49 protein-coding genes and 1 tRNA gene (1 of these 50 running past the window's edge) are annotated in these 57,671 nt (G+C 32.8%); 29 read left to right on the top strand and 21 right to left on the bottom strand.

Going from position 1 to position 57,671, the window contains the following annotated elements; translation table 11 throughout:
• The 5 genes from pyk to AC9UEH_RS05070 all read right to left on the bottom strand — a co-directional run.
• Window positions 1-608 carry the beginning of a pyruvate kinase gene (gene pyk, locus AC9UEH_RS05090; protein WP_509529151.1) on the bottom strand. Its footprint begins 823 nt before the window's first position, so 608 of the gene's 1,431 nt are visible here — the first part of the coding sequence; the start codon lies at window positions 606-608; its stop codon lies off the left edge, out of view.
• A gap of 6 nt (window positions 609-614) precedes the next feature.
• Window positions 615-1,097, bottom strand: coding sequence for an IPExxxVDY family protein (locus tag AC9UEH_RS05085; protein ID WP_509529149.1), 483 nt, complete (start codon window positions 1,095-1,097; stop codon window positions 615-617).
• Between the two features lie 114 nt (window positions 1,098-1,211).
• A complete protein-coding gene (locus tag AC9UEH_RS05080) occupies window positions 1,212-1,952 on the bottom strand; it encodes a ribonuclease III family protein (RefSeq protein ID WP_509529147.1) in 741 nt (246 codons plus the stop codon).
• 9 nt (window positions 1,953-1,961) lie between these two features.
• Complete coding sequence (gene fabF, locus AC9UEH_RS05075; RefSeq protein ID WP_509529145.1) at window positions 1,962-3,215, bottom strand: beta-ketoacyl-ACP synthase II; 1,254 nt, start codon at window positions 3,213-3,215, stop codon at window positions 1,962-1,964.
• Window positions 3,216-3,392: 177 nt separating this feature from the next.
• A complete protein-coding gene (locus tag AC9UEH_RS05070; protein WP_007137004.1) occupies window positions 3,393-3,629 on the bottom strand; it encodes an acyl carrier protein in 237 nt (78 codons plus the stop codon).
• A gap of 175 nt (window positions 3,630-3,804) precedes the next feature.
• Between AC9UEH_RS05070 and purN the strand changes: the two genes are divergently transcribed.
• Both purN and rnhA read left to right on the top strand, forming a co-directional pair.
• Window positions 3,805-4,374, top strand: coding sequence for a phosphoribosylglycinamide formyltransferase (gene purN / locus AC9UEH_RS05065; RefSeq protein WP_509529143.1), 570 nt, complete (start codon window positions 3,805-3,807; stop codon window positions 4,372-4,374).
• Between the two features lie 8 nt (window positions 4,375-4,382).
• Complete coding sequence (rnhA, locus tag AC9UEH_RS05060; protein WP_509529141.1) at window positions 4,383-4,862, top strand: ribonuclease HI; 480 nt, start codon at window positions 4,383-4,385, stop codon at window positions 4,860-4,862.
• A gap of 695 nt (window positions 4,863-5,557) precedes the next feature.
• On the opposite strand, the gene AC9UEH_RS05055 is transcribed toward rnhA, so the two are convergent.
• On the bottom strand, window positions 5,558-6,373 hold the full coding sequence (locus AC9UEH_RS05055; protein WP_509529139.1) for an IS3 family transposase: 816 nt from the start codon (window positions 6,371-6,373) through the stop codon (window positions 5,558-5,560).
• Between the two features lie 23 nt (window positions 6,374-6,396).
• Window positions 6,397-6,675 carry a transposase gene (locus AC9UEH_RS05050; protein WP_509529137.1) on the bottom strand — a complete coding sequence of 93 codons (279 nt, stop codon included), beginning with the start codon at window positions 6,673-6,675 and terminating at the stop codon, window positions 6,397-6,399.
• Window positions 6,676-6,736: 61 nt separating this feature from the next.
• Between AC9UEH_RS05050 and AC9UEH_RS05045 the strand changes: the two genes are divergently transcribed.
• Window positions 6,737-6,880 carry a T9SS type A sorting domain-containing protein gene (locus AC9UEH_RS05045; RefSeq protein WP_509529135.1) on the top strand — a complete coding sequence of 48 codons (144 nt, stop codon included), beginning with the start codon at window positions 6,737-6,739 and terminating at the stop codon, window positions 6,878-6,880.
• Between the two features lie 81 nt (window positions 6,881-6,961).
• Here the strand turns inward: AC9UEH_RS05045 and AC9UEH_RS05040 are convergent, their stop codons facing one another.
• On the bottom strand, window positions 6,962-7,117 hold the full coding sequence (locus AC9UEH_RS05040; RefSeq protein WP_509529133.1) for a hypothetical protein: 156 nt from the start codon (window positions 7,115-7,117) through the stop codon (window positions 6,962-6,964).
• Window positions 7,118-7,730: 613 nt separating this feature from the next.
• Between AC9UEH_RS05040 and AC9UEH_RS05035 the strand changes: the two genes are divergently transcribed.
• Window positions 7,731-8,654, top strand: a complete 924-nt coding sequence (locus AC9UEH_RS05035) for a PfkB family carbohydrate kinase (RefSeq protein ID WP_509529131.1) — start codon at window positions 7,731-7,733, stop codon at window positions 8,652-8,654.
• A gap of 93 nt (window positions 8,655-8,747) precedes the next feature.
• Window positions 8,748-10,646: an amidophosphoribosyltransferase gene (locus AC9UEH_RS05030; RefSeq protein ID WP_509529129.1), complete on the top strand. Its 1,899-nt coding sequence runs from the start codon at window positions 8,748-8,750 to the stop codon at window positions 10,644-10,646.
• Window positions 10,647-10,745: 99 nt separating this feature from the next.
• On the opposite strand, the gene AC9UEH_RS05025 is transcribed toward AC9UEH_RS05030, so the two are convergent.
• A complete protein-coding gene (locus AC9UEH_RS05025; RefSeq protein WP_509529127.1) occupies window positions 10,746-11,354 on the bottom strand; it encodes a superoxide dismutase in 609 nt (202 codons plus the stop codon).
• Window positions 11,355-11,615: 261 nt separating this feature from the next.
• Between AC9UEH_RS05025 and AC9UEH_RS05020 the strand changes: the two genes are divergently transcribed.
• From AC9UEH_RS05020 to AC9UEH_RS05000, 5 genes are all read left to right on the top strand, one after another.
• Window positions 11,616-12,137 (top strand): GNAT family N-acetyltransferase, encoded by a 522-nt coding sequence (locus tag AC9UEH_RS05020; RefSeq protein WP_509529125.1) that lies wholly within the window; start codon window positions 11,616-11,618, stop codon window positions 12,135-12,137.
• Window positions 12,138-15,770, top strand: coding sequence for a UvrD-helicase domain-containing protein (locus tag AC9UEH_RS05015; RefSeq protein WP_509529123.1), 3,633 nt, complete (start codon window positions 12,138-12,140; stop codon window positions 15,768-15,770).
• Between the two features lie 27 nt (window positions 15,771-15,797).
• On the top strand, window positions 15,798-16,988 hold the full coding sequence (kbl, locus tag AC9UEH_RS05010; protein WP_509529121.1) for a glycine C-acetyltransferase: 1,191 nt from the start codon (window positions 15,798-15,800) through the stop codon (window positions 16,986-16,988).
• A 109-nt stretch (window positions 16,989-17,097) separates the two neighbouring features.
• A complete protein-coding gene (locus tag AC9UEH_RS05005) occupies window positions 17,098-18,498 on the top strand; it encodes an OmpA family protein (protein WP_509529119.1) in 1,401 nt (466 codons plus the stop codon).
• Between the two features lie 369 nt (window positions 18,499-18,867).
• Window positions 18,868-19,395: a hypothetical protein gene (locus tag AC9UEH_RS05000; protein WP_509529117.1), complete on the top strand. Its 528-nt coding sequence runs from the start codon at window positions 18,868-18,870 to the stop codon at window positions 19,393-19,395.
• A gap of 91 nt (window positions 19,396-19,486) precedes the next feature.
• Here the strand turns inward: AC9UEH_RS05000 and AC9UEH_RS04995 are convergent, their stop codons facing one another.
• The gene (locus AC9UEH_RS04995; RefSeq protein ID WP_509529114.1) at window positions 19,487-21,028 is read right to left on the bottom strand and encodes a glycine--tRNA ligase; all 1,542 of its coding nucleotides are present in this window, start codon (window positions 21,026-21,028) and stop codon (window positions 19,487-19,489) included.
• A gap of 97 nt (window positions 21,029-21,125) precedes the next feature.
• Between AC9UEH_RS04995 and AC9UEH_RS04990 the strand changes: the two genes are divergently transcribed.
• Complete coding sequence (locus AC9UEH_RS04990) at window positions 21,126-21,809, top strand: ComF family protein (protein ID WP_509529112.1); 684 nt, start codon at window positions 21,126-21,128, stop codon at window positions 21,807-21,809.
• 56 nt (window positions 21,810-21,865) lie between these two features.
• Here AC9UEH_RS04990 and AC9UEH_RS04985 read toward each other — a convergent pair whose 3' ends face one another.
• Window positions 21,866-22,237 (bottom strand): heavy-metal-associated domain-containing protein, encoded by a 372-nt coding sequence (locus tag AC9UEH_RS04985; RefSeq protein ID WP_509529109.1) that lies wholly within the window; start codon window positions 22,235-22,237, stop codon window positions 21,866-21,868.
• 121 nt (window positions 22,238-22,358) lie between these two features.
• Here AC9UEH_RS04985 and AC9UEH_RS04980 point away from each other — a divergent pair, with 121 nt between their 5' ends.
• Complete coding sequence (locus AC9UEH_RS04980; protein WP_509529107.1) at window positions 22,359-23,225, top strand: DMT family transporter; 867 nt, start codon at window positions 22,359-22,361, stop codon at window positions 23,223-23,225.
• Window positions 23,226-23,274: 49 nt separating this feature from the next.
• Here AC9UEH_RS04980 and AC9UEH_RS04975 read toward each other — a convergent pair whose 3' ends face one another.
• Together AC9UEH_RS04975 and AC9UEH_RS04970 are read right to left on the bottom strand one after the other, a co-directional pair.
• Complete coding sequence (locus AC9UEH_RS04975; protein WP_509529105.1) at window positions 23,275-25,320, bottom strand: M16 family metallopeptidase; 2,046 nt, start codon at window positions 25,318-25,320, stop codon at window positions 23,275-23,277.
• A gap of 11 nt (window positions 25,321-25,331) precedes the next feature.
• Window positions 25,332-26,660: a M16 family metallopeptidase gene (locus tag AC9UEH_RS04970; protein ID WP_509529103.1), complete on the bottom strand. Its 1,329-nt coding sequence runs from the start codon at window positions 26,658-26,660 to the stop codon at window positions 25,332-25,334.
• Between the two features lie 258 nt (window positions 26,661-26,918).
• On the opposite strand from AC9UEH_RS04970, the gene rplU reads away from it, so the two are divergent.
• Entirely contained in the window at window positions 26,919-27,347 is a 429-nt protein-coding gene (rplU, locus tag AC9UEH_RS04965) for a 50S ribosomal protein L21 (protein WP_509529101.1), read from the top strand.
• Between the two features lie 23 nt (window positions 27,348-27,370).
• Window positions 27,371-27,631 carry a 50S ribosomal protein L27 gene (gene rpmA, locus AC9UEH_RS04960; protein WP_509529100.1) on the top strand — a complete coding sequence of 87 codons (261 nt, stop codon included), beginning with the start codon at window positions 27,371-27,373 and terminating at the stop codon, window positions 27,629-27,631.
• A gap of 431 nt (window positions 27,632-28,062) precedes the next feature.
• Here rpmA and AC9UEH_RS04955 read toward each other — a convergent pair whose 3' ends face one another.
• From AC9UEH_RS04955 to panC, 7 genes are all read right to left on the bottom strand, one after another.
• Window positions 28,063-28,581: a hypothetical protein gene (locus AC9UEH_RS04955; RefSeq protein WP_509529099.1), complete on the bottom strand. Its 519-nt coding sequence runs from the start codon at window positions 28,579-28,581 to the stop codon at window positions 28,063-28,065.
• 217 nt (window positions 28,582-28,798) lie between these two features.
• Window positions 28,799-30,652 carry a biosynthetic peptidoglycan transglycosylase gene (locus AC9UEH_RS04950; protein ID WP_509529098.1) on the bottom strand — a complete coding sequence of 618 codons (1,854 nt, stop codon included), beginning with the start codon at window positions 30,650-30,652 and terminating at the stop codon, window positions 28,799-28,801.
• A 103-nt stretch (window positions 30,653-30,755) separates the two neighbouring features.
• Window positions 30,756-32,117, bottom strand: coding sequence for a DNA repair protein RadA (radA, locus tag AC9UEH_RS04945; RefSeq protein ID WP_509529097.1), 1,362 nt, complete (start codon window positions 32,115-32,117; stop codon window positions 30,756-30,758).
• A gap of 1 nt (window position 32,118) precedes the next feature.
• Window positions 32,119-33,342: an alpha/beta hydrolase gene (locus AC9UEH_RS04940; protein WP_509529096.1), complete on the bottom strand. Its 1,224-nt coding sequence runs from the start codon at window positions 33,340-33,342 to the stop codon at window positions 32,119-32,121.
• A gap of 60 nt (window positions 33,343-33,402) precedes the next feature.
• Window positions 33,403-34,365: a lysylphosphatidylglycerol synthase transmembrane domain-containing protein gene (locus AC9UEH_RS04935; protein ID WP_509529094.1), complete on the bottom strand. Its 963-nt coding sequence runs from the start codon at window positions 34,363-34,365 to the stop codon at window positions 33,403-33,405.
• A gap of 2 nt (window positions 34,366-34,367) precedes the next feature.
• Complete coding sequence (gene panD, locus AC9UEH_RS04930; protein WP_509529092.1) at window positions 34,368-34,718, bottom strand: aspartate 1-decarboxylase; 351 nt, start codon at window positions 34,716-34,718, stop codon at window positions 34,368-34,370.
• A gap of 13 nt (window positions 34,719-34,731) precedes the next feature.
• On the bottom strand, window positions 34,732-35,580 hold the full coding sequence (panC, locus tag AC9UEH_RS04925) for a pantoate--beta-alanine ligase (RefSeq protein ID WP_509529090.1): 849 nt from the start codon (window positions 35,578-35,580) through the stop codon (window positions 34,732-34,734).
• A 108-nt stretch (window positions 35,581-35,688) separates the two neighbouring features.
• Between panC and AC9UEH_RS04920 the strand changes: the two genes are divergently transcribed.
• The 6 genes from AC9UEH_RS04920 (at window position 35,689) to AC9UEH_RS04895 (ending at window position 46,525) form a co-directional block, all read left to right on the top strand.
• Complete coding sequence (locus AC9UEH_RS04920) at window positions 35,689-36,495, top strand: glycogen/starch synthase (protein ID WP_509529088.1); 807 nt, start codon at window positions 35,689-35,691, stop codon at window positions 36,493-36,495.
• Window positions 36,496-36,514: 19 nt separating this feature from the next.
• Entirely contained in the window at window positions 36,515-38,218 is a 1,704-nt protein-coding gene (gene bamH / locus AC9UEH_RS04915; RefSeq protein ID WP_509529085.1) for a BamH family beta-barrel-assembly machinery protein, read from the top strand.
• A gap of 26 nt (window positions 38,219-38,244) precedes the next feature.
• The gene (glmS, locus tag AC9UEH_RS04910; protein WP_509529083.1) at window positions 38,245-40,092 is read left to right on the top strand and encodes a glutamine--fructose-6-phosphate transaminase (isomerizing); all 1,848 of its coding nucleotides are present in this window, start codon (window positions 38,245-38,247) and stop codon (window positions 40,090-40,092) included.
• Window positions 40,093-40,371: 279 nt separating this feature from the next.
• A complete protein-coding gene (locus tag AC9UEH_RS04905; protein WP_509529080.1) occupies window positions 40,372-42,978 on the top strand; it encodes a TonB-dependent receptor domain-containing protein in 2,607 nt (868 codons plus the stop codon).
• A 28-nt stretch (window positions 42,979-43,006) separates the two neighbouring features.
• Window positions 43,007-44,455, top strand: a complete 1,449-nt coding sequence (locus AC9UEH_RS04900) for a G-D-S-L family lipolytic protein (RefSeq protein ID WP_509529078.1) — start codon at window positions 43,007-43,009, stop codon at window positions 44,453-44,455.
• A 135-nt stretch (window positions 44,456-44,590) separates the two neighbouring features.
• Window positions 44,591-46,525 carry a M1 family metallopeptidase gene (locus AC9UEH_RS04895; protein WP_509529075.1) on the top strand — a complete coding sequence of 645 codons (1,935 nt, stop codon included), beginning with the start codon at window positions 44,591-44,593 and terminating at the stop codon, window positions 46,523-46,525.
• Here the strand turns inward: AC9UEH_RS04895 and AC9UEH_RS04890 are convergent.
• A complete protein-coding gene (locus tag AC9UEH_RS04890) occupies window positions 46,512-47,552 on the bottom strand; it encodes a Gfo/Idh/MocA family oxidoreductase (RefSeq protein WP_509529073.1) in 1,041 nt (346 codons plus the stop codon). The genes AC9UEH_RS04895 and AC9UEH_RS04890 overlap by 14 nt on opposite strands.
• Before the next feature lie 150 nt (window positions 47,553-47,702).
• On the opposite strand from AC9UEH_RS04890, the gene rseP reads away from it, so the two are divergent.
• From rseP to AC9UEH_RS04845, 9 genes are all read left to right on the top strand, one after another.
• Complete coding sequence (gene rseP / locus AC9UEH_RS04885; protein ID WP_509529071.1) at window positions 47,703-49,049, top strand: RIP metalloprotease RseP; 1,347 nt, start codon at window positions 47,703-47,705, stop codon at window positions 49,047-49,049.
• Between the two features lie 84 nt (window positions 49,050-49,133).
• A tRNA-Asn gene (locus tag AC9UEH_RS04880) sits at window positions 49,134-49,207 on the top strand.
• Between the two features lie 250 nt (window positions 49,208-49,457).
• Window positions 49,458-49,856 (top strand): hypothetical protein, encoded by a 399-nt coding sequence (locus tag AC9UEH_RS04875; protein ID WP_509529068.1) that lies wholly within the window; start codon window positions 49,458-49,460, stop codon window positions 49,854-49,856.
• A 411-nt stretch (window positions 49,857-50,267) separates the two neighbouring features.
• Window positions 50,268-53,054, top strand: coding sequence for a TonB-dependent receptor (locus AC9UEH_RS04870; RefSeq protein WP_509529065.1), 2,787 nt, complete (start codon window positions 50,268-50,270; stop codon window positions 53,052-53,054).
• A 33-nt stretch (window positions 53,055-53,087) separates the two neighbouring features.
• Window positions 53,088-54,497 (top strand): hypothetical protein, encoded by a 1,410-nt coding sequence (locus AC9UEH_RS04865; RefSeq protein WP_509529062.1) that lies wholly within the window; start codon window positions 53,088-53,090, stop codon window positions 54,495-54,497.
• A 132-nt stretch (window positions 54,498-54,629) separates the two neighbouring features.
• Window positions 54,630-55,766, top strand: coding sequence for a metallophosphoesterase family protein (locus tag AC9UEH_RS04860; RefSeq protein WP_509529059.1), 1,137 nt, complete (start codon window positions 54,630-54,632; stop codon window positions 55,764-55,766).
• Window positions 55,767-55,929: 163 nt separating this feature from the next.
• Window positions 55,930-56,523, top strand: coding sequence for an SOUL family heme-binding protein (locus AC9UEH_RS04855; protein ID WP_509529057.1), 594 nt, complete (start codon window positions 55,930-55,932; stop codon window positions 56,521-56,523).
• 249 nt (window positions 56,524-56,772) lie between these two features.
• Entirely contained in the window at window positions 56,773-57,132 is a 360-nt protein-coding gene (locus AC9UEH_RS04850; RefSeq protein WP_509529054.1) for a BlaI/MecI/CopY family transcriptional regulator, read from the top strand.
• A 146-nt stretch (window positions 57,133-57,278) separates the two neighbouring features.
• Window positions 57,279-57,434: a hypothetical protein gene (locus AC9UEH_RS04845; protein WP_509529052.1), complete on the top strand. Its 156-nt coding sequence runs from the start codon at window positions 57,279-57,281 to the stop codon at window positions 57,432-57,434.
• The last annotated feature ends 237 nt before the right edge of the window (window positions 57,435-57,671 follow it).

Genomic DNA, 57,671 nt, shown 5'->3' with positions numbered 1-57,671 from the left:
ATTAAATCTTCAGCCGTTCTAACGAAAGAAAGTGCAATCCAATCTACTTTTTGCTCAATGGCAAATATTGCATCCCGAATATCTTTTTCTGTTAATGCTGGCAATGAAACTTTTGTATTTGGAAGATTCACCCCTTTTTTAGATTTCAAAGGACCGCCTTGAATTACTTTGGCAACAACTTCTGTAGTTCTATTTGTAGAAATAACTTCAAACATCAATTTTCCGTCATCAAGAAGGATATTTTCTCCGGGATTAACATCATTTGGAAATTCTTTGTAGTTCATATAAACACGCTCCTTAGTTCCAGGAACGTCTTCGGCAGTTTGAAAAGTAATAATGTCTCCAGGATTCACAATTACTTCTTCATTCATTACACCGACGCGAAGTTTAGGACCTTGTAAGTCGCCTAAAATAGCTGCTGTATAGCCAAATTCGTCATTTAATCCTCTGATTAAATCAATTTTTGCTTTAACATCGGAATAATCTGCATGAGAGAAATTCACTCTAAAAACATTTACTCCAGCCTCAATCATATCTTTCAAGACTTCTCTTGTACTGCATGCGGGGCCTAATGTTGCTACAATTTTAGTTTTTTTGTTTGTTGACATTTTTTATTAAAAAATTAAATTATTTTTAGATTTTATTTTATTTGTATCTACCGAATAAACGGTTGATATTCTTGCTATGGTGTTAATTTCGGCAATGATTTTTTCTATGTCATTAGCACTATTTTCAACTTTCAGAAAGTAATCTACTTTTTTAAATTCTGGTAAAAGATAGGCTTTGGTGGCTACCTCATAAGAAGAATTGGCAAATAAATTCTGATTGTTATCCGATTTTAATGTGTTTACTTCATTTTTATTTTGGATTAAACTCCAACAACTATCATTAGCATTATTTTCATAAATGAACCTCGAAAAACCAGTAACCCCTTCTTTGATATTTATTTGGATTTCGCTTTTACTTTTGCCTAATAAAATGGGTAATTTCTGATTCAAAAAATACGCCAATCGATAATCTTCTAATGAAGTATGAATTGCAATGAGTTCATAATCAACCTCGTCAAATTCATCGATATGTAATTTATGAATTGCCATTTCCGTTTAAATAAGTTGTAAATATACTATTTCTAAGCTATTAAACAGTTACTAAATTGATATGTTTCCTTTATTTTACTAACGAAATCGTTGTAGATTTGATAAAATAACGTATTATTTTTTGTCGATTTTATCTTGAAATGCAAAGTAAGCTCTTTGAGATGCTTTTTCCTCCGCCTTCTTTTTGGATGATGCTCTTGCTTTTGCAATGACTTTATCGTCAATACTAAATTTTACGCCAAATAAGCGTTCGCCAGAACTGTCGTTGTCTTCAAAAACATCAAAATGAAAGGTCTTTTTCTCTTTTTGACACCATTCAATCAATAAACTTTTATAGCTAATGACTTTGCCCTCTAATTTCGCAATATCTACATAAGGAACAATAACTCGTTTTTGGATGAATTTCTCGCAATAGGCATAGCCTCCATCTATATAAATGGCGCCAACAAGTGATTCAAATAGATTGCCGTGAATATTTTCACCAAAATGCTGAATTGGAACTTTGCTATCTAAAAATTGAACTAAATTCAACTCCCGACCCAATTCATTCAAATGTTCGCGACTTACAATCTTGGAACGCATTTTTGTTAAATAACCTTCATCTCCAGCGGGTGCTTTATCGAATAAATAAGCGGCAATTATAGAACTCAACATCGAATCGCCAAGAAACTCCAATCTTTCGTAGTTTATCGGATTTCCTTTGGTGTCAATTTTACTTGTAGAACGATGGATAAATGCTTTTTTGTAGTTACTTATTTCTATTGGTTTAAAACCAAGTATTTTTTGAATATCAGTAAAAAAAATCCCGTCTTCTTCAGATCGGGATTTTTGAAATATTTTTCTGATTATACTCATAGAATACTATTAAAGTTCTAATTTTTTAACCAATACGCACGCATTATGACCGCCAAAACCAAATGTATTGCTCATCAATACCTTCACGTCTCTTTTTTGAGCCGTATTGAAAGTAAAATTCAAGTTGTTGTCAATAGCTTCATCATCCGTGAAATGATTTATTGTTGGAGGAATTATTCCGTGTTTGATAGCAAGAATGGAAGAAATTGTTTCAATCGCTCCAGCCGCTCCCAATAAATGTCCTGTCATCGATTTCGTCGAATTCAAGTTCATTGAGTAGGCGTGCTCCCCAAAAACGTGAAGAATAGCTTTGCTTTCGGCAATGTCTCCAAGTGGCGTTGAAGTCCCGTGCATATTCACACCATCAACATCTGTAGGTTTCAAACCAGCATCTCTCAAACAGTTAATCATTACGTTTTTCGCACCCAATCCATCAGGATGTGGCGCTGTAATATGATACGCATCAGCAGACATTCCGCCTCCGCCAATTTCACAGTAAATAGTAGCACCACGAGCAATAGCGTGTTCGTATTCTTCTAAAATTAATGCTCCAGCACCTTCTCCAAGAATAAAACCATCACGGTCTTTGTCCATTGGTCGGGATGCAGTTTTTGGATCATCATTACTTGTTGACAAAGCGTGCATCGCATTAAAACCACCCATTCCAGCAATTGTAACTGCAGCTTCTGAACCACCAGTTACCATTGCATCAGCGTGACCCAAACGAATATAATTGAAAGCATCAATTATAGCATTTGTAGAGGAAGCGCACGCGGAAACGGTTGCGAAATTTGGGCCTCTAAAACCATATTTTATAGAAATATGACCACATGCAATATCAGAAATCATCTTTGGAATAAAAAACGGATTGAATCTTGGCGTTCCATCACCTGCAGCGAAATTCAACATTTCAATTTGAAAAGTTTCTAATCCACCAATTCCTGAACCCCAAATAACGCCAATTCTATCTTTATCTAAAGTATCAAAATCAAAATTTGCATCTTTAACCGCTTCATCAGATGAAACCATTGCATATTGCGCATACCGATCCATTTTTCTAGCTTCTTTTCTGTCTATAAAATCTTCAACATTAAAACCTTTTAGCTCGCAAGCAAATTGTGTTTTGAATTTTGAAGCATCAAAATAAGTAATTGGAGCCGCACCACTAACACCGTTAATAAGTCCGTTCCAATATTCTTGTACTGTATTTCCAATAGGAGTAAGCGCACCCAAACCTGTTACTACAACTCGCCTTAATTCCATAGTATAATTTTATAGTTATGAATGTAAAAAAATAATACCTATGCTTTTTTCTATGTAAAATCATAAAAAGACATAGGTATTACAATATATTTTATGTGATTGAACGAACAATCATAAATTTTAATTTAAAAAAATAATAACACCCGTAAACCAAATGGCATACGGGTGCAAATTTTATTATTTTTTAGCTTCTTCGATATAAGAAATAGCTTGACCTACAGTAGCAATGTTTTCTGCTTGATCGTCTGGTATTTGAATATCAAATTCTTTTTCAAACTCCATAATTAGCTCAACTGTATCTAAAGAATCAGCTCCTAAATCATTTGTGAAGCTTGCTTCTGTTACAACTTCGTTTTCGTCAACGCCTAATTTGTCTACGATAATCGCTTTTACTCTTGATGCAATGTCTGACATAATTTTTAATTTTAAAATTTAATTTGTTGGCAAAAATAAAAAACTTTATTTTAAATCCACGCTTTAGTTAATAAATAAGAGAACGAAATTAAAAAAATAATTTAATAAAGAACCTAAATTTCTATTTATTATCGATTTTTATTCTTTTTTTTGCGTGATATTAAAAAGTACAAAAATGAAAAAAATCGTGATTTTCGCTTCAGGCTCGGGGACAAATGCTGAAAACATTGTGCTTTATTTTAATAAAATCGAAGTCGCTAAAGTTATTTACATTTTTTCTAATAATGCGAATGCAAAAGTTTTAGAACGAGCAAGAAATTTGAATATTCCCACAGAAATTTTCTCGAAAGATGAATTTAATGGGGATAAAGTACTACAAAAATTAAATAGCATTCAACCCGATTTGATAATTTTAGCAGGGTTTCTATTAAAATTTCCACAAAATTGCGTTGCAGCATTTCCAAACAAAATTATCAATATTCATCCTGCACTTTTACCTAAATATGGAGGAAAAGGAATGTATGGAATGAATGTTCATAAGGCTGTTGTTGAAAATAAAGAACCCGAAACCGGCATTACCATTCATTATGTAAATGAAAATTACGATGAAGGAAACATCATTTTTCAAAAAAGCGTACCTTTATCAGGAAATGAAACGCCCGAAGAAGTTGCAGATAAAATTCACGAACTCGAACAAAATCATTTTCCAATAATAATTGAAAAAATCTTAAATCTTAAATCTTAAATCAAAAATTGGAACACGAAGTACATATTTATACCGACGGTGCTGCCAAAGGAAACCCAGGCCCTGGAGGTTATGGCGTTGTAATGGAATTGGTGGGAACGCCTCATAAAAAGGAATTCTACGAAGGTTTTCAGCATACTACTAACAATAGAATGGAATTATTGGGCGTAATTGTTGGTTTAGAAAAACTAAAAAACCCGAATAGGAGAGTTTTGGTAATTTCTGATTCTAAATATGTAGTTGATTCTGTTTTGAAAAAATGGGTTTTTGGTTGGGAAAAAAAAGGCTTCGTTGGTAAGAAAAACCCTGATTTATGGAAACGTTTTCTAGTTATTTACAGAAAACACCAAGTTGACTTCAAATGGATAAAGGGGCATAATAACCACATTCAAAATGAACGTTGCGACGAATTGGCCGTTATGGCATCGATGCAAAAAACACTTTCTGTGGATGCTTTTTATGAAAAAGAAGATGAGAAGTTGTTTTAATTGCTTTTTTTCATACATTTACTATAAATTATTCACACCAATTTATTATGACAGCAACAGCATTGAAACAGGTAAACAATAAATTGAAAAATTTACCAGACAGCTTGATAGATGAATTAGAAAGTTATATGGATTTTTTAGCATTCAAACATTCTTAAGAGTCTAATCCAATTCCTCAATGGCACAAAGATGAGGTTTCCAGACGCATAAAGCTAACTCAAAAACCAGTTAACGCATTTGACATGATTGATAATCTGGTTTGAAGCTCATACAAAAAACTCCAAATTTTAAATTAGATACAAAGATGTTCATTGTTTGCTAATGAAAACATTTAAGTATATGGTACATTTTAGGGTTGCTTAAGAAAACAGAAGTAAGTAATGGCTAAAATTTAATGTTGTATTTAAATAAAGCGCTAATTTTTTGCCACAGATTTAATAGATTAGCACAGATTAGTTTGCTCTATACTTTAAAATTCTTTTAATCTGTGGCAAAACTCTTTTAAAAATTGCGACAATATATCTTTCTTGCTACTTAGTATAGTTATTTCTAAAAAATACTTAGTTGATTTAGAATATGCTGAGCCCCATTTTTAAACAAAATATCCAATTAAATTAAGATAGTTTTTTTTAGTTTCTGGGCTAAAATTGGAAATAACTTTTGGCCTTTTTTGGCCTGAAAAAGTTATTCTAATTTTATGCTACATTTTTCAAGCAATAAACACTTGATGGCGTTTTGTAATCTAATGACTGATGGAATCTTTGTTCATTATAGAAATCAAAATATTTTTCAAGTCCATTATAAAGTGTAATCCCATCCGAATAACTTTGTAAATATACATTTTCATATTTAACGGTTCTCCATAATCTTTCAATAAAAATATTGTCAATTGCTCTACCTTTTCCATCCATAGATATTTTTACATTTTTGTCTTTCAATGCTTTGGTGTGAATTTCACTAGTGTATTGACTTCCTTGATCTGTGTTGAAAATTGCTGGAGCACCATATTTTTCTATCGTTTCATTCAAAACCTTTGTACACCATTCAGCACTCATCGTATTGCTAATATCCCAATTTAAAACGTATCTTGTATGCAAATCAATTATTGCTGTAAGATACATAAATCCTTTATTCATTGGAATGTAGGTGATGTCAGTTGCCCAAACTTGGTTTTTATAAGTGATTTTTAAATTCTTTAGCAAATATGGATATTTCTTATGTTCTGGATTACAAATTGTTGTCTTTGGCTCCCTATAAATGGTTTTCCAGTTCATACGTTTCATTAATCTTCTTACTCGTTTTTCATTGATAACAAATCCCTGGTTTTGCAACCAAACTGTTATTTTTCGATACCCATAAAAGGGTGTTTCAAAATATTTCTTATCCAATAAAAGCATTATTTGTAAGTTCTCCTCACTCTCTGACTTTGGAGTATAATAAATGAAGTTCCTACTCAAATTAAGCACCTTACACTGTTTTGAAACGGACATTTTTTCCTTAAAATCCACCATTTTCCTTCTTTGGTTTTTACAAATTAGAACAGCTTTTTTTTTAGAAAATCGTTCTCCAGTGTTAATTCTCCGATTCGAGCATAAAGCTTCTCCGAGGGAATTTCGTTACTCTTCTCTTTTGGCTTTTCGACACTAAAAACTGCCGAAATATTCTTTATGGCTTCAGATTTCCACATCGAAATTTGATTGGGTAAAAGCTCATATTTCTTGGCTAAAACCTCAATGGTGTTTTTTTCTTTCAAGGCTTCTAAAACAACTTTTGCCTTAAATTCTTTACTAAATACTCTTCTGCTTCTTGACATAATTTTGCTAATTTAGGTTAATTTTCCCTATCTTAAATTATGTGAAAATCTTGTCTGATTTTTGGGGAGCAGCATAGTACTGAAAACATATACTGTAGGCAAGGGAATAAATAATATTAATGCCTCTGATTTAAGTAAAGGAGTTTATCTTTTAAAATTAATTAATGAGAAAGGTTCAATTACTCAAAAATTAATTATTGAATAGTAAATTTTTTCAATTTTTTCATAATGCCTCACCAACTAAAAATCGTGAGGCATTTTTTTTGTAAATTTTGCCACAATCTCTTTAATTCCTCAACAACCCAGCACTTGTTTTACCAATCAACTGCACCGAATCTTTTGAAACGTTACACAATTTTGCAGTTTGTTCCCAATTGGAAACGGCTTGTTTTACTTCGTCAAGAACTAGTTTTGGCTTTTTTATTCCAAAAGTTTTCGCCAATTCCAATAAATGAGCTTCGGTAGGGTTTTTATATTCTCCTGCAATACTGGTGCATTTTCAAAGTTAGGTATAGTGTATTTTCAAAGTTGGTTATTTATTTCATTGCTAATCAATATGCAATAAGGGTGTTTTTGAATATCGTTTATATTCATTATAGCTATTATATTAGCTAAAAAGGCACTTTTACAAGTTTTATAGATAAAATAATAGCTACTTATTTTAAATAAAATAATTAACAATCCAAATTTTAGATAGCCAATTCCAATAAATAGGCTTCGGTTCGGTTTTTATATTCTCTTGAAATACTTGTGCATTTTAAAAATTACTAACTGTGCATTTTCAAAATACTATATAGTGCATTTTCAAAGTCGGGTATAGTGTATTTTAAAAATTGTTATATATTTAATTGATAATCAATACATAAGGTGGCTATTTTTAAATATTGTATTTAAGCATAATAGATATTATATTGTAAATCAATTCTAAATTAGAAGTCAATTTAAAATTCTAATTAGTTCCAAACTTCTAATAGTATACATTTTTAAACTTCAAACTTATAAACTATCTTTGCCCTTTAATTTGAGATTATTTCCAATCTCACAATGACATAAAAATGAATAAATTATTGATTGTTGGAACTGTTGCTTTCGACGCAATTGAAACTCCTTTTGGAAAAACAGATAAAATTTTGGGTGGTGCAGGAACGTATATTGGACTTTCGGCGTCTCACTTCAAGCTTCAATCGGCTATTGTTTCTGTAGTGGGAGATGATTTTCCACAAGAATATTTAGACTTATTAACCGATAGAAATATAGATATTTCAGGACTTGAAATCGTAAAAGGCGGAAAAACATTCTTCTGGAGTGGCCGTTACCATAACGATTTGAATTCAAGAGATACGCTTGATACACAATTGAATGTATTGGCTGATTTTCAACCAAAAGTACCTGAAAATTTTAAAAATGCCGATGTTGTAATGCTTGGAAACTTGCATCCAATGGTTCAAAGCAGTGTTTTGGATCAAATGGAAGTACAACCTAAATTAATAGTTTTAGATACGATGAATTTCTGGATGGATTGTGCATTGGAAGATTTATTGAATGTAATAAAAAGAGTTGATGTAATTACAATTAATGATGAAGAAGCTCGTCAATTGTCTGGGGAATATTCATTAGTGAAAGCGGCTGCCAAAATCCACACGATGGGTCCAAAATATGTAGTTATTAAAAAAGGTGAACACGGAGCACTTTTATTTCACAATAAAGAGGTTTTCTTTGCGCCAGCATTGCCATTAGAAGAAGTTTTTGATCCAACAGGAGCAGGAGATACTTTTGCAGGTGGGTTTGCAGGATACATTACACAAAGCGAAAACGTATCTTTTGAGAATATGAAAAACGCTATTATTTACGGTTCTAATCTTGCTTCTTTTTGTGTCGAGAAATTTGGAACAGAAAGAATGGTTGAGCTTAAAAGGGATGAGGTAATTGACAGATTGCAACAATTCAAATCATTAACACAATTTGATATAGAAATATAATAAATTTATGCCTCGAAATTTCGGGGCTTTTTTAATTTACAAAACAGTACGGACAAGTCGCGACTTGTCCCTAACAACACAACAACCACTACAATGAGCGATGCACTACAACACGAATGTGGAATAGCCTATTTAAGACTTTTAAAACCGCTTGAATTTTACAAAGAGAAATACGGAACCGCTTTTTATGGCATCCAAAAAATGTATCTCTTAATGGAAAAACAGCACAATCGAGGTCAAGATGGCGCTGGTTTTGCAAGTATAAAATTAGACATGGAACCTGGCGAAAGATACATTAGTCGCGTGCGTTCTAATGACTCGCAAGCCATTCAAGATGTGTTTTCTCAAATCAATGAAAGAGTCAACGAAGAAATGGCGTCACACCCAGAATATGCTGATAATGTTGCGCTGCAAAAAAAACATATTCCTTATATCGGTGAAGTTTTTTTAGGTCACGTTCGGTATGGTACTTTTGGGAAAAATAGTATCGAAAGTGTTCACCCATTTTTACGACAAAACAATTGGATGCACCGAAATTTAATTATTGCGGGAAATTTCAATATGACCAACGTAAAAGAGCTTTTTAGCAGCTTAATTGAATTGGGGCAACACCCAAAAGAAATGGCAGATACCGTTACGGTAATGGAAAAAATCGGACATTTTCTTGATGATGAGGTAACAGATTTATACCAGGAATGTAAAAATAATGGCTTGTCAAAAAGAGAGGCTTCACCAGTAATAGCTGAAAAATTAGAAATCGCAAAAATTCTTCGTCGCGCCTCTAAAGGTTGGGACGGAGGGTACGCAATGGCTGGGCTTTTAGGGCACGGTGATGCCTTTGTATTTAGAGATCCAGCAGGAATTCGTCCCGCTTATTTTTACCAAGACGATGAAATTGTTGTGGTGGCTTCGGAACGACCGGTTATCCAAACGGTTTTCAATGTCGATTTTGATAAAGTGCAGGAATTGCAACCAGGAAACGCTCTAATTATCAAAAAAAATGGAAAGGTAACTGAAGAAGAAATCATAACGCCAACCGTAAAAAAAGCCTGTTCTTTTGAACGTATTTACTTTTCAAGAGGAAGTGATGCCGAAATCTACCAAGAACGTAAAAATCTTGGAAAATTAATTTTGCCAGCGGTTTTAAAAGCCATCGATAATGATACCGACAACACCGTTTTTTCTTATATTCCAAACACTGCCGAAACTTCATTTTACGGAATTGTTGAAGCAGCACAAGATTTTTTGAACCAAAGGAAAAATAATTTCATCCTTCAAAATAGAGATTCTTTAACGAAAGATTCTTTGCAAAAATTACTTTCTGTAAAAATCAGAACCGAAAAAGTAGCTATAAAAGATGCTAAACTACGTACTTTTATTACCGAAGACAGCAGCCGAAATGATTTGGTTGCCCATATTTACGATGTTACCTATGGCGTTATAAAACCTACGGACAACCTTGTAATTATTGACGATAGTATTGTTCGGGGAACTACATTAAAAATGAGCATCATCAAAATGATGGATCGTTTGAAACCAAAAAGTATCATAGTTGTTTCATCGGCACCACAAATTCGGTATCCAGATTGTTACGGAATTGATATGGCAAAACTGGAGGGATTAGTGGCGTTTCAAGCGGCATTAGAATTACTAAAAGAACGGAATTTATATTATATCGTTGAGTCCGTTTATTTGAAATGCAAAGCGCAAGAAAACATGAAAGACAGCGAAGTTGTGAACTTCGTAACAGAAATTTACGCACCTTTTCAACCGCAAGAAGTTTCAGATAAAATTGCTGAAATGCTCACAGATGTTTCTGTAAAAGCTGAGGTAAAAATCATATTCCAAACTGTAGAAAATTTGCATATAGCGTGTCCAAAAAATCTTGGCGATTGGTACTTCACAGGAGATTATCCAACACCTGGTGGGAACCGAGTAGCAAATCGCGCTTTTATGAATTTCTACGAAGGGAAAGATGCGAGAGCCTATTAATTTTTAAAGTCATCAATAAAAAAATGCAATTTAGATTTTTAAAATCCAAATTGCATTTTTTTGTTTTCTCCTCGAATTCCCCCTTTGGGGGTTAGAGGCCTATTTCTCTAAAGCGTATCTTCTAGAAACTTCAACCCAATTAATCAAGCTAAAAAACGATTCAATATAATCTGGTCTTCTGTTTTGATAATGCAAATAATAAGCGTGTTCCCAAACATCCATTCCTAAAATTGGAGTTCCACCACAACCAACGCCTGGCATCAAAGTATTGTCTTGATTTGGAGTGCCACAAACGTCTAGTTTTCCGCCTTTATGAACACAAAGCCAAGCCCAACCTGAACCAAATTGTGTAATTCCAGCCTTGCTAAATTTTGCTTTAAACTCTTCAAAAGTTCCAAAAGCACTTTCAATAGCCGCTAATAAATCGCCCGTTGGAAGCCCACCGCCATTTGGCGACATCACTGTCCAAAATAAATTGTGATTGTAAAAACCCCCGCCGTTATTACGAACTGAAGCGTTTTTCATATCTAGGTTTATCAAGATATTCTCAATCGTTTTCCCTTCCATATCCGTTCCAGCAACCGCTACATTCAGATTGGTTGTGTACGCATTATGATGTTTCGAGTGGTGAATTTCCATCGTGCGAGCATCAATATGTGGTTCCAAAGCGTCATACGCATAAGGTAATTGTGGTAATTCAAATGCCATACTATAGTAGTTTATGATTTATAAATATTTTATTCAAAATTAATCAATTAACTTTGAAAATGGAAATTCTATTTCGTTATATTTCCATCAAATAAATCTATAGTGGTTTTTTAGGAGCTATTTCCTGCTGTCTTTCCTATCCACGCTAAAAAGCGTGGGATTTTCCCTTCCATCAGGGCTAGGGTTTTCAGTAAATAGAACATTTATATTTTATAATTTCGTTTTCTCAAATCAGAAAAAAACATTAAAAAGCAACAAAAAATGACATTTAACATCCAGCCAAATAATTTAAAATCAGAATTAATCTTTTTAAGACCATTGCAAGAAAATGATTTTGATAAACTATTCGAAATCGCTTCCGATCCATTATTATGGGAGCAACATCCCAATAAATTTAGATATAAAAAAGAAGAATTTACGACTTACTTCAAAGGAGCAATCCTTTCTAAAGGGGCATTTATTGTTATAGATTCCACAACAAACGAAACCGTTGGATGCAGCCGCTATTATGATTATAACGATGAAGAAAACACAATTTTGATAGGATATACTTTCATCGCAAGAAAATATTGGGGAAAAGGATATAATGAATCTCTCAAAAAATTAATGCTGAATTATATTTTTCAATATGTTTCAAGTGTGTATTTTCATGTTGGAAATCAAAATTTTCGTTCTCAAAAAGCCATCGAAAAATTTGGCGCTCAAAAAATAGGAGAACAAGAAGTGGAATACTATGGAGAAACTCCAAAAATGAATTACATTTATAAAATTAATAAAATCTAAATGCAAAGACCATCATTCTCTATATACGACGCATCGGCAGGTTCAGGAAAAACATACGCCTTGGTCAAAGAATACCTAAAAATTATTTTGGTCGCCAAGAAAAATGATGCCTATAGAAACATCCTCGCCATAACGTTTACCAACAAAGCGGTTCACGAAATGAAAAGCCGAATTGTAGGCAGTTTATCCGAATTTGCTAAAGACAATCCCAACCCAAAAGCCGCCGATTTAATGCTCGATTTGTCTCGAGACATCCAACTTTCTGTTGCGGAAATCCAAACCAAATCCAAGCAAATCATAAAGCATATTATTCATAATTACGCCGCTTTTGATATTTCTACAATCGATAAATTCACCCATAAAGTGATTCGTGCTTTTGCCCACGATTTAAATCTACCAATGACTTTTGAAGTTACATTGGACACAGAAAACCTATTAACAGAAGCTGTTGACGCCATAATTGCGCAAGCTGGCGAAGACGATATTCTAACGAATTTGCTCGTTGATTTTACAATGCAAAAAACCGACGATGATAAAAGTTGGGACATTTCACGTGAAATTTTAGAAACGGGACGTTTGCTTCTAAATGAAAATAATCGGGAAGAAGTAACTCATTTTCAAGACAAATCCATCACAGAATTTGTAGAAATAAAAAGCAAAGTTGCTGAAGCTTGTAAAGTTTTGGAAAAAGAAAATGCAACATTTGCCGAAAGTGCTTTGTTGTTAATCGAGAAAAAGGGAATTGATTTGAAATCCTTTTCAAGAGCAACTTTTCCGAATCATCTTCAAAGTATAGCGGATGGAAAATTCAATCCTAAAAATAAAATGTTTCGTGAATTTGAGGATATTTCCATCAATAAAACTGCAAAAGATGGGGCAATAATCGAAAATATAATTCCAGAATTATTGCAAATTCTAGATATGATTTACAAGAAATTTGAAAAGCGAGATTTTTACAATGCCTTTCTAAAAAACATAACGCCACTTTCATTATTAAATACGGTTAGCAACGAATTGGCAAAAATTCAGAAAGAACAAAACGTGCTTTCCATCGCCGAATTTAACGCTATTATTTACCGTGAAATCCAAAACCAACCCGCACCCTTTATTTATGAACGTTTGGGCGAGCGCTACCGACATTTTTTCATTGATGAATTTCAAGATACATCCGAAATGCAATGGCAGAATTTAATTCCGCTAATTGACAACGCAACATCAAGCGAATTTGAAGGCGAAAAAGGTACTTTGATGATTGTTGGCGATCCAAAACAATCCATTTACAGATGGCGCGGCGGAAAAGCAGAGCAATTTATTGAGTTGAGCAAAACCCACAATCCCTTTAATAATCCGGATAAGAAATTGTTCCATTTAGATAAAAATTACAGAAGTTATTCCGAAGTAATTGATTTTAATAATAAACTTTTTTACTTTTTATCTTCAGAATTTACCAATTTAGATTACCAAGATTTATACGAAAATCACAGTCATCAGAAAGAAAACAGCAAGTCGGGCGGTTATGTAAATATTTCATTTATTCCAAAACCCGAAAAATCGGAAGACGATGAAGATGCTTTGGATAAAAATGAATTGTATTTATTGGCAACATTAAACACGATTGAAAAAGTAAAAAAACAAGGATTCAACTACCAAGAAATCGTAATTCTAACCCGAAAAAGAAGTCAGGGAATTGCCATTGCTAATTATTTAACCGAGCAAAACATTCCGCTTTTATCTTCAGAAACCTTAATGATTCAGAACTCTTCGGACGTTCAAATGATTATCAATGTTTTAAAATATTTAAAGAATAGCGCCGATATTGAAGCCAAATCGTATTTCTTGCTTTATATCGCAAATCACGTTCAAAATGAACTTCCAGTTCACGATTTTATTGCGCAAGGAAAAGAAAAAACACAGGAAGAAGAATTTGAAAAATGGCTTACAGAATTTGATATTTCCCTTTCGTTTCAAGACATTAGAAAAAAATCTTTGTATGAAGCCGTAGAAATTATAGTGAGTAAATTCCTATCCCCAACCTTTTCCAAAGGAAAGGGAGACATTGTGGAAAATCGTACGGAAGATAAAGGTCAGAAATTTGGATATATGACAGGCGGAAATTATTCACATTTATCGCTTGAAAAGGCACAAGAAATGCGAAAAATCCCAACAGATGCTGAAAAGATATTATGGTCAGAGTTAAAATCGAAATCTTTAGAATATAAATTCAGACACCAGCATTTAATAAGTAATTTCATAGTTGATTTTGTCTGTTTATCGAAAAAATTAATAGTCGAAGTGGATGGAGAATATCATTTCACCGAAGAACAAATTCAATTAGACACCGAACGAACACGTATTTTAAATGAATTGGGATTTAAAGTAATTCGCTTTAAAAATGAAGAAGTTACTGGAACTATCTCAACCGTTTTAGAAAAAATTAAATCTGAATTACTGTCACAAAAAAGCATTTTCATCGACAACGATTTGGTTTCGTCTCCCTCCCCTTCGGGGAGGGTTGGGGAGTGGAATGCCTACGTTCAATACTTCATCGACATCGTTTTAGAACGCGATGTTCGAAACCAAGCTGGAATCGCCGATTTTTTGAATTATTGGGAGAAAAACGGAGAGAAATTTAGTATTCCATCGCCTGAAGGCAAAAACGCAGTTCGAATAATGACCATTCATAAATCGAAAGGATTGGAATTTCCAGTAGTAATTATGCCTTTTGCTGATGAAGATTATGTGCGGAAACCCAAAGATAAATTGTGGCTTGATGCCGAAAAAGAAACCTTCGGATTGCCAAAAGTTTTGATAGATAATAGTAGCGCTGTAGAAAATTATGGCGAAGATGCAGCATTGGTTTACAACCAAAAAAAGCAAGAAGAATTATTGGATAATATCAATGTTTTGTATGTGGCATTAACGCGTGCGGAGGAACAATTATATGTCATTTCTCAATTTTTAGAACCTAATAAAGAAGGAGAATATCCATATAATACCGCTTCTTTTTTTATTAAATATTTGATTGGAATTGGAGTTTATGAACCAAGTATAATGGAATATGAATTTGGAAATTCGGAGAAATTATCAGAGAAAATCATCGAGAAAAATGAAATTAAAACCATTCCGTTAATTAGTGAAATTCTAAATCCAAAAAGCATTAAAATTGCACAACGCGAAGCTTTAATGTGGGGAACAAATCAGCAAGAAGCCATTGAATATGGAAATGTAATTCACGAAATTTTGTCTTTTATAAAAACTAAATCCGACGTGGATTTGGCAATTCTAAAAGCTTTGGAAAATGGATTAATTACATTCAATCAAAAAGAGGCAGTTTATAAAAGCATTCAAGAAATTGTAAATCATTCGGAGTTAGAAAACTATTTTGCCGAAGGAAATGAAATCTTAAACGAGCAAACGATAATTCAAAAAAAAGGAAAAACAATCAAACCCGACCGAATGGTTTTGGCAAAAAACAACGAGGTTTTTTTATTGGATTATAAAACAGGAAATCACAATCCTAAATACCAAATGCAATTAGAAAATTATCAAAATGCAATTGAAAAAATGGATTTCAAAGTAACAAAAAAAGCGCTTATATATATAGGAGAAGAAATTAAGGTTGTAAATTTGTAAAAATTCTCAAAAACTAAAACTAAAATAATGTACGGAAAAATGCAACAATTCCTTCAATCGGAGCTTCAAACTATTGAAGACAACGGAATATTTAAAAAAGAAAGAATTATAACATCACCACAAGGAGCTGAAATTACCGTTAATGGAGAAACGGTTTTAAACTTTTGTTCAAATAATTATTTAGGACTTTCCTCTCATCCAGAAGTTATTCAGGCAGCAAAAGACGCATTGGATTCACACGGTTTTGGAATGTCATCAGTTCGTTTTATCTGTGGAACTCAAGATATTCATAAAACATTAGAAAGAAAAATTTCTGAATTTTATGGAACAGAAGACACCATTTTATATGCTGCTGCATTTGATGCAAATGGTGGGGTTTTCGAGCCTTTATTAGGAGAACAAGATTGTATTATTTCGGATAGTTTGAATCATGCGTCAATAATTGACGGAGTTCGTTTGTGTAAAGCCGCCCGATATCGCTATGAAAATAGCAATATGGAAGATTTGGAACAACAATTAATAAAAGCAACAGAAGCGGGATCACGTTTCAAACTGATTGTTACAGATGGCGTTTTTTCAATGGACGGCTTAGTTGCACCTACGGATAAAATTTGTGATTTGGCTGATAAATACGACGCTTTGGTTATGGTTGACGAATGTCACGCAGCAGGTTTTATTGGCGCTACAGGCAAAGGAACCCCAGAAGCGAAAGGGGTAATGGGACGCGTTGACATAATCACGGGAACATTAGGAAAGGCTTTGGGCGGTGCAATGGGCGGCTATACAACAGCCAAAAAAGAAATTATTGAAATATTAAGACAGCGTTCTCGTCCTTATTTATTTTCAAATTCATTGGCGCCAGCAATTGTAGGGGCATCGATAAAAGTTTTTGAACTATTAGAAAAAGACACTTCCCTGAGAGATATTTTAGAAGAAAATACCAATTATTTCAAAGCCGGTATGAAAAAAGCGGGGTTTGATATCATTGATGGGGATTCGGCCATTGTTCCCGTGATGCTTTATGATGCAAAATTGGCTCAAAACATGGCAAATGAATTGCTTAAAAAGGGAATTTACGTCATTGGATTCTTTTTCCCTGTTGTTCCAAAGGACAAAGCGAGAATTAGAGTGCAATTGTCATCGGCACATACAAAAGTACATTTAGATAGAGCAATAGTAGCTTTTACTGAAGTTGGCAAAGAATTAAAGGTGATTTAGTAGCAGAAATAATCAGATTTTAATCAGATTTTTATTAATTCCTTTTGTAGTTAAATAATTACACATTACTTTTGTCCAAATTAACATTATAATTTAACAAAAAAAAAGTATGAAACATCTTAACAAATTAGTAGTTGTTATATGTCTTTTAGTAGGCTTAGGATCTCAAGCTCAAGACAGTAACAATCCTTGGTCATTATCATTTGGTGCAAATGCAGTTGACACAAGAGTTAGTGCAGCTTCAAGCATTAAAGATCAATTTTCTCAATATTTTAATATGAAAGACAACTGGAACTCGCTTCCATCTATCTCTTATTTGAATGTATCAAAGTACGTTGGAGATAATTTTTCCTTTGGAGTTTCTGGTTCAGTAAACAAAATCTCTAAATTTGTAAATCCTAGAGTAGGATTAGGGCCTTACACAGTTACAAATCCTGGCGATTTATCATATTATGCTTTTGATGCGGATATCAAATATAGCCTTATGAGCTTATTGGCGTCTAAAGTAATTGAACCATCAGTTCATATTGGTGGAGGTTACACTTTCATTGGTGAAGAAAGTTCAGGTAATTTAAATGGTGGTTTGGGATTAACATTTTGGTTGGGTGATCAATTTGGTATTTCTTTACAATCAACATATAAACATACATTTGAAAGTTCAAGAATATCTGGACAAGACGTTCCTTCTCATATGCAACACTTTGCGGGACTTATTTTCAAATTTGGAGGAAAAGATACTGATGGAGATGGAGTATATGATAGAGAAGATGCATGTCCTGATGTTTTCGGTTTGAAACAATACAAAGGATGTCCAGATACTGATGGAGACGGAATAGTTGACGCAAGTGATGCTTGTCCAGATGCTGCAGGTACTGTAGCAATGAATGGTTGTCCTGATACTGATGGAGATGGAGTTGCCGATAAAGACGATGCTTGTCCTGAAGTTGCCGGATTAAAAGCTTTAAAAGGATGCCCAGATTCAGATGGCGACGGAATTTCAGACGCTGCTGATAAATGTCCAACAGTAAAAGGACCTAAAGAAAATGCGGGTTGTCCTTGGCCGGATACTGATGGAGATTCAGTTTTAGACAAAGATGACAAATGTCCAACGGTAAAAGGAACTGTTGCTAATAATGGTTGTCCAGAAGTTACAATTGAAGCAACAAATGCTTTGGACGGATATGCTAAAACTATTTTATTCAACACAGGAAAATCCTCTTTCCAAAAACAAACATTTCCAGTTTTGGTATCTATCACTACAATTGTGAAAGAAAATCCTTTAGCTAAATTTAGCATTACGGGTCATACTGATACTACTGGAAAAGCAGATTTTAATTTGAATTTATCAAAAGAAAGAGCTGAAGCTGTTAAATCTTATTTAGTTACCAATGGTGTCGCTAAAGAAAGATTAACTTCTGATGGTCTTGGAGATACTCAGCCAGTAGAAAGTAATAAAATTTCTTCAGGTAGAGCAAACAACAGAAGAGTTGAAGTTAAATATGTAAAATAATTCCATATAACTAGACTTAATGTAATCTTAAAGAATATTAGATTATATCAGATAAATATGAAACAGCATCAAAAATATTTTGATGCTGTTTTGGTTTTTATAGGTTTTCATTATGATTTTGTTTTGCCGTAAAATTTGTTTTTGGTTAACTAGCTAGGCATATAAATATACGTTTTTATTAAGATTAACTCTGGTTCTTAAATTATTTAGCAAGTTTGGAACCGAGCAATTCCGAGTCTTTTGGGTTTCAAACAAAGAATTAGAATAAATAGAATAGTTATAAAACAGCATTATTTGAATATTACATTCAAATTAACACTTTGTTTTAAAAAAGGAGTTTATATTTACAAAAACTTAAACAACTTATATATGAAAAACTTCCTAATTATTGCAGTATTTATTTTTTCAACTTTTGGATTTGGACAAGAAAAAGAAAAAGTTTCTATTTTTAATAGAAAACATGAAATTAAGATTGGTGCAATACATCTTCTTGGTGCTTCAATATTTGAAGGTACTTATGAATACATTTATTCTAAAGATTTCACTTATGGAACCTCATTATTGGTGAGTTTTGATAATAAAAATTATTATGATGAGGAATTCTCAGTAACCCCATTTGCAAGATTTTATTTTCAAGAAACCAAAGAATATGGCGCTCAAGGGTTTTTTGTTGAGGGATTTGGTAAATATGTTTCAGGTAGATACAGTCCAACATTTTCTTCCAATACGCCAAAATCGTATTCCACAGCCGCTTTAGGAATTTGTCTTGGTAAAAAATGGACCAATTCTAGTGGGTTTGTGTTTGAAATTCTTGGTGGAGCAGGAAGAACAATTGGCGGGGGCTACCAGCCAGATGTAATTTTTAGAGGAGATTTGCTTATTGGCTACCGATTTTAAAACCTTTTTAATAAAAGTGTAAAGGCTTCTCAATCGAGAAGCCTTTACACTTTTATAACCGATTAAACAAATAACCGAATACACTTTTTCTCTACATTTTCATCAACCAGTTTTTCATTGAAACTTCATTTTCGATAATAGATTTTAAATCAGATATTTTTACGCGGTCTTGTTTCATCGTGTCTCTATGACGAATCGTAACCGTTTGGTCTTCTATAGTTTGATGATCAACGGTAATGCAAAAAGGAGTTCCCAACGCATCTTGTCTTCTGTAACGTCTTCCAACAGCGTCTTTTTCGTCATACGCAACATTGAAATCCCATTTCAAATCATCAATAATTTGATGTGCAATTTCTGGTAATCCATCTTTTTTCACTAATGGAAAAACCGCTGCTTTTGTAGGGGCTAATACCGATGGTAATTGTAAAACTGTCCGAATCGAACCGTCTTCCAAGGTTTCTTCTTTCAAAGAATTCGAGAAAACCGCTAAGAACATTCTGTCTAATCCCACAGAAGTTTCCACAACATACGGTGTATAATTCGTATTGGTTTCGGTATCAAAATAGTGTAATTTCTTTCCAGAAAATTTTTCGTGTGCTTTCAAATCGAAATCCGTTCGAGAGTGAATTCCCTCCAATTCTTTGAATCCAAAAGGGAAATTAAACTCGATATCGGCAGCAGCATTGGCATAATGAGCTAATTTTTCGTGGTCGTGAAAACGATAATTTTCCTTTCCCAAACCCAATGATAAATGCCAATTCAAACGAGCTGTTTTCCAATGTTCGTACCATTTCATTTCTTCACCTGGTTTTACAAAAAACTGCATTTCCATTTGTTCAAACTCCCGCATACGGAAAATAAATTGTCTTGCAACAATTTCATTTCTAAAGGCCTTTCCAGTTTGTGCAATCCCAAAAGGGATTTTCATTCTTCCTGATTTTTGAACGTTCAAGAAATTCACAAAAATTCCTTGGGCGGTTTCAGGACGCAAATACAAGTCCATTGCGGTATCTGCCGAAGCCCCTAATTTCGTCCCAAACATCAAGTTAAACTGACGTACTTCGGTCCAATTTCTTGAACCCGATTCAGGACATGCAATTTCTAATTCCTCGATTATGGCTTTCACATCTTCAAGGTTTTCATCGCCTAAATATTTTGCCATTCTTGCCAAAATTTCGTTTTTCTTAGCCAAATATTCAACCACGCGTGCATTTGTAGCAACAAATTCTTCACGGTTAAAGGCTTCGCCAAAACGAACACTTGCTTTTTCTATTTCTTTTTCGGCTTTTTGATTGAGCTTTTCAGCATAATCTTCAATCAAAACGTCGGCTCTGTATCTTCTTTTCGAATCTTTATTGTCAATTAATGGGTCGTTAAAGGCATCTACGTGGCCGGAAGCTTTCCAAGTTGTGGGATGCATCAAAATTGCGGCGTCGAGTCCCACAATATTTTCGTTCATTTGCACCATCGATTTCCACCAGTATTCTCTGATGTTTTTCTTTAATTCTACTCCGTTTTGTGCATAATCATAAACTGCACTCAAACCATCGTATATTTCGCTAGACGGAAAAATATATCCGTATTCTTTTGCGTGCGAAACTACATTCTTAAATAAATCTTCTTGTTTTGCCATAATGATGCAAAAATATAAAAAGTGAAATTAATAAATGCATATAAAAAGTACTTTGAACGTTGCTTTTTGTTATTTTTATAGATAATTCAAAAATTCGATGTTAAAAAACATAATAAATCTACTTTTTCCAAAAGTTTGCATGGGTTGCAAAGGATTTTTATTGTCATCAGAAAATGTAATTTGCACCATTTGCCGTCATGAAATTCCGCTAACACAACATTTTCGAAATCCTGAAAACGAAGCTTTTATGAAATTTTATGGTCGGATTCCCATTGAACATGCTTCAACATTAGTTTTTTTTCATAAAAAAGGAATCGTTCAGGAAATCATTCACGGATTAAAATACCACGGACACGAAGAAATTGGAACTGTTTTTGGCGATTGGATTTCCGAAGATTTAAAAACATTGGGAATTACAACCACATTTGACGCTATAGTTCCTGTGCCACTTCACAAAAAAAGATTTCGGGAACGGGGCTATAACCAAGTAACTACTTTTGGTTTGGCCTTATCAAATAGTTTGGAAATTCCATATAATGCAACACTTTTACAAAGAAATGTCTATTCAAAAACGCAAGTCAAAAAAGATCTTTTGGGAAGAACCTCCGTTATAGATTCCCTTTTTGATGTTACTTTTACCAAAAACGATCACAACAAACACTATTTATTAATTGACGATGTTTTGACAACAGGCGCCACACTTGAAGCTTGCGGTAGAGCATTACTAAAAATTCCAGGAACTAAAATCAGTATTGTTTGTATGGCAATGTCACATTCTTAGATTTTTTGACACACTAAAACTGGGTAATAAAATACTAATTGATTGATTTAATCATTTTATGATTTCATGTTGGAAACCTTATACGTTTTCCCATCTCCAGTAGTTTCTACAGCTTCCAATAATTTTGCAGGAGTTAGTTTTGAAGCGTCAAATTCAACTGTTGCAGTTTTTTTGTCAAAATCTACTGTTGCTTTTTGAACTCCGTCCATTGCAGCCAATTTTTCTTGAATTGTTTTAGCACAGCCAATCGCGCAAGTCATGCCTTCAATATTGAATGTTGCGGTTTGAGGTTTCACTACCGCCATAATTTTATTTTTTGTAGAAGAAGATTCTGTTGCTGCTTTTGATTGTTCGACTTCGTTTTTTTTGCAACTTAAAAATAAAATACTACCTACGGCTAGTGCCAAAAATGATTTAGGAAAATTCATAATTATCAATTTAAATTTGTTTTTTGGGGAATTACTTATTTGGTAATTAGTTACAAAAATAACTAAAAAAGAAAGTGGATATTCATAAAATTATTACAATTTTGCAACTTAAATAGTGATTATGAATTCAAAGCAAGCCAAATGGTTTTTCTTGCTGCTTTTAGCCTTAATTTGGGGAAGTTCTTTTATACTTATTAAAAGAGGATTAGTTGGATTGACTGCTTTTCAATTAGGTTCTTTGCGAATTATTTTTGCTGCAGTATTTCTTTTAGCAATTGGTTTTAAAACTTTGCCAAATATCCCTCAAGGGAAATGGAAATATATTGCGGTAACCTCTTTATTTGGAACATTTATCCCCGCCTTTCTTTTTTCAATTGCGGAAACTCAAATTGATAGTTCAATAAGTGCCATTCTCAATTCCCTAACGCCATTAAATACTCTAATTTTAGGGATTTTAGCATTTGGATTAAATTTCAAAAGAAGTCAGGTTTTTGGAGTTATTATAGGATTAGTGGGGAGTATGCTACTCATTTTTAATGGTGCCCTTCATCATCCAGAACAAAATTATTACTATGCAATTTTGGTCATTATAGCATCAATTTGTTATGCTATTAATGTAAATTTAATCAAGAAATATTTATCCGATTTATCGCCACTTACTATTTCTACAGGGAATTTTGCAGTAATGTTGCTTCCTGCTTGTTTGATTTTGTATTTCTCTGGATTTTCTGATGTTTTAGTTTTAGAAAAAACTCAACATTCAATTCTTTTCATTTTGATTTTAGGAGTTGTTGGAACTGGAATTGCGAATATTATCTTCTTTAAATTAATTCAAATTTCTTCCCCTGTTTTTGCTACATCAGTCACTTATTTAATTCCAATTGTAGCTTTCTTCTGGGGATTATTAGATAATGAAATGCTAACGCCAATTCAGTTTTTTGGTGCGTTTATTATATTAATTGGGGTTTACTTATCCGCTAAAAAATAAAAAAGGCTATCTTTTCAGATAGCCTTTCCTGAATTATTTATGCTTTTATTTATAGAAAATCTGCATCGGTAACTCCTTCGTTGATTTTAACTTCTGTTGTTTTGAATTCAATTTCTTGAGGTCCAAAAGACAATGAAGTTTTGAAAGGGAATTTAATTCCTTTCACTTCTTTATAATCTCCAAAGTTTGTAATTTGAGTCATTTTTTGTCCATTTGCTTCTTGAACAACCGCTTTTCCAATTTTCAATCCTGACGTTACATCATAATATAATGTAGATTTACCATTTTTGATAACATAAGCATCAGCACCATTAAAAGATTCGATTCCGTCTAAAGTAACATCCGCTTTTTGAGACATTTTTATTTCGTCAAATGGCATTGCGCTTGCTTTTACTTCCGCTAATTTATCGCCTTCAAGGTCTTTTCTTTGCCCTTGTTGTGTTACATAAGCGCCTTTTTCATTCACAACTTGCTTCATCATTGTCATTCCCATTGCTTTCATTTCAACTATCATTTTATTAGTTGAGGTTATTTTTGAAGTCATTTCTAAAGCCGTTCCTTGAATTTCACCTGTTGCAATTGTACTCAACGATTTCACAGCTAAAACTGCTTTTTCACCACCAATTGCTTTGATATAATTGTCTAAAACAATTTTCGCTGTTACTCCAGCTGGAACTGCTTTTTTCATTACTGGTTTTACCGTAGCAACTCCATATTTATCAAAATAAAACATTGGAATTTTTAATTTTTCTAAACCAGGAAGAACTTCACTTCCTTTTCCAACTATGACAACTCGGAGGTTGCTTTCAAGGAAATATTTATTGGCTACAGCCAAAACATCATCAGCGGTTACCGCATTGATGTTTTTTATGTAATTTTCATAAAAATCTTCAGGAAGTCCTTGCGTTTTGATACGTAAAGCATATCCAGCAACAGTTTGTGGTTTTTCAATTTGCATTACAAATTTTCCAACATATCCTGCTTTTACATTTGATAACATTTCTTCGGTTACTTTTTCAGTTCTAATTTTTTTAATTTCCTTGAAAAATTCTACCACTGCACTATCGGTAACGGCATTTCTAACCTGCGTTGAAGCTTTGAAAGTGGATACATTTTTGCTACCGCCAATGCTGGAACGAGCACCATAAGTCCAACCGTGTTTTTCACGAAGATTCATGTTTAAATAGCTATTAAAATCGCCGCCAAGTATTTGATTGGCAACAATTGTAGCAAAATAATCTTTGTCATTCATTTTCAAATTAACTGTATTTTGTAATGCAATTTCCGATTGAACGGCATTTGGCATATCTACAAAATTGATTTGAGAATATTGAACATTTATTGGATCTGTATATGTTAACGATGGTGCCGATGCTTTAGCCCAAGAGCCAAAAAGTTTCTCAACCGCTTTTTTCGTTTCTTTAAATTTCACATCTCCAATGATTATTAGGTAGGCATTCTCAGGAACAAAATTGGTGTGGTAATTGTTTTCTACATCTGTAAGCGTTACATTCTTGATTGTTTCTTCGCTCAAAAATTCCCCAAAAGGATGACTTTTTCCAAAGGCCAAAACATTTTGAACTCTTCCAGCTACTGCTGCAACACTTTTTTCTTGCGTTTTTAATCCTTCAATTAATTTGTCTTTTTCTTTATCAAATTCTGCTTGAGTAAAGTTAGGATTCAAAGCGCCATCTGCCATTAATTCAAGAATTCTACCGGAATATTTTGATAAAGAACTTCCTGATGCTCCTGAGGAATAGAAATTTAAATCAGCTCCAAGAAAATCAATTTCTTCATTGAAAGCATCCTTTGAAATTTTCATACTTCCATTTCCAATTAAACTGCTCGTTAAATCGGCAACTCCTTTTTTAGCACCTTCGGCATAAGGAGTGTTGTCAATGCTTAAATTGAATGAAACCCTCGGGAGTTTGTGGTTCTCTACAACCATTACTTTCAGTCCGTTTGGAAGCGTGAAAGATTCTGGTTTTTTAATATTAATTACTGGAGACGGTCCAGGTTTTGGCTGAGTTCGGTCTTGTGCTTGCATAATTAAAGTTAAAAACAAGCTTGATAAAATGATAATTGATTTTTTCATAATAGTATATCTTAATTTTGAGCTTTGTCTTTTGATGGAACATAATCCAATATCAATCGTTGATTTGGATTTAAATATTTTTTGGCAACCTCTCTAATTTCCTTAGCTGTTATGGAGCGATACATTTCGATTTCTGTATTAATCAAATTTACATCGCCATATAATAGGTAAAAAGAAGCTAAATTTTCGGCAATTCCTTCAACGTTAGAATTTCCATTTACATAATTATTATCGTAAATGTTCTTCAGCTTTTGCATTTCCTTATCGGTTAGCAATTCCGTTTGAAGTCGTACAATTTCTTCGTCAATTTCTTTTACAATTCCTTCGGAAGTATTTGTTCCTTGTGGCAATCCGTATAAAATGTAAATTCCGTAATCCTCTTGGCTGTAACTAAAAGCTCCGATTTGCAATGCCATTTTCTTATCATCCACAATTTTTTTATACAATCTTGAACTTTTTCCTTCACTTAAAACGGTCGAAATCATATCCAAAACTCTTGCATCACGCGTTTTCATAGAAGGAGTTCTATAAGAAGCTACAATCATAGGTTTTTGAATATTTGGATCTTGATACGATGCGTTTATTGTTTTTGTAATCGGATCTTCTACAAATTTTTCAACGGTAATATCGGTACCTTTTGGAATTGCACCAAAGTATTTCTGAACCCATTCTTTTGTTTTTGGAATGTCGTTCAAATCACCTGCAACAACTAAAACTGCATTGTTTGGAATGTAGAACTTTTTGTTAAATGCTTGAAATTCTTCTAATTTAGACGCATCTAAATGCGCCATAGAACCAATTGTAGCCCAACGATACGGGTGTTTTACATACATGTTTTTCTTAACTTCAGCGATCAAACTTCCGTATGGTTGATTGTCAACACGAAGGCGTTTTTCTTCTTTTACAACTTCATTTTGCGTATCCACACCAATTTGGTTGATAATAGGATGCATCATTCGTTCTGATTCCATCCAAAGTCCCAATTCTAAATTATTAGAAGGAAATACTTCATAATAATACGTTCTGTCTTCAGAGGTGTTGGCGTTATTTGTTCCGCCATTAGCAGTTACAATTTTGAACCATTCGCCACGTTTGATATTTTCAGTACCTTCAAACAATAAATGTTCAAAAAAGTGTGCAAATCCAGTACGTTCTGGATTTTCGTTTTTGGAACCTACGTGATACATTACCGAAGTAATAATTACGGGCGCCGAGGAATCGTTGTGCAGAATTACGTGAAGACCATTGTCTAAAGTAAATTCTTCAAAAGCTACTTTTTGAGCCGAAGCAACTCCGCCAAGCATAAGCATTGTACCTAAAGCCATTAATGAATTTTTCATAAGGATTAATAATTTTGTTGATTGTATCTCTGTTTATATTCAAAATATGAAACCAAATGTAACTTTTTTTTGAAATAAATACATCTGAATGGTTATTAATTTAACAGTTTTTAACGATTATGAATTATACATTGTTATAAATGAGTAGATAACAATGTCATAAATTTCAATAAAAAAGTATTTTTTAAGATTAGGGTTTGCACATTAAATATTAAATGGTATATTTGCAGACTTAAAAATTAATTAAACAATATTGTTATGTACGCAATCGTAGAGATAGCAGGGCATCAATTTAAAGTTAGCAAAGATCTAAAGGTTTATGTTAATCGTTTGGCAAGTGAAGAAGGATCGAAAATTACTTTCGACAAAGTTCTTTTGTTAGACGATAATGGTACAATCACTTTAGGCGCCCCAGCTATAGAAGGTGCTTCAGTAGAAGCCAAAGTGTTACAACACTTAAAAGGAGATAAAGTAATCATTTTCAAAAAGAAAAGAAGAAAAGGTTACAAAAAGAGAAATGGACACCGTCAGTATCTTACTCAAATTGTAATTGAAGGAATTTCGACATCAGCTCCAAAAAAAGCGGCTCCTAAAAAAGAAGCTGTTGAAGTAGTTGCCACTGAAGAAGTAGCAGTACCTAAGGTAAAAAAAGCTCCAAAGGCTAAAAAAGAAGATACAGTAGAATAATAACAACATAAAACGTATACGTCATGGCTCACAAGAAAGGTGTCGGTAGTTCGAAGAATGGTAGAGAATCAGAATCAAAACGTTTAGGCGTAAAGATTTTTGGTGGTCAAGCTGCTATTGCTGGTAACATCATCGTAAGACAAAGAGGTTCTAAACACAATCCAGGTGAAAATGTTTACATGGGTAAAGATCACACGCTACACGCTAGAGTTGATGGTCTTGTTAAGTTCCAGAAAAAAGGTGAAAACAAATCATTCGTTTCTATTCTTCCATTCGAAGCATAATCACGAGATTTTTCATAAAATTAAAAAACCCATTTCGAAAGAAATGGGTTTTTTTGGTTCCTATCCCCGGCCCTTTCCAAAGGAAAGGGAGACAGGACGGGAATGTGTTAATGGATAATTAGATTATGAGAAGGGTTGATTTGGTTATTTTTTAAATCGTTTAATTGGAAAATCAGCGAAAATCAGCGAAAATCCTTTTAAATCTTTGGTAAAAACAACTCTCTAGTCCTGTCGTTGCAACTAAACTATCTCTATTTGTCAATCTGAATTTATTTAAGATTCTATTTCAATATTTCAGAAATTTTATTTGAAAATCAGTGAATCTGTGGCAAAAAAACGAAGTTTACGATTTGTAATGTTTGCTCTTGATTAAATCCTGTTTTCAAAACCACATGAAATGATTCTTGCGGGAGCGGTTTTTTTCTTTTTTATTACGCATCGCCGTTTACAGCAAGATCATAATATTTTCTCTTTGTCAAATTTATTTTAAGATTAAAATAGCAATTTCCACCATCATCTACTTTGATTAATTCTTTTCGCCAATTTTTTCTCTTCGAGCAGAAGCAATTTATCCAAATTTCTTTTTCTCCTTGTGAGTTCTTCAAGACAATATATTGCCTTTTATATTTTTCAACATCAATTACAAAATTTTCTCTGTTTGGAATAAAACTAGGATTATTTAATGAAATTTGTCTAAATTCTTTTTCTGCTTTAATATTATAATTATCAATACATTTTCTTAAAAGTAAGTCGACAGTTGCCACCTCTTCATTATTAAGTTTTGATTTAATACAATTTTTATTAAAAATATATTTTAGAATTATATCAGAAGATAAAATAGCAATTTTTGTTGTGTCAAGTGATACAATTTTATCTCGACTACTAATATTAGTTTGTCCATGTATTTTCATACAAAAAATAAAGCAGGAAATTAAAAGATAGTTTTTCATTGTTTCGGATTTTAAATACTACTTAACTTGTAAATATTTGAAATAAATCTTCTTATAAACACCCAATTACGATTAGATTAGCGAATGTTTGCATCGCTTTATTTATTTTCAAATGTAATCTTTATTTCCTTCCAAATTCTGAAATTAATTTTTATTTTTAAGAGGTTATTTTGGAATTTTTAAATATAAAATCCGAAGCTACGGCCAGAATAAAAACCTAAAATTCTTCTACTAATGTGGAATCGCTTGGGATGGAATCTTGAACTTTGAACTTCAAAAACGAACGGGCATTTCCAGAAATTGACATGGGAATATTCTGCCCAATCGTGTCGTCAGCCATAATGAGACCGCGTCGTAACATCAGATTGCTAATAAATTGTTGCTTTTTATTTTCTATGGCTTTCAAAAATCCATCAGGGTTAAACTCGTACATGAATTTTTTAGGTTTTGGAACTATCGATGCCAGAAACAAGCATTCTTTTAAGGTTAAAGTTGCAGGGGTTTTATTGAAATAGAAGTTTGCCGCTTCTCCAATTCCGTAAATATTTGGTCCCCATTCTATCACATTAAAATAGACTTCGAGCATGCGTTCTTTGCTGGAAATGCGATTGTTTTCTAAAATATAAACCAGTAAAATCTCTTCTAATTTTCGGGAAAGTGTTTTTTCACGGGTCAGAAAAACGTTTTTCACCAATTGCATGCTTATGGTACTTGCGCCACGAGAGAATTTTTTGGTGCGAATATTTTTCAAAATTGATTGCTTGAACGCATCATTTATAAAACCACGATGGGAGAAAAAAGAGGGGTCTTCGGACGTTAAAACACACTTTTGTAAATAGGGTGAAATCTGATTCAAATGGGTGAAATTTGGATTGGAACTTCCAACAATAATAGGGCGTTGCAAGACACCTTTGTCTATGGCACGATAGGAAAATTCCGAATTTAATTTGGATAAATTGGCCTCGCCATATTTGATAATTTTCAGATTTTCTTTGGTTAATTTACTTTCAAAAACCAATTGGTTGGGTTTGTTTTTTACGAATTTATAATCCAATTTATAATCGAAATTTCCTTCGGTTTCCATGCCTTCAAAATGCGAAAATAATCCTTGTGGCAAGGAAGTGATAAATTGCTGTGCTTTCATCTTTGGAATGGCAATGCGGAGATTATAAACAGTGTCTTCTGCTGTATTGTACTCTGCAAAAGGATGGATTTTGACGTTGTTCATTTGAATAGTTGAACTGCTATCAATTGTCATGAAATGCTCGCCAAACAACAAATGATAATCAAAACGAGCTTGTTTTACAACAACATCTTTTGTGGCAATTTTCGGATGATTTACCGTTAAATTTACAATAGAAGTGAAGCCGTCAATGTGCAATTCACCGCTTTCCATTTCAATTTTTGCGACGTTCAAATGAATGCTGTCAAAGCTGGAAAATAAGCCAAAACGCTCGTCTACATAAGGCACTTTAATTTTAGAATTGTCACTATTAAAAAACTTTAAATCGGCGGTTTTATCTCTTGGATTGGCAATTCCTTTTACGTTCCAAATTTGCGAAAAAGTATTTGTTTTAACGTTGATTGAAGTTACTAATACTTCTTCCTTCAATTGCAATTGTTTCATTTCAAAAGTCACTTTTCGTCCCATATCGTCCATCCGAAAAGACAAATTTTCGAGATGCATTTCTGTTGGCACTAAATTCAATATTTTTGAAAGCAAACGATAGGCAGTTTTTGCATAATTGTGGTTTTCGGAAGTGGAAATATCTACTTTATTGTGTTTTAAAAAAGCATCAAAATTGCGTCCTTTTTTATTTTTTACCAATTGCACAAACCCATTATTCATTTCCAATCCTTCCAATTGTACGGTTCCAATAATCAGTTTTAAAAGATTGATTTTGGTTTTGATTTTTGCTACCGATAAAAGGGTGTCTGCCTGATTGGGAATCAGATTTATATTTTGTAATTCTATTCCTGAAACACCTTCAAATTGTGCTTTTTCAATGGTTAGTTTGGCGGCATAATCTGTTGCTAATTTGCTTTCAATTTTTGTGATTGCTTTTTGCAAAAGTGCGTTACGAAAAACAAAAAGTAGCACAAAACTTATCGCAATAAATACGGCAAAGCATTTCAGAAAAACCAGGGCTTTTTGTTTTTTGGTTCGCATTTTATTATCCGAATAATTCGCTTACAATATCTTCAATTTTCGCCACCATTCTGATGTTGATGAACGTTTTTTTCATTGCGATTTTATTATATTTAGATACAAAAATTGTTGAGAAACCTAATTTTTCGGCTTCTTGAATGCGTTGCTCAATTCGGTTTACTGGGCGTATTTCCCCCGAAAGTCCGACTTCACCAGCAAAACAAAAATCTTTTCCAATGGCAATATCTTCATTTGAGGATAAAATAGCGGCAACAACTGCCAAATCTATTGCAGGATCATCAACAGAAAGTCCGCCAGTAACATTTAGAAAAACGTCTTTGGAACCCAAATGAAATCCTGCTCGTTTTTCAAGAACTGCTAAAATCATGTTCAGCCTTTTGGCGTTATAACCTGTCGTACTTCGTTGTGGCGTCCCATAAACGGCACTGCTCACAAGCGCTTGAATTTCAATCATCAACGGGCGCATTCCTTCCAAAGTAGAAGCGATTGCGGTTCCAGAAAGTGTGGCATCATTATGTGAAATCAAAATTTCTGAAGGGTTGGCAACTTCACGCAATCCCGTTCCTTGCATTTCATAAATTCCAATTTCCGCAGTGGAACCAAACCTGTTTTTTAAAGAACGTAAAATTCGATACACGTGATTTCTGTCGCCTTCAAATTGCAAAACAGTATCTACCATGTGCTCCAAAATTTTGGGCCCTGCAATATTTCCGTCCTTTGTAATGTGTCCAATTAAAATTACTGGGACATTGGTTTCTTTTGCAAATTTTATAAGTTCGGCAGTTGTTTCTCGTATTTGAGAAATACTTCCTGCTGTAGATTCAATATAATCGGTATGTAGCGTTTGAATGGAATCTATTATTACGATTTCAGGCTGAATTTCCTCAATTTGACGAAAAATATTTTGCGTTTTTGTTTCTGTTAAAATATAACAATTATCACCGTTGGGCGTGATTCTTTCGGCACGCATTTTTATTTGTTTCTGACTTTCTTCACCAGAAACGTATAAGGTTTTGTAAGGCAATTTCAATGAAATTTGAAGTAATAAAGTGCTCTTTCCAATTCCAGGTTCGCCGCCTAAAAGGATTAAAGAGCCGGGCACAATTCCGCCTCCAAGCACTCGATTTAGTTCGCCGTCACAGGTATCCATTCGGATTTCAAGTGTGGAATCGATTTCTTTGATTTTTAAAGGTTTTGAAACTTTTTTAACCTCCGAAGTTGTTGGTTTCCATGCTACTTTTTCCTCCTTTTGTATAATTTCTTCTACAATGGTATTCCACTCCTTACAAGCGTTGCATTGCCCCTGCCATTTAGAATATTGCGTGCCACAACTTTGACAAAAAAATGAGGTTTTTACTTTAGCCATATTACGGGTTTTTTTCTTGAATCGGTTCTACTGTAGGTTCTTTAGTTGGTGATTCCTTTTTAATTTCTTTACTGTTTTTAGTAAACCCTTTTTTTAAATCATCCATTTTATCGAGCATCATGTCTTTTGTTAAACTCCCAATCTCGTCTTTTTGATAGGCCGTTTGATATTGTTTGAAGGCTTTTTTATTGTCCCCATTTTTTTCAAACATCAAACCCAATTCATAATCGGCAAGCATGCTTTTTGGGTAGTTTTTCTGTGCTAATTTTGACAATGCATCCAACTCATTATATGCTTTGTTTTTTAAAATTGCCGTTTCAATTGCATTGAAATCATTAATACGAATAGACATTTTAATTGCTAATGATTTTTCGATGATTTCGTATTTATTTTCAAGATATTTTACATAACCAGAAGGAAGAATTGCTATTTTTTCATTGAATTCTGAAACGGAAATAGGCTGATATACCCCGAAAATTTGATACAACGCATTTGGAATTGCATGTAAGACTAGTGAATAATGGGAAGCTCCTTTAAAAGCATCAAATAGGTAATTTAGACTTGGCTTTTTTATTGTTACAACGGCGCTATCCAATTGCATAATTCTTTCTTTTGTGGTTTTTAAATCGCCATCGGCAGTTGCTTGATAATAGTAAATTGGTTGGTTTAATGCTGACAACCGTTGTGGAATAATTTCTTCCATTCGTGGGGGTAACTCAGGACTTAACGAAATGTAAGCATTGAAAATAGGTTGGTCTTTATATAAATAAAAATTTAAAAAACCAGCGGTAACATCGTGTCCAGCAATTATTTTAAATGGTGCTATTCGGTATGTTTTTTCTATGTACGGAAGTAATTCTTGACCAATAAATTCAAAGAAATGTTCCCCTTTTTCTGCTGGCAAACCTGTATCTGGGTCAAAAGTACAATCCGAATAGCGTTCGTCCTTTTTGTTTTGTGAGATTCCAACGATAATAACTTCAGGTAAATCATCCCAATAGGCACCGTAATTTAAAGCTCCTTGAAAAGGGTCTAAAAGATAATCTCCATCTAATAAAAAGAGAACAGGATATTTCTTAGTTTTATTTTTAGTGTAGGATTCTGGCAAGGAAACTGTAAATTCTCGATCTTCTTTAAGCTTTTGAGAAACAATAGTATCCGTTATTTTTTGCGAATAGGATTGAAAGAAAATAAAAAAAGGTGTTAAAAAAATTATTTTTCTCATAGTTTACTTGGAATTTTCAGATGTTTAATAGCCCTTCAAAAGGTGTAGCAATATAATAATTTATTTGCTTCTATTCAATATCGGTAAAAGCAAAAATGAAATGACACCTAAAAAAACTAATAATAGCATTTGGGAAGTCCAAATAATCCAGCCAAAAGCGTTTCCAGCAGTTTCAGAAATACTATAAAAAAGTAGGATTTTGGCAATTAGAAATGGATACGACCCAAATCCACTATTGGTGAAGGCAATGGCAATACTTCCGACAACAAATGAAGTTAATACCGCTCCTAAAGTTAGCGAATTGGTTTCAGGAATTACAAAAATTCCGATGTAAAACATAAAAATATAGGAAAACCAAATGAAAATTGTGTGCGCTAAATACGACCATTTCCTTTTCATGTGAACGATACTTAAAATCCCTTCTTTTAATCCGGAAATTTTTAATTTTAGTTGAATTATAAATTTTGCTTTGGAAAAACAATAAAGCAAAACGAAAGCAATGAAAAGTACAAGTCCAATGACTAAAAGTAAAATTATTTTTTGGAGTGGTAATTTGTCTAAAATAAATGTTTTTACAATGTCAAATTGAACAAAAAAAGCAACAATTATAAAGCCTAAAAGAATAATCATATCAATAATTCTCTCCGCTATTATGGACCCGAAACCTTTGTCAAAAGGAACATTATTGTATTTTTTAAGCACCAATGCTCTTGAAATTTCACCCGATCTGGGAACCGTTAAATTCATTAAATATCCAATGGAAACTGCCATGAAATTATTGGCGAAAGTAGTTTTATAGCCCATTTGATCCAATACATATTTCCAACGATAGGCACGTGAAGCACTTCCTAAAAAAGCAATGAAAACGGCACAATAAATATAGTTGTAATTGGCATTTACAAAATGACTTTTTATTTCTAAAATTTCTTCTGCTGAGAATTTATTATAAGAATAAACGATTAGAAAAACACCCAAAAAAAGCGGGAGTAAAATAGACAGCCATTTGCCAATTTGCTTTTTCAAAATTAAGTTAAGGAATTGTCATTTTCATTTGGAAAAACTAAGGAAGGTTGGAACGATTTGGCTTCTTCAAAATCCAATATTCCGTAGGAAATAATAATAATAATGTCGCCTTTTTGCACTTTTCGAGCTGCGGGTCCATTAAGAGTGATTTCGCCGCTATTTCTGTTGCCCTTGATGGCATATGTTTCTAAACGTTCCCCATTATTGATGTTTACTATCGAAACTTTTTCGCCCTCAATAATATTTGAAGCCTCCATTAAAGCCTCGTCAATAGTGATACTGCCGATATAATTTAAATCGGCTCCGGTTACTTTAACGCGGTGTATTTTAGATTTTACTACTTGAATTTGCATTGTGCAAAGATAATTAATTTAATGAAATAGTATCTATCAATCTTATATTGTTAATAAAAACTGCAATGAAAGCTCTGTATTTTTTTGTGTCGATTTTTTCTTTACAAGACAATAATGTAGCTTCATCAGCAATTTCAAAATAATCCAATTTGAAATTGATTTGGTTTTCAAAAACGTGTTTAACCCAATTTTTTATATCCAATAGGGGTTCGGAATTAAATTTTGATTTTACTTCCAATAATGTCTTGTAAATAATCTCCGCAGATTCTCTTTCATTTGGCGTAAGCCTTTCATTACGAGAACTCATTGCGAGTCCGTTTTTTTCTCTGAATATTGGACAAATCACAATATTGATAGGTAGCTTTTCTTTTTCTACTAACTTTTTTATGATTTGCAATTGCTGAAAATCTTTTTCCCCAAAATAGGCATTGGAAGGGTTTACAATTTCAAATAAACGTTTTACAATGGTGCCAACACCATCAAAATGTCCAGGACGAAATTTCCCTTCCATTTGGTTTTCTAATCCCTCAAAATCAAAGTGTGCTGAAATGGTTTTTCCTTCATAAATATCCTCCACATTTGGTGCGTAAATAAGTACAGATTCGCTTATTGATTTCAATTTTTCAAGGTCGATTTTTAAGTTTTTGGGATATTTTTCTAAATCTTCAGGATTGTTAAATTGCGTAGGATTCACAAAAATACTTACAATTGTTATGGAATTTTCTTTTAAGGAATTTTCTACTAAAGACAAATGTCCTTCATGCAATGCACCCATAGTTGGAACAAATCCAATAGTGGTTTTTGAATCGGAAATATGTTTTAAATGCTCTATTAAAGCAACTTGTCGGTCAAAAATGAGCATGTTGTTTTATTGAAATATTGTGCAAACTTAAGATTTTAGTTATTAACTGCATAAATTTTTGTAAATTTGCCTGTTTTTTATTTACAATAAGTAATACAAAATTTTAATATGGAAGATAAGAGGATATTGTATGTATCATCTGAAGTAGTGCCCTACTTAGCTGAAAACGAGGTTTCCCTAATGTCGTATGATGTGCCAAAAATGGTAAATGATCAAGGCGGACAGATTAGAATTTTCATGCCAAGATATGGTAATATCAATGAAAGAAGACATCAATTACACGAGGTAATTAGGTTATCTGGAATGAATTTAGTTGTAAATGATTTGGATATGCCATTGATTATCAAGGTAGCTTCCATCCCAAAAGAAAGAATTCAGGTTTATTTTATTGATAACGATGAATATTTCAAAAGAAAAGCAACTTTTACAGATGAAGATGGGGTCTTGTTTCCAGATAATGATGAGCGCGCTATTTTTTTTGCAAAAGGAGTTGTAGAAACAGTAAAAAAACTGAATTGGGTTCCTGACATTATTCATGTTCATGGTTGGATGGCGGCAATGTTGCCAATTTATTTGAAACATTATTATAAGGACGAAGCCTTATTTTCAGACACAAAAATCATAACTTCCGTTTACAGTCAATCATTTGAAGGCACATTGAATCCTGAAATGATTAATAAAATAAAATATGATGGCGTTCCTGAAGAGAGTGTTTCTAACTTAGTAAATCCGGATTATGAAAATATAATAAAAGCAACAATTTCACATTCTGACGCGGTGATTATTGCCTCTGAAAACTTGTCCCCAAGTTTAACAAAATTTATAGAAACTTCGGAAAAACCTTTTTTACCTTTCACCCCCAAAGAAAAGTTCTCGGAAGTATATTCTAATTTCTATAGGAATTTGGTCAAATAATAATATTTTTTTAATAAATATGCAAAATAATTCATTTTTTAAATTACTTTTTTTAGTTAGTATTGTTGCTTTTTTCATCTCTTGCGACAAAGACTTTAATGAGATTGGTACGGGTGTCATAGGTAATGATCATTTTGGACTTATTCAAGACGTTTCAAAGACTGTAGTTGCTTATAATGTTGCTACAGGTTCTGTTGAAACAAGTTACCTAGCTTTAAATTCACTTGGCTATTATAATAATCCCTTTTTTGGAAAAACAAGAGCAAGTGTGGTATCTCAAGTAGTTTTAGATACTGTCAATCAAACTATTGGGACTAACCCAATTGTCACCAAAGTAGAGCTTTCAATGCCCTATTTTAGTCATTTAAAAACTACAGATGCTACTACCGGTGACCACACGTATGAATTAGATTCTATTTATGGGTTTGTAACTTTGAACGATAAAAAAGTATTTAATAAATTTAAATTGAGTGTTTATGAATCTAATTATTTTTTAAGAGATTATGACGCTTCTTTGGGGTTTTTAGATCTTCAAAAATATTACTCAGGAGCAACTTCTGATTTTGACGCTAATAAAAACCCAAACCGCTTGAATGACGATGCTTCTTCTAATCAAAACGAAGAGTTTCTTTATAGCGCTGACGAAATTAAAACCTATAAAACGGTAGACGGAGCCCAAGTAGTCGATACAAGGTCGGTTCCTGGAATGCGTTTGAAACTTAGAAATCAGTTCTTTCAAGATAAATTATTTGGTTCTGGTGCATCAGGAAAATTCATAAATAATAATGTTTTTAAAGAATATTTTAGAGGATTATATTTTAAAGCCGACAATTCAGTTACTTCGTCTGAACTGGGAAGTTTAGCTTTATTGAACATTAAATTAGGAAAAATAATAGTTACCTATAATGTAACCATAACTAGTTCAGCTGGTGTAGTTTCAACTAAAGAAAGAAAATTCGGAATTAGTTTAGGCGGCAGTTCTGTGAATTTATTTGAAAACAATTACAATTCATCATACACCACCGGAATTACTGCAAATGCAAATGCCACAACAGGAGCCTATAATTTGTATCCAAAAGGAGGCGAAGGATCTATGACTGTTATTAAACTTTTTGGAGATCTAGATGTTAGAGGTTATTCTTCAACTGGCTTGCCAACTTTAGGCGCAAATGGTGTATCAGATGAATTAGATGATTTAAGAAATCCTGGAGACGGAAAAAAACTTTTAGTTAATGAAGCCAATCTAACTTTTTATATTGACAAGACCAAAATGGTAGGAGCGTCGGAGCCTAACAGAATATATTTGTACGACCTTAATAATAATCGCCCTTTAATAGATTATTATTTTGACAATTCAGTAGCGTCAAATGTAAAAAATAATAAATATGAATTTGGCGGAATTATAGAAAAAGAAACAGCGAGTTCAATAGTTGATAAACGGGGAATTAAATATAAAATAAGACTAACAAATCACTTGAGAAACTTAATTAGTAAGGATTCTACCAATGTTAGATTAGGATTAGTAGTTACAGAATCTATCGCAATAGCAACTAATTCTAAACTAAAAAACGCCACTTCTGGAGTAAATCCAATTAATAGAATACCTACTGCTGCTGTTTTGAGCTCATTAGGCACCGTTTTATTTGGAAACAATATTCCAACTAGCGACCCAAATTATGCTAATAGATTAAAACTAGAAATATATTATACAAAGCCTAATTAAAAGTAATAACACCAAATAAAAAATATATGTGCGGAATAGTTGGTTATATAGGATTCAGAGAAGCATATCCAATCATTATTAAAGGTTTGAAAAGACTAGAATATAGAGGATATGATAGTGCAGGAATTATGCTTTTTGACGGAAAAGACCTTAAAGTTTCTAAAACTAAAGGTAAAGTTTCTGATTTAGAAGAAATATCTTCAAAAGAAATATCTACCAATGGCACTATTGGAATTGGACATACTCGTTGGGCAACTCATGGAGTTCCAAATGATGTGAACTCTCATCCACATGTTTCAAATTCCGGAAATCTTGTATTAATTCATAATGGAATCATTGAAAATTATGCTCCATTAAAAAAAGAATTAATAAACAGAGGGTATGTTTTTCATTCAGATACTGATACAGAAGTTTTGGTAAATTTGATTGAAGATGTTCAGAAAAAAGACCATTTAAAACTCGGAAAAGCAGTTCAAGTTGCTTTAAATCAAGTTGTGGGAGCCTATGCAATTTGCGTGTTTGATAAACAAAAACCGAATGAAATAATTGTTGCCCGTTTAGGGAGTCCATTAGCAATTGGTGTAGGTGAAAACGAATATTTTATTGCATCTGATGCTTCACCTTTCATAGAATATACTTCAAATGCCATTTATCTTGAGGATGAAGAAATGGCTATTGTGAGATTAAATAAACCTTTAAAAATTAGAAAAATTAAAGACGATTCATTAGTAGATCCTTATGTTCAGGAGTTACAAATGAATTTAGAGCAAATTGAAAAAGGCGGTTATGACCATTTTATGCTCAAAGAAATATATGAACAACCGAGTGTTATAAAAGATACTTATCGAGGTCGTTTACACGCAAATACTGGTTTGATTCAAATGGCAGGAATTGAAGATAATATCGAGAAATTCTTGAATGCTGAAAGAATCCTTATTGTAGCTTGTGGAACTTCATGGCATGCAGGATTAGTTGCGGAATATATAATAGAAGAATTTACAAGAATTCCTGTTGAAGTGGAATATGCTTCAGAATTCCGATATAGAAACCCAATTATAAATAAAGGCGATGTGGTTATAGCCATTTCTCAATCTGGAGAAACTGCTGATACTTTGGCTGCTATAAAATTAGCAAAAGAAAGAGGCGCATTTGTTTTTGGAGTTTGTAATGTTGTAGGATCCTCAATATCTAGAGAAACTCATGCAGGTGCTTATACTCACGCAGGTCCAGAAATTGGAGTTGCATCAACAAAAGCATTCACCACTCAAATTACTGTTTTAACTATGATTGCGTTGCGAATTGCGAAAGCAAAAGGAACAATGACCAATTCTGATTTCCACAGGTATTTACAAGAATTAGAATTAATTCCTGAAAAAGTTTTAGAGGCTCTAGAAACAAATGATATAGCAAAAGAAATTGCAGCCATTTTCAAAGACGCACCAAACTGTCTTTATTTAGGAAGAGGTTATAATTTTCCAGTTGCTTTAGAAGGGGCATTAAAATTAAAAGAAATTTCTTATATTCATGCAGAGGGTTATCCAGCGGCAGAAATGAAACACGGACCAATTGCATTGATTGATGAACACATGCCGGTAGTAGTAATAGCTCCAAAATTGGGTCATTATGACAAAGTGGTAAGTAATATTCAAGAAATTAAATCTAGAAGTGGAAAAATCATTGCTATAGTAACTAAAGGCGACACTCAAGTTCGTGATTTGGCCGACTATGTTATTGAAATCCCAGAAACTGCCGATGCATTATCTCCACTAATTACTACAATTCCGCTACAATTATTGTCCTACCACATTGCCGTATTAAGAGGTTGTAATGTAGATCAACCAAGAAACTTAGCCAAATCAGTTACAGTAGAGTAATAAATGAAATACTTAATTAAAAAAAGCGTTCAATTTATGAACGCTTTTTTTATGGATAGAATTTTTATGAATTACTTAAAACTATGTTAATTTAATAGGCGTGCATAGTAAATTTTTGATATTTTGTTTAAAAACCATGAGGAATATTCAAAAATTCCAACAAATTATAATCAAAATTAGAGACAAAATACAGCTAATTATTAATTTTTTCTACTTATAATTTATTAATATCAAAATAAATACTAATTTAGCTAGATTAACAAACAAATTTTAAACCCAATGAAAAAACACTTACTTATTTTGACATTGTTTTTTTGCAGCATTTCTTTTGCACAAAAAGTAGTTTCAGATACTATCAAAAAGACATTATTAGACGAAGTTGTCGTTTCGGCTTCAAGAACTCCTGAAAAAGTTTTACAATCGCCAGTTACCATCGAAAGAATGGGAATTGCTGAAATTAAAAAATCTGCGTCACCTTCTTTTTATGACGGATTAGAAAACTTGAAAGAAGTTCAAATGAATACCAGTAGTTTGTCTTTTAAATCAATCAACACTCGTGGATTTGCTACCGTTGCAAACACTCGTTTTATGCAATTAGTGGATGGAATGGACAATTCTTCCCCATTATTAAACTTCGTAATAGGGAATATGATTGGGGTTTCAGAAATTGACGTTCAAAGCGTTGAGTTATTACCAGGAGCATCTTCTGCTTTATATGGAGCAAATGCTTTTAATGGTATTTTATTTATGAATAGTAAAAATCCATTCACAAGTGGCGGTATAACTGCTTATGTAAAATATGGTCAAACAAGCCAACAAGCCGCTGGAGTTAATAGCTTTACAGATTATGGAGTTAGAGTAGCTCACAAATTTAATGACTATTTTGCTGCTAAAGCTAATTATACCTACATGTCTGGTACAGATTGGTATGCTACAAATTACAATGATAAAAAAGTTGCCGGAATAGACAGAAGTAACATTAACTATGATGGTATTAATGTATATGGAGATGAAGTTTCAACAAACATAAAAGGTGTTGGTCAAGCATTAGCTGGTTTAGGAATTATTCCTGCTTCTACCGTAAATTTATTACCAAATACTAATGTTAGTAGAACAGGTTACAAAGAAATAGACCTAACAGACAACAAGGCTTCAAATACTAAAATTGATTTTTCACTTCATTTAAAACCCTTTGCAAATGATTTTGAAATTATTTGGCAAAGTAAATTTGGTTTTGGAAATGCAGTTTACCAAGGTGCCAATAGATATTACTTAAATAACTTTTTTATGCAACAACATAAATTAGAAATTAAAGGTAAAAACTTTTTTGTTAGAGGATATACTACAACTGAAGATGGAGGAAACTCTTATGATATGCTTTTTACGGGTATCAACATCAACAGAAAATGGAAAGACGATAAAACTTGGTTTGGACAATATGCGGGTGCATATATTCAATCAACATTGGGTGGTGCAACCCCAGCGTCAGCTCATTTAATAGCCAGAGGAGTTGCAGATACAGGTAGATTTCTTCCTGGTACAGATGCGTTTAAAAATGCTTTTAATTTAGTTACTAATGAAGCTAGCGTACTTTCAGGCTCCAAACTAGTTGATAACTCTAGAATCTATCATTCCGATGCTAATTATAACTTGAAAGATGTGATTAAATTTGCGGAAGTTCAAGTAGGTGGATCATTCAGACAATATGAATTAAATTCTCACGGGAGAATTTATACAGATGCAAATGGACCAATTTATTACAACGAATATGGTGCATATACTCAAATAACGAAAAAATTTGTTGATGACAGATTGAAATTTTCTGGATCTGTAAGGTATGATAAATCGAAAAATTTCGAAGGTAATTATTCTCCTAGAATCTCTGCGGTATACTCAGCAGGTGAGAATAAAAAACATAATTTCAGAGCTTCATTTCAAACAGGTTTTAGAAATCCATCTACTCAAGATCAATATATTGGATTTAATGTAGGTAGTGCAATTCTTCTTGGTTCTGCTCCAGACAATTTAATAAGATATTCTGAAACGTTAGATGTAAGTACTACAACTGGACAGTTTTTTGCTGGGGGTACATCCGTAGTTATGACAGGTTTAAATGCCTATAATAATTCTTATACCGCATCATCAGTTGCAGCGCTTTCTGCAAGTGGTAATCCAGCATTATTGAAAAAAACTTCTTTAGAATACGTAAAACCCGAACAAGTAAAAGCATTTGAAATAGGGTATAGGTCTTTAATTAAAGATGTCTCAGTAGATATTAATGGATATTACAACATATATAATGATTTTATTGGAAACATCAATGTTGTAGCTCCTTATTATGGAAAAGCAATGGATTCGCCAAGCCCAACAGGTGGCCCGACAGATCTAGGTACACAATCAATTCACGCTTTACAAACCGGAAATTATAGAGCCTATCAATTGTATACCAATACTAAAATAGAAATTAAATCTCTTGGATTTGGACTTGGATTATCTAAAAAAGTATATAAAGATTTTGAGTTGGGGGTAAACTATAACTATGCTGAATTTAAATTTGACCAATCGCAAGATGAAAGTTTTGAAGCCGGCTTTAATACTCCAAAACATAGAGTTAAAACATCGTTTGGAAATGAAAAATTATTCAAAAATTTCGGATTTAATATTAGCGGAAGATGGAATAGTGAGTATTTATGGCAATCAACAATGGTAGACGGAATTGTTCCTTCTGCTACTGTAATTGATGCGCAAATAAATTATAGTGTTCCAAAACTAAAATCAACTTTGAAAATTGGAGCAGCAAATTTAGGAGGAAAAGAATACTTTCAAGTGCTAGGAGCTGGCTTAATAGGCCAACAAATATTCGCCTCTTGGACTATCAATCCTTAATTAATATTAATATAAAAAAACATACGTTATGATAAAAAATTTCAAATGGCTAGTATTGGTTTCGTTAACCTTTGTAGCATGTACTAATGATGACACTACTACAGGTGGTGAAATCCCAGTAATTTCTGGCTCAGCAAATTTTACAAAATATGTAGCATTAGGAGACTCTTTTGCCGCAGGTTTCAGCGATAATGCCTTATTTCACAAAGGACAAGAAAATTCTTATCCAAATTTACTAGCGCAACAATTTGCTGCCGCTGGAGGAGGTACTTTCTCAAGTCCATTTATGGCAGTTGATAATGTAGGCGGTTTTTCTTCTGGAGGAGCGCAAGTTACTTCACCAAGATTGTATTTAGATAGTTCTTCAGGAACACCAACACCAACACCAGTTCCTGGGGTATCAGCGAATACACTTACTGAACGATTAACAGGTTCTTTCAATAATATGGGAATTCCTGGTGCTAAAAGTTATCATTTAACTTTTGCTGGCTATGCAAGTGCAAATCCTTATTTTGGACGTTTTGCGTCTTCGCCAACAGCTACAGTTTTAGGTGACGCTATCGCACAAAATCCAACTTTCTTTTCCTTATGGATTGGTGGAAATGATGAATTAGGATATGCAACTAACGGTGGGGTTCCAACTTCTCAAGATGCAGTAAACGGTAATGATCTTACTCCTACCGCAACATTTACAGCAGTTTATAATGGAATGGCGGCACAACTTTCAACAGGAGGAAGAAAAGGGGTAGTGGCAAATTTACCTTATGTAACTGCATTGCCATATTTCACTGCAGTTCCATATAATCCAGTTCCTTTGTCCGCAGCAGTAGCAACGCAATTAAATAGTGGTTACGCTCAATATAATGGTGGATTGGCATTGGCGCAAAGTTATGGTTTAATTACAGCCGCTGAAAAAACTAAAAGAACAATCGTTTTTTCGGCAGGTCAAAACGCAGTAGTAATAGTAGATAGCTATTTAACTAATTTAAGTACCTTAGGTTTGCCTTCCTACAGACAAACAACTAGCGCAGATTTATTAGTTTTACCTTCAAGATCAATCATTGGTACTACTGTAGGTGGTAATGCTGCTCAAGTTAATGGAGTTACAGTTCCGCTAGCAGATAAATGGGTACTTTCAATAGATGAAATTGCTGAAGTTAAAGCCGCTACCGACTCTTATAATATGGTTATTGAAGCTGCAGCAACTGCTAATGGATTGGCTTTCGTAGACACTAAATCAGTTATGAACCTATTGTCCGCTCCAAGTGGTACAGGAGTAGTATTCAATACCTATACAATGACCTCTACCTATGTAACTGGCGGTGCTTTCTCTCTAGACGGAGTTCATCCAAGTCCTAGAGGTTATGCTTTAATTACCAATTTATTTATTGATGCAATTAACGCAAAATACGGTTCTACATTGAAGAAAAAAGACGGTAGAGACTTTGAAATTTTATACCCAAAAGTTATCAATTAAATCGCATTTAATAAAATTGAAAGAGTCCAAAATTAATTTTTTGGACTCTTTTTTTTCTAAAAAACCAAAATCTTATCTGAAAATTAATTTAAACCTATTGTATATTTAATTAATTTAGCTTGAAATAATAACATCATGAAGAACACTATAGCAACCGTTTTATTTTTTTGTTTTATTGCAGTAAATGCACAAGAATCAATTTCTGAAACCAGCAAAATTGCTTTATCTGAAATGAAATCTGCAGGAAGGCAAATGAATTTATCGGTTAACCCAAATACTCAAAATTATGATATTACGTATCATAAATTAGAGTTTACGGTAAATCCAGCGGTATATAATATTACTGGTAAAATAACGACTACCTACACTGCTCTAGCAAATATTAATACGCTTACTTTCGATTTAAGCAATACTTTGACAGCCAGTAGTGTGAAAATAAATAATGCTAATCTTGCTTTTACTCAAAATACCAACGAATTAATAATTACACTTCCAGCTACTCAATTAACAGGTTCGCAAGCCACTGTGGAAATAGTTTATTCTGGCGCACCCCCTCAAAATGGTTTTTTTGCCTTTACCAGTACCACCCATGGAACAACTGCAACGCCCGTTATTTATACTTTATCAGAGCCCTTTGGAGCTAGAGATTGGTGGCCTTGCAAACAAGATTTAAATGATAAAATTAATAGTATTGATGTTTATATAACTGCCCCATCACAATATATTAGTGTTTCAAATGGTGTAGAACCTGAAGCACCAGTAATTAACGGAACTCAAAAAACTACTCATTTTCATCATGGTTATCCAATTCCGGCTTACTTAATTTGTATGGCTGTTACAAATTACGATGTTTATACGCAATTGCCAAGTGCTGCAAATCCAAGGGTTACTTATCCAATTGTCAATTATATTTATCCGGAAAGCAATACCCCAGCATTGCAAACTCAACTTGCTCAAACACCATTAATATTAAATTTATATAGCAATCTCTTAGAATCCTATCCATTTTCAAATGAAAAATATGGGCATGCTCAATTTGGCTGGGGTGGCGGAATGGAACACACTACAGTTTCATTTATGGTAAGTTTTGGACGACAATTAATAGCGCATGAAATGGCGCACCAGTGGTTTGGTGATAAAATTACATGTGGTACTTGGAAAGACATTTGGCTAAATGAAGGTTTTGCTACCTATATAGCTTCTTTGGTAATTGAAAATTTTGATGGTGCTACAGCCTTTATTACCGAAAAAACCAATATGATAAATAGTATTACAACGTCCCCAAACGGCGCAGTTTATTTAACAGAAACTGAATCATTAGATGTGAATAGAATCTTTGACTCCAGACTTTCTTATAATAAAGGCGCCATGGTTTTGAACATGCTCCGTTTTAAACTTGGCGATGCGCTATTTTTTCAAGGAATAAAAAATTATTTAGCAGATGTGAATTTTGCTTATAAATATGTAATAACTACAAATTTACAAACTCATTTAGAGGCCGTTTACGGGAGTAGTTTAACCGAATTCTTTAATGATTGGGTTTATAATCAAGGGTATCCAAAATATACAATTACAGTTCAAAACGTAACTGTAGGTCAAGCAAAAATTACTGTAAATCAAACAACCACCGACACATCAGTTCCCTTTTTTGAAATGCCAGTCCCAATTCGGTTAACAGGTGCTGGTGGACTTTCTCAAGATGTAGTTGTGAATAATATTGTTAACGGAGAACAATTTACAGTTGCCGTTCCATTTTCAGTAACCGGAGTTCAATTTGACCCTAAAAAAGATATTATTTCAAAATCAAGTACTGCAACATTGGCAACTGCTGATTTCAACTTTGATCAGTCTATCCAAATCTATCCAAATCCAGCTTCAAATGCTCTGTCTATTGATTTACCTGATGGAATTGAAATGGAAAGTGCCGTTTTTTGTACCGTTTTGGGGCAAAAAATAATGGAAACCAAATCTGACAGAAATTGGAATATTTCTGCATTTGCTTCAGGAATACATTTTTTAAGCATACAAACAAATAAAGGAACAAAACAATTTAAGTTTATAAAAGAATAGTCTTTTTATGAAAATTACTTTCTAATGCAGCTTCAATAATTCGCATCACATTTATTCCGTCTTGAGCCGTAACGGGCTCGATAGAATTAGCAATAATTGATTGGTAAACCCCTTCAAAATAGTCGTAATAATTTCCAAGAAGTGTAGGAACTTTTTTGTAAATCACAGTGCCATTTGTTTCGGTGTGAAGAACTCCTTCGTAACCTTCATTTTCTGATTTCCAAGCTATTACATTCGGTTTTTCTCCCAATTTCAAAACGTCTTCTTGCAAATCGCCACGTTGTTTCAAGAAAGACCCTTTTTTGCCATGAATAACATACGCAGGAATGGGTTCTCTAACAAAAAAACCAGCTTTTAATCGGACTCTAAAATCCGTATAAAAAAACAAAATATCAATATAATCATCAACTAAAGAGTGGTTTCTTGTAATTCTAATATCGGCAAAAACACTTTTTGGCATTCCAAATAAATGAAGAGCTTGGTCTATTAAGTGCGGCCCTAAATCCTTCAAAATTCCAGAACCTGAATTGACTGTTTCTTTGTGTGTTTTTGGACTTAAAACAGTATTGTATCTGTCAAAATGGAATTCAGCTTCTACAATGTCGCCTAAAACGCCCTCCGATAGGATGCTTTTTACAGTTTTAAAATCGCTGTCCCAACGGCGATTTTGGAAAACCGAAAGTTTTAAATTTTTAGATTCTGCCAGTTGTTTTAGTTCTTCTGCTTCAGCAACTGTGGTGGTAAATGCTTTTTCTACAACGATATGTTTTCCTGTTAATAATGCTTTTTTTGCAAATTCAAAATGAGTTGCGGTTGGCGTATTTACAATAATGAGTTCAATATCATCCTCTAAAAGTGCTTCAAATGTGGGATAACTTTTTACATTTGGATAGTCTATTTGAATTAATTTAGTACTTCTTTCCCAAGCGCCCACCAATTCAAAACCAGGATGCAATTCTAAAAAAGGAGCATGAAATACCTTTCCAGACATTCCATAAGAAAGCAAAGCCGTTTTAATTTTTCTCATTTTTGAATTTATTACGGGTGTAAAAATACTATCATTTTAACGAAATTTAAATAATTAACAAACATTTAAAACACTCCCGCATAATATTATAGAAAACATACTCTAGAAAACCTTACTTTTGTTCGTTATTAAAAATACGAAAATTAAAAAATGGAAATAGCTATCAAATTAGGTCAGTTTTTATTGAGTTTGTCATTGTTGATTGTACTTCATGAATTAGGACATTTTATACCCGCTAAATTATTCAAAACCAGAGTAGAGAAATTCTACTTATTTTTTGATATAAAATATTCTTTGTTTAAAAAGAAAATCGGAGATACAGAGTATGGAATTGGATGGTTGCCTCTTGGTGGTTATGTGAAAATTTCGGGAATGATTGACGAAAGTATGGACAAAGAACAAATGGCATTGCCACCACAACCATGGGAATTTCGTTCGAAACCAGCTTGGCAACGATTGATTATTATGCTTGGTGGTGTAACCGTAAATTTCATTTTGGCGTTTATAATTTATATCGGAATGACATTTTCGTATGGCGAATTATACATTTCAAATAGTGATTTAAAAGATGGTGTTTGGATTACAAATCCTGTTATTGAGAAATCAGGCATAAAAACAGGAGACAAAATCATTTCTGTTGATGGAGTTAAAGCCGATAGATTCCATGAGCTAAACGAAAAAATCCTTTTAGGAAAAGAAGTTGTTGTAGAAAGAAATGGTTCAGAACAAAAAATAGTTTTGCCAGTTGATTTTATCAATCAATTAATGACTGGCAAAAAAATATCGGTTGTTGAACTTCGTTTGCCCTTTATAGTTTCTGGCGTTGAAGAAAAATCTGCAAATAAAAGTGCGGTACAAGAAAAAGATATTATTACAAATTTTAATGGCGTTCCTGTTCAATATGCAGACCAAATTGTGGATGCAGTAAAAGAGTTGAAAGGCAAAACAATTCCTGCAATTGTAAAAAGAGATGGGAAAGAAATTGCGGTTTCAATTGTTGTGAATGACAGTTCAAAAATGGGAATTCAATATGCAGCAAGATTGCCTTACGATAACATGGAGAAATTAGGGCTGTATCCTATTCGCAAGCAAAACTATAGTTTTTTAGAGTCATTTCCAGTTGGAATTGAAAGAGGAAAAAGTCAACTTGTAGGTTATGGAAAACAATTGCAAATGATATTCAATCCGAGTACTGGCGCCTATAAAGGTGTGGGTGGATTTAAAGCAATATTTGATATTTTCCCTGCTTCATGGAGTTGGGAAGCGTTTTGGAGTATTACCGCTTTATTATCGATTATGCTTGGAGTAATGAATTTATTACCAATACCAGCATTGGACGGAGGGCACGTACTCTTTTTAATATATGAAATAATTAGCCGTAAAAAACCGAGCGACAAATTCTTAGAAAATGCTCAAATGGTTGGTTTTGTATTACTTATCTCGTTATTGCTATTTGCAAATGGAAATGACATTTATAAAGCAATAATAGGGAAGTAATATTTTTTGAAAATTTATTTCAAATTATTTGCAAAAAAGATAATTAGCCTTATATTTGCAACCGCTTTAAAAGGCAATACGCCTTCCTTCTTAGCTCAGTTGGTTAGAGCATCTGACTGTTAATCAGAGGGTCCTTGGTTCGAGCCCAAGAGAGGGAGCAACAATGACAAGGGTTTCAAGATTTATTTCTTGGAACCCTTTTTCTATGAGCAAGATTTAAGCAAGGTTTTATGATTTTAGATGGTGTCAATTGATGCTTTTTATTGTTTTATAATAATCAAAAGACTGAGATAACATTAATTATCCAACAACCCAATACCTTTTTTCTAAAACATCAGCAGTTACTCATTTAATCCTTACCTTTGGTATTGAACTTAAAAAATAATTTAAGCAACTAACACAATAATTATGATAATCAATCAATATTTAAATAAAATTAATTATGGCAAACTAGGTCTTTTAATCATTTTAGGATTTGGTTGGATGGAGAAAATTTTTGTTTGGGAAGGTGTGCCTGAAGGAATTTTTAAAATGGTAGAAACTAATATATTGACTTCTTGGCTAACTAAGTTGGGGCCAATGGGACCCAATTATTTTTTGGGGTATTTTGAATTAATTGTTTTCATACTCCTTATTGTAAAGGAAAAGTATGGCGCTATTTTATCCTGTTTAATATTTTTAACAACAATATCTTTTTTAATAAATGGTTTTTCATTTTCAATAGCTAAAGATTTTGCAATGCTCGGAATTTCGATAGATTTGACTTTAAGACATTGGGGAAAGAAAATAGGAGTATCTAAAAATTAATCAGTTTTAAATTTAACCATTTAATTCCTGATGGTTACATACTCAATCATCACTTTATAGTTGCATCTTTCTGCAAGAGTGGGAGCTTTTTAAAAAGACTTTACAGAAATGTAAGGTTTTTTTGTTTTTACAAGTTGAACATTGTTTGATAATAGTTAAAATCACACATATTTTGAATTCAAAATTTATGAGTAAATGTAAACAAAATGTTAAATATATTTAAAATTTAGAATTATAAAGTTAAAAATTAACAAGGATTTAAACTGTTAAATTATAATAAACTACACTAAAAAATAGATAAATTAGAAATAGCATCTTCTTTAGAATCAATTAAAATTATGAAATCATTAAGCTATAGTAAATAATTATTTAATCAACATCCTTACTTATAAATTTGTAAAAATTATAGCGATGCAAACTTTGAATAATTTTCTACTATCTATAATACTTATATTTGTTCCTTTTTTCAGCCTAACTTATGCTGGTGAAATAAAAGGTAAAGTCATTGATAGCACTACTAATGAACCCATAATTGGCGCTACTGTTTTTATAACAAATAAATTTTTTGGCTATTCTGGCTTTGATGGTAGTTATTCTATAAAGAATGTTCCAGATGGGACTTATAAAGTTGTTTGTAGCAATATGGGATTTTCTAATCAAGAAAAAACGGTAGTTTTAAATTCTTCAGTTGTATCATTAAATTTCAATATTCAGGAAAAACAAACCTCTCTTAATGAAGTTTTGATCGCTTTCAAGCAAAATAAAGAAGGAGAAAAATATTCTATGGATAGAGAGAAAAACTCTCAAAATATTTTAAACGCCATAAGTGCAAAAACCATTCAATTATTGCCAGATATTACTACTGCAGGTGTTTTGCAACGAATGTCAGGTGTGTCCTTAGAACGAACAAGTACTGGTGAAGCTAGATTTGCTATAATAAGAGGGATGGATAAAAGGTACAATTACACACTTGTAAATGGAATTAAAATCCCAAGTCCAGACGATAAGTTTCGGTATGTTCCAATGGATATGTTTCCTGCCGATTTATTGGAACGATTAGAAGTTATTAAAGCATTAACTCCGGCTATGGAAGGGGATGCCATTGGAGGAGCAATGGATTTAATCATGAAAAATGCTCCAGACAAATTGACTATATCCGCAAATATTGCAGCAGGATTCAGTCAATTTATTAAAGAAAATGGTTATGAAAATTTTGATAATAAAGCAATTAATAGTAGATCTCCAGCACAAATTAATGGCGCTAATTATATTGCTACACCCAATGATTTTACCTATAAAAACTTTAATTATATTAAAAAAACTTTACCGTTAAATACCAGTCTTGGCTTTTCTGTAGGAAATCGTTTTTTGAAAGATAAAAAACTAGGCGTTATCGTAGCAACAAGTTATCAAAATCAATACAAAGTGTCGAATAGCACTTGGTTTAAACCAGAAAATCAGCCCGCGCCGGGAAATGTTCCAGCGTTTACAGATCTTTATTCTAGAAAGTACAACACCGAACTAACTCGTTTTGGCGTACATACTAAGTTAGATTTTATTTTAAATTCTAGAAATAAAATAATTCTTTATAATGTGTATTTGAATTCCGAAGAAACTCAGAATCGAAAATCGATAGATACTAGTTTATCCATTGGAAGATCAGGGGTTGGTACAGGAAACACTTATAAATTATACCGTTCTAGATTTATCAATCAAAGTATTTATAATAGTACTTTACAAGGGGAACATAAATTAAATGATCATCTAAACCTAGATTGGTCTGCAGTTTATTCATTGGCAAAAAGCGCTACGCCAGATTGGTCTGAATACCAAACAGTAGAACGTGTTGGATTTGACATCAATCACAATCAAACGGTTACACCTGCAGTTTTAAATATTCCTTTTTACAGAATTTGGATGGATAACTCGGATAGAGATCAAGCAGGCTACTTAAATTTAAAATACAAAAGAGAATTATTCAACAAACCAATGGTTCTGTCCACTGGGGGTCTTTATAGAAGCAAATCTAGAAGTAATAATTATGACGAATATAATTTAATTCCTAATTCGTCACCTACTGGTGAAGCTATTCCATTTGATGGTAATTTAACGCCAGATAAATTTCATTTTAATGGCAACTCAGCAGCACAAGGAAGTCCAAATAATGCTTTAAATTATGCAGCCACTGAGAAAATAGCCGCTTATTATTTTCAAAGTGATATTCAATTTAATGATGCATTTTCGATTTTAGGTGGGTTTCGAATAGAAAACACAGTTCAAACGTGGAAAACAGCTCAAGATGCAACAATTATTGCAGGAGCGATTGGATCAAAAACGTATACCGATATTCTACCAAGTATCCATATTAAATACAAATTGAATGATAAAGAGAATCTTAGGTTTTCCTATTTTGGAGCTATTAATAGACCTGGTTTCTACGAATATATTCCATTTAAAATTGAGGATGAAGACTTTAATTTGAGTGGAAATCCAGATTTGAAACACGCAACAGCATCTAACTTTGATTTTAGATACGAGCTGTTCCCAAAAGGATTAGATCAGTTATTGATTGGATGTTTTTATAAAAATATCCAAAACCCAATTGAATCTGCAATTTCATTTTCAGGCACTTCTAGTGCAACTTTAAAGCCAACAAATTTTGGTTCTGCTACAAATTATGGGGTTGAGGTAAATATGGCTAAGTATTTTGGAAAATATGGAGTGAGTGCTAATTACACTTATACTAATTCAAAAATCACAACGAGCAAATTATTTTACAATAGTTCCTATGTTAGTGAAGTAACCACACAATCAAGACCACTGCAAGGGCAATCGCCTCATATTGGTAATGTTTCTTTATTGTATAAAAATCAAAAAACAGGTTTTGATGTACAATTGGCTTATGTATATACAGGTGAAAAAATCGTCTTGGTTTCTCCCTATAAAGATTTAGATTATTGGCAAAAAGGAATGTCTCAGCTTGATTTTTCATTAGAAAAAAGAGCTTTTAAATATTTTACGCTCTATAGTAAGATAACCAATATTTTAAATACACCTGTAATTGTTCAAATCTTGAAACCAAACATTTACACTACAGGCAATTTTGCGTTACCAAATCAAACAGATTCTGATAGAGTTACAGTACAAAAAGATTTGTACGGACAAAATTTCACTTTTGGGATGCGGTATAAATTTTAATAATTAACAATTAACCTTTAAATAAATCAAACAATGAAAAACAAATTAAATTTAGGACTAATTGCTTTAGCAGTAATCGCTTTATCTTCTTGTAGTAAGGATGAAGTGTCTGCACCGCAATTTAAAGCAGGAGCAACTATTACAGGGCAAACACTTTCAGGAAGTGTAAAAGGAACAATGGAATCTGGCAAAACGTATTATTTTGATTCAAAAGTTACTATTAATGCGAATGATACTTTGGTTATGCAAAGTGGTGTTAAATTATTAGCAACAAATCCTGCAGCAGAACTGATTGTAAAAGGAGTATTTATTTCTTTGGGAACAAAACAAAATCCAAATTGGATTACTGGACAAGCAGCAGATTTAAATCCTAGTGCGTATAAATTGACGACATTGCAAGATCCTAATACTGATCCAGGTTTAATGCCAACCGGAAAATTATGGGGAGGAATTCAATGTGAGTCTACTTGTTCTTTATTAGATATCAAATGGACACATTTAGATTTTGCAGGAGGAACTGCTGACGCTTTAAATGCGAGCCAAGGATACCTTGTAGGAGCTAATTTATTCAATATTTTGTTTCAAAACCCTAATGGGATTCTAATTTTAGAAGATTCTTGGATTTATGGAACTACTGCAGATGCTGTTCGTGCCAATGGTGGAAAAATTCACATTATGAGAAATACCGTTGAAAAACTTGCTTATAACGATGGCGATTGCTTCAATGTAAAAAACTCAACTGTTGGAGATATGGCTTATAATTTAATCATAGGAACTGCTAAAGGAGGGACTAAAGCGTCAAACAAAGGAATTTATGGAACAGTGCAAACTCAAATAAATATGTATAACAATACTTATGTTTCTGGGGGTTTTAGAAGTATAGATCCTGATCGTGGAGCTAATGCAAATATAGAGCAAGGCGCCAAAGGTAAAGTGTACAACAACCTTTTTGTAAACTGTAGAACAGGATTCCGTATACTAGAAAATCCTGCTGCTGATTTTGTTAATTGTTTTTATGGTAATAACTTAAGTTATGGAGATACTGCAGCTATTGTAAATGAGTTTTATCCGGTAACTCACGCTACAATTCCTCAAACTACAGATATTCCTAATCCAACAACATTTTATCCAGGATTTCCAAGTACTTATACTTTAGGTCAAGTATATGCTGCACCACAGTTAGTAGGTCAAAATAATCCTAAATTTGTTAATTTCCCTCTGCCAGTTCCAGTTGTAGCTAGTTTGTCATTGTATAATTTTCAAGGAACTTATGACTTTCATTTAGCAGCAGACTCACCAGCTATTGGAAAAGGAAACACGGCTTTTTCTGCAGTAAATGCAACAGCCACATTGACAAATCAGTATTTAAAAGCAACTATCACAGCTCCAAGTGTTGATTTAGGTGCTTTTCCAAAAGATGGTTCAGGAAACCAACATAACTAAGAAATATTAAGTTTAAAATTTTTAAAAATACTATCTAGGAAAGTCCATTTCCTAGATGGTATTTTAATTTTATAGATATTCAATCTTTTTTATTTTTATTAAAAATATAAGTAACAAGTTAACTTTTCTGATATGAATTTATTGAGATTTATAGTATTACTTTTTTTAACAATTAGCATCAGTTCGTGTAAAGTTAAAGAGAAAGACATAGTGCAATTTATCTATACTTCAGATCCTCATTTTGGGATAACTATTCCCGAATTTAGAGGAAATACTGATGTTTCTGCTAAGATTGTTAATCAAGCAATGGTAGAAAAAATGAATACATTACCAACACTCAAATTTTCAAATGATAAAGGGGTAAAAGCGGGAAAAATTATACGTTCTGTAGATTATTTAATAAATACTGGAGACATTGCGAATCGGGAAGAAAATGGAATTCAAAATGCAAAAAAATCGTGGAATGAATTTGTAGAAACCTACCTGAACGGCATCACTTTAAAAAATAAAAGCGGAGAGAAAACCCAGTTTCTACTTTTGCCTGGAAACCATGATGTATCTAATGCCATAGGACATTTTAAAATAAATGCAGCAATTGATAATACATCAATGGTCGAAATTTATAATTATATGTTTCCAAATTCGCCTAAAACTGCAGCAACATTTAATTATAAAATAGATAAAATCCATTATTCAAGAGATATTCAGGGCATTCATTTTGCATTTATTAATATTTGGCCCGATTCTCAAGAGCGTATTTGGTTAGAACATGACTTAAAATCAGTTAGCAGTTCAACACCCGTGCTTTTGTTTGCCCACGATCAACCAGAGGTAGAATCGAAACATTTTACAAATCCTAATAGCAATCACGACATCAATAGCAATGATAAATTTGAAAATCTTTTGGTCGATGAATTTAAAGACGGGAAAAATAGTAAAGACGAAAGTATAATTGAACAAAGAGAATTTGTCTCTTTTTTAAAGTTACATAAGAATATAAAAGTCTATTTTCACGGAAATGACAATGAAAATAGATATTTTGAATATCATGGCCCTGATAATGATATTAACTTGAAGATAATTCAGGTAGATTCACCTATGAAAGGTAATTTTTCGAGAACTAATGAGAAATTACTATCCTTTCAGTTTGTATCTATTAACTCGAAGATGAAGATAATAACAGTTCGGGAATGTCTTTGGAATACCAATTTAGAAAACTCAAACAGTCCCATTGTTTTTGGAAAAAGCACCACTTTCAGTTTAAAATAAACCCGATAATAAAATCGGATTTTTGTGGTTAAAAGGTTGTACATAGTTTGCACAAAAAGAAAAAGTTACTAATTATAAACTAGGGAAGTATAAACTTAAATTAAAAAATAAATATTAGATGTAAGTTGTTTACATTTGCTAATTATCTTAAAATTTTATCCACATGAAAATAGTAATTATTATTATTTCAATATTATTATTAGTTGCAATAGCGCAAATTTATTTATCAAGAAGCACGCAACAAACAGAACAACACCGTTACAAAGTAATTAAGAAGTTTGACAAGTTTGAGATAAGAAAATATGACGCCGCCTTGTTTTCGAGTGTAAAACTCAACAAAAAAGGCTATAAACAAAGCTCCAGTGAGGGTTTTAGAATATTGGCTGGTTATATTTTTGGAGATAATGAAGCCAATGAAAAAATCGCAATGACATCACCTGTAGTTATGGAATTAGGAGATACTTCTAAAATGATGTTTATGGTTCCAAAAAATTATAATTTGAAAAATTTACCAAATCCTAAAAATAGTAAAATAGTTTTTGAAAAAGAGGAAGAAAAAATTATTGCTGCTATCCGCTTTAATGGATGGGCAGACGATGAAAAGATTGAAAAATACAAGACTATTTTAAGGAAAGAATTAGTAAATGAGAAATTAAATTTTATCAATAAATTTTCTTTTCTAGGCTATAACTCCCCATATGAAGTTATGAATAGACGAAATGAAGTAGTAGTTGAGTTAATTAACTATAATTTATAACTTTCTACAATATCGAGAGCAAAAGTCCAGCAGCGATGTTGGACTTTTTTTACGATAATTTTCAACAAATTGCATTTCTCGACCATAACCCAATCTTTATACCAAACATCAAAACGCCAATAGACATTGGTTGATTAATTGAATAAACCCAGTAAAATAGTTTAAAAACTAAAAAAATAGTTAAATAACTATAAAAATAGTTGTATAACTAAAATAATAGTTTTAGGTTTGCCCTATAAAATTAAAGACATGCAAAAACTAACCAACAAAGAAGAAGAAATAATGCACATTTTGTGGAAGCTAAAGAAAGCTTTTGTAAAAGACATTATGGAAGAAATTGTAGAGGAAAAACCTCACTATAATACACTTTCTACAATTGTAAGAAATCTTGAAGAAAAAGGGTATGTAGGATACAATGCCTTCGGAAAAACACACCAGTACTTCCCTATTGTATCTATTGAGGATTATCGAAATGCATTTATGAATACTGCTATTACCAATTATTTTAATAGTTCGTACAAAAATTTAGTTTCCTATTTTGCTGAAGAAGAAAAGATATCAGCTGAGGAACTGCGAGAAATTTTAGCTTTAATCGAAAAAAAGAAATAGTATGGAAAATTTCCTACTCTATTTTGCAAAGGTAAATGGACTAATTATTCTATTCTATTTATTGTATATTTATAAGTTATGGAAGAGCAAAATAACCCTTTGGAGTATTTAGATAATTTACTTTTTTTGAAGGAATAAGCCAATTAATGTCAACATACCTTGGCAATAAAGAAATTCTAGCAGAAGGTTATTTTTACCATTCAGATGACCAAACTTATGTTAGAATGGATTTGATAGAATCTCCTGATGGTGAAAATTCTGATATAATAGCTACTGTAAATCGTCAGCAAAAATTGGACTAATTTACACAAAGACTAAGGGAGCATATTCAAAAATCCTTAAATTAGAATTATTAGCCAAATACAATTTAGTTTAAATACACACAGGTGTAAAATGGTAAGTTATCGGAATTGGTGTTTCCATAACTTTATTAAATAAAAATATTGAATTTTTATTAATGCAAACTAAATACAAAACATTATTGTCATTGCTATCCGAAAGTCAAAAATAAAAAGTGTCTGAGAATCCCTTATTTTTGT

This window comes from Flavobacterium sp. (assembly GCF_040402835.1).
Taxonomy (GTDB): domain Bacteria; phylum Bacteroidota; class Bacteroidia; order Flavobacteriales; family Flavobacteriaceae; genus Flavobacterium.
The sequence above is the reverse complement of the archived record's forward strand: the minus strand, read 5'-3'. Positions and strand labels throughout refer to the sequence as shown.

Bases quoted from the DNA above. Each gene is read 5' to 3' on its own strand.
- AC9UEH_RS05085 (WP_509529149.1), bottom strand. From the start codon at position 1,097: ATGGCAATTCATAAATTACATATCGATGAATTTGACGAGGTTGATTAT.
- AC9UEH_RS04860 (WP_509529059.1), top strand. From the start codon at position 54,630: ATGAATTTATTGAGATTTATAGTATTACTTTTTTTAACAATTAGCATC.
- purN (WP_509529143.1), top strand. From the start codon at position 3,805: ATGAAAAAAATCGTGATTTTCGCTTCAGGCTCGGGGACAAATGCTGAA.
- AC9UEH_RS04865 (WP_509529062.1), top strand. From the start codon at position 53,088: ATGAAAAACAAATTAAATTTAGGACTAATTGCTTTAGCAGTAATCGCT.
- AC9UEH_RS05015 (WP_509529123.1), top strand. From the start codon at position 12,138: ATGCAAAGACCATCATTCTCTATATACGACGCATCGGCAGGTTCAGGA.
- rseP (WP_509529071.1), top strand. From the start codon at position 47,703: ATGGAAATAGCTATCAAATTAGGTCAGTTTTTATTGAGTTTGTCATTG.
- AC9UEH_RS04920 (WP_509529088.1), top strand. From the start codon at position 35,689: ATGGAAGATAAGAGGATATTGTATGTATCATCTGAAGTAGTGCCCTAC.
- AC9UEH_RS04900 (WP_509529078.1), top strand. From the start codon at position 43,007: ATGATAAAAAATTTCAAATGGCTAGTATTGGTTTCGTTAACCTTTGTA.
- AC9UEH_RS04890 (WP_509529073.1), bottom strand. From the start codon at position 47,552: ATGAGAAAAATTAAAACGGCTTTGCTTTCTTATGGAATGTCTGGAAAG.
- rplU (WP_509529101.1), top strand. From the start codon at position 26,919: ATGTACGCAATCGTAGAGATAGCAGGGCATCAATTTAAAGTTAGCAAA.
- AC9UEH_RS04855 (WP_509529057.1), top strand. From the start codon at position 55,930: ATGAAAATAGTAATTATTATTATTTCAATATTATTATTAGTTGCAATA.
- AC9UEH_RS04850 (WP_509529054.1), top strand. From the start codon at position 56,773: ATGCAAAAACTAACCAACAAAGAAGAAGAAATAATGCACATTTTGTGG.
- AC9UEH_RS05020 (WP_509529125.1), top strand. From the start codon at position 11,616: ATGACATTTAACATCCAGCCAAATAATTTAAAATCAGAATTAATCTTT.
- kbl (WP_509529121.1), top strand. From the start codon at position 15,798: ATGTACGGAAAAATGCAACAATTCCTTCAATCGGAGCTTCAAACTATT.
- bamH (WP_509529085.1), top strand. From the start codon at position 36,515: ATGCAAAATAATTCATTTTTTAAATTACTTTTTTTAGTTAGTATTGTT.
- AC9UEH_RS05025 (WP_509529127.1), bottom strand. From the start codon at position 11,354: ATGGCATTTGAATTACCACAATTACCTTATGCGTATGACGCTTTGGAA.
- glmS (WP_509529083.1), top strand. From the start codon at position 38,245: ATGTGCGGAATAGTTGGTTATATAGGATTCAGAGAAGCATATCCAATC.
- fabF (WP_509529145.1), bottom strand. From the start codon at position 3,215: ATGGAATTAAGGCGAGTTGTAGTAACAGGTTTGGGTGCGCTTACTCCT.
- AC9UEH_RS04895 (WP_509529075.1), top strand. From the start codon at position 44,591: ATGAAGAACACTATAGCAACCGTTTTATTTTTTTGTTTTATTGCAGTA.
- AC9UEH_RS05030 (WP_509529129.1), top strand. From the start codon at position 8,748: ATGAGCGATGCACTACAACACGAATGTGGAATAGCCTATTTAAGACTT.
- AC9UEH_RS04905 (WP_509529080.1), top strand. From the start codon at position 40,372: ATGAAAAAACACTTACTTATTTTGACATTGTTTTTTTGCAGCATTTCT.
- AC9UEH_RS04845 (WP_509529052.1), top strand. From the start codon at position 57,279: ATGTCAACATACCTTGGCAATAAAGAAATTCTAGCAGAAGGTTATTTT.
- AC9UEH_RS05000 (WP_509529117.1), top strand. From the start codon at position 18,868: ATGAAAAACTTCCTAATTATTGCAGTATTTATTTTTTCAACTTTTGGA.
- AC9UEH_RS05035 (WP_509529131.1), top strand. From the start codon at position 7,731: ATGAATAAATTATTGATTGTTGGAACTGTTGCTTTCGACGCAATTGAA.
- panC (WP_509529090.1), bottom strand. From the start codon at position 35,580: ATGCTCATTTTTGACCGACAAGTTGCTTTAATAGAGCATTTAAAACAT.
- AC9UEH_RS04870 (WP_509529065.1), top strand. From the start codon at position 50,268: ATGCAAACTTTGAATAATTTTCTACTATCTATAATACTTATATTTGTT.
- panD (WP_509529092.1), bottom strand. From the start codon at position 34,718: ATGCAAATTCAAGTAGTAAAATCTAAAATACACCGCGTTAAAGTAACC.
- AC9UEH_RS04970 (WP_509529103.1), bottom strand. From the start codon at position 26,660: ATGAAAAATTCATTAATGGCTTTAGGTACAATGCTTATGCTTGGCGGA.
- AC9UEH_RS04955 (WP_509529099.1), bottom strand. From the start codon at position 28,581: ATGAAAAACTATCTTTTAATTTCCTGCTTTATTTTTTGTATGAAAATA.
- AC9UEH_RS04875 (WP_509529068.1), top strand. From the start codon at position 49,458: ATGATAATCAATCAATATTTAAATAAAATTAATTATGGCAAACTAGGT.
- AC9UEH_RS05055 (WP_509529139.1), bottom strand. From the start codon at position 6,373: ATGGTGGATTTTAAGGAAAAAATGTCCGTTTCAAAACAGTGTAAGGTG.
- AC9UEH_RS04985 (WP_509529109.1), bottom strand. From the start codon at position 22,237: ATGAATTTTCCTAAATCATTTTTGGCACTAGCCGTAGGTAGTATTTTA.
- AC9UEH_RS04940 (WP_509529096.1), bottom strand. From the start codon at position 33,342: ATGAGAAAAATAATTTTTTTAACACCTTTTTTTATTTTCTTTCAATCC.
- rpmA (WP_509529100.1), top strand. From the start codon at position 27,371: ATGGCTCACAAGAAAGGTGTCGGTAGTTCGAAGAATGGTAGAGAATCA.
- AC9UEH_RS04980 (WP_509529107.1), top strand. From the start codon at position 22,359: ATGAATTCAAAGCAAGCCAAATGGTTTTTCTTGCTGCTTTTAGCCTTA.
- AC9UEH_RS05080 (WP_509529147.1), bottom strand. From the start codon at position 1,952: ATGAGTATAATCAGAAAAATATTTCAAAAATCCCGATCTGAAGAAGAC.
- AC9UEH_RS05005 (WP_509529119.1), top strand. From the start codon at position 17,098: ATGAAACATCTTAACAAATTAGTAGTTGTTATATGTCTTTTAGTAGGC.
- AC9UEH_RS04995 (WP_509529114.1), bottom strand. From the start codon at position 21,028: ATGGCAAAACAAGAAGATTTATTTAAGAATGTAGTTTCGCACGCAAAA.
- radA (WP_509529097.1), bottom strand. From the start codon at position 32,117: ATGGCTAAAGTAAAAACCTCATTTTTTTGTCAAAGTTGTGGCACGCAA.
- AC9UEH_RS05050 (WP_509529137.1), bottom strand. From the start codon at position 6,675: ATGTCAAGAAGCAGAAGAGTATTTAGTAAAGAATTTAAGGCAAAAGTT.
- AC9UEH_RS04990 (WP_509529112.1), top strand. From the start codon at position 21,126: ATGTTAAAAAACATAATAAATCTACTTTTTCCAAAAGTTTGCATGGGT.
- AC9UEH_RS04975 (WP_509529105.1), bottom strand. From the start codon at position 25,320: ATGAAAAAATCAATTATCATTTTATCAAGCTTGTTTTTAACTTTAATT.
- AC9UEH_RS05070 (WP_007137004.1), bottom strand. From the start codon at position 3,629: ATGTCAGACATTGCATCAAGAGTAAAAGCGATTATCGTAGACAAATTA.